The sequence below is a fragment of the Streptomyces yangpuensis genome, from assembly GCF_001005295.1.
GTDB lineage: Bacteria > Actinomycetota > Actinomycetes > Streptomycetales > Streptomycetaceae > Streptomyces > Streptomyces yangpuensis.
In genome coordinates, this window is record NZ_LBMK01000005.1 from 39,063 (window position 1) to 96,733 (window position 57,671).

22 protein-coding genes and 2 pseudogenes (1 of these 24 only partly in view) are annotated in these 57,671 nt (G+C 71.8%); 8 read left to right on the plus strand and 16 right to left on the minus strand.

Going from position 1 to position 57,671, the window contains the following annotated elements:
• Window positions 1-357: 357 nt before the first annotated feature.
• The gene (locus AAT21_RS24170; protein ID WP_046779095.1) at window positions 358-591 is read right to left on the minus strand and encodes a hypothetical protein; all 234 of its coding nucleotides are present in this window, start codon (window positions 589-591) and stop codon (window positions 358-360) included.
• A gap of 342 nt (window positions 592-933) precedes the next feature.
• On the opposite strand from AAT21_RS24170, the gene AAT21_RS24175 reads away from it, so the two are divergent.
• The 3 genes from AAT21_RS24175 (at window position 934) to AAT21_RS24185 (ending at window position 3,555) form a co-directional block, all read left to right on the plus strand.
• Complete coding sequence (locus AAT21_RS24175; protein WP_046779096.1) at window positions 934-2,145, plus strand: pyridoxal phosphate-dependent aminotransferase; 1,212 nt, start codon at window positions 934-936, stop codon at window positions 2,143-2,145.
• 124 nt (window positions 2,146-2,269) lie between these two features.
• A complete protein-coding gene (locus AAT21_RS24180) occupies window positions 2,270-2,662 on the plus strand; it encodes an SCO4983 family protein (protein WP_046779097.1) in 393 nt (130 codons plus the stop codon).
• A gap of 242 nt (window positions 2,663-2,904) precedes the next feature.
• Complete coding sequence (locus AAT21_RS24185; protein ID WP_046779098.1) at window positions 2,905-3,555, plus strand: RDD family protein; 651 nt, start codon at window positions 2,905-2,907, stop codon at window positions 3,553-3,555.
• A 19-nt stretch (window positions 3,556-3,574) separates the two neighbouring features.
• On the opposite strand, the gene AAT21_RS34675 is transcribed toward AAT21_RS24185, so the two are convergent.
• Window positions 3,575-4,015, minus strand: a complete 441-nt coding sequence (locus AAT21_RS34675) for a hypothetical protein (protein WP_157879778.1) — start codon at window positions 4,013-4,015, stop codon at window positions 3,575-3,577.
• Between the two features lie 144 nt (window positions 4,016-4,159).
• Here AAT21_RS34675 and AAT21_RS24195 point away from each other — a divergent pair, with 144 nt between their 5' ends.
• From AAT21_RS24195 to AAT21_RS24210, 4 genes are all read left to right on the plus strand, one after another.
• A complete protein-coding gene (locus AAT21_RS24195; protein WP_046779099.1) occupies window positions 4,160-5,236 on the plus strand; it encodes a substrate-binding domain-containing protein in 1,077 nt (358 codons plus the stop codon).
• Between the two features lie 11 nt (window positions 5,237-5,247).
• Window positions 5,248-6,435 (plus strand): toxic anion resistance protein, encoded by a 1,188-nt coding sequence (locus tag AAT21_RS24200; RefSeq protein WP_046779100.1) that lies wholly within the window; start codon window positions 5,248-5,250, stop codon window positions 6,433-6,435.
• A 98-nt stretch (window positions 6,436-6,533) separates the two neighbouring features.
• Window positions 6,534-8,099, plus strand: coding sequence for a substrate-binding and vWA domain-containing protein (locus AAT21_RS24205; RefSeq protein ID WP_046779408.1), 1,566 nt, complete (start codon window positions 6,534-6,536; stop codon window positions 8,097-8,099).
• The gene (locus AAT21_RS24210; protein ID WP_167350620.1) at window positions 8,086-8,697 is read left to right on the plus strand and encodes a hypothetical protein; all 612 of its coding nucleotides are present in this window, start codon (window positions 8,086-8,088) and stop codon (window positions 8,695-8,697) included. The genes AAT21_RS24205 and AAT21_RS24210 overlap by 14 nt, the downstream gene beginning before the upstream one ends.
• A gap of 184 nt (window positions 8,698-8,881) precedes the next feature.
• Here the strand turns inward: AAT21_RS24210 and AAT21_RS24215 are convergent, their stop codons facing one another.
• A complete protein-coding gene (locus AAT21_RS24215) occupies window positions 8,882-10,708 on the minus strand; it encodes a phosphoenolpyruvate carboxykinase (GTP) (protein WP_046779101.1) in 1,827 nt (608 codons plus the stop codon).
• A 220-nt stretch (window positions 10,709-10,928) separates the two neighbouring features.
• Between AAT21_RS24215 and trhA the strand changes: the two genes are divergently transcribed.
• Entirely contained in the window at window positions 10,929-11,657 is a 729-nt protein-coding gene (gene trhA, locus AAT21_RS24220; RefSeq protein WP_046779410.1) for a PAQR family membrane homeostasis protein TrhA, read from the plus strand.
• Between the two features lie 63 nt (window positions 11,658-11,720).
• Here the strand turns inward: trhA and AAT21_RS24225 are convergent, their stop codons facing one another.
• The 13 genes and pseudogenes from AAT21_RS24225 to AAT21_RS24275 form a co-directional block, all read right to left on the minus strand.
• The gene (locus tag AAT21_RS24225; protein WP_235439206.1) at window positions 11,721-14,135 is read right to left on the minus strand and encodes a galactose oxidase-like domain-containing protein; all 2,415 of its coding nucleotides are present in this window, start codon (window positions 14,133-14,135) and stop codon (window positions 11,721-11,723) included.
• Between the two features lie 40 nt (window positions 14,136-14,175).
• On the minus strand, window positions 14,176-15,393 hold the full coding sequence (locus tag AAT21_RS24230) for a glycosyltransferase (RefSeq protein ID WP_079025929.1): 1,218 nt from the start codon (window positions 15,391-15,393) through the stop codon (window positions 14,176-14,178).
• A 6-nt stretch (window positions 15,394-15,399) separates the two neighbouring features.
• The gene (locus tag AAT21_RS24235) at window positions 15,400-17,097 is read right to left on the minus strand and encodes an ArnT family glycosyltransferase (RefSeq protein ID WP_046779103.1); all 1,698 of its coding nucleotides are present in this window, start codon (window positions 17,095-17,097) and stop codon (window positions 15,400-15,402) included.
• Complete coding sequence (locus AAT21_RS24240; RefSeq protein ID WP_046779104.1) at window positions 17,094-18,410, minus strand: glycosyltransferase; 1,317 nt, start codon at window positions 18,408-18,410, stop codon at window positions 17,094-17,096. The genes AAT21_RS24235 and AAT21_RS24240 overlap by 4 nt, the downstream gene beginning before the upstream one ends.
• Window positions 18,411-18,661: 251 nt before the next feature.
• Window positions 18,662-20,728 carry a thioredoxin domain-containing protein gene (locus AAT21_RS24245; RefSeq protein ID WP_046779105.1) on the minus strand — a complete coding sequence of 689 codons (2,067 nt, stop codon included), beginning with the start codon at window positions 20,726-20,728 and terminating at the stop codon, window positions 18,662-18,664.
• Window positions 20,729-21,289: 561 nt separating this feature from the next.
• The gene (locus AAT21_RS34680; protein ID WP_157879779.1) at window positions 21,290-21,865 is read right to left on the minus strand and encodes a helix-turn-helix transcriptional regulator; all 576 of its coding nucleotides are present in this window, start codon (window positions 21,863-21,865) and stop codon (window positions 21,290-21,292) included.
• A gap of 694 nt (window positions 21,866-22,559) precedes the next feature.
• A complete protein-coding gene (locus AAT21_RS24255; protein ID WP_046779413.1) occupies window positions 22,560-24,584 on the minus strand; it encodes a HelD family protein in 2,025 nt (674 codons plus the stop codon).
• 165 nt (window positions 24,585-24,749) lie between these two features.
• A complete protein-coding gene (locus AAT21_RS24260) occupies window positions 24,750-26,348 on the minus strand; it encodes an MFS transporter (protein ID WP_235439207.1) in 1,599 nt (532 codons plus the stop codon).
• Window positions 26,349-26,649: 301 nt separating this feature from the next.
• Window positions 26,650-37,259: SDR family NAD(P)-dependent oxidoreductase (locus AAT21_RS39300; protein WP_167350625.1), on the minus strand; the 10,610-nt coding region annotated here is incomplete at its 5' end.
• 1 nt (window position 37,260) lies between these two features.
• Window positions 37,261-38,069, minus strand: a pseudogene (locus AAT21_RS39305) (beta-ketoacyl synthase N-terminal-like domain-containing protein); the annotation flags it as partial.
• Window positions 38,070-38,071: 2 nt separating this feature from the next.
• Window positions 38,072-52,929, minus strand: a 14,858-nt coding sequence (locus AAT21_RS24270) for an SDR family NAD(P)-dependent oxidoreductase (protein ID WP_235439209.1), incomplete at its 5' end; no start/stop codon positions are given.
• Between the two features lies 1 nt (window position 52,930).
• Window positions 52,931-56,577 (minus strand): annotated as a pseudogene (locus AAT21_RS39310) (type I polyketide synthase); the annotation flags it as partial.
• Between the two features lie 162 nt (window positions 56,578-56,739).
• Window positions 56,740-57,671, minus strand: the 3' portion of a protein-coding gene (locus AAT21_RS24275; RefSeq protein WP_235439210.1) for a long-chain-fatty-acid--CoA ligase. 604 nt of this gene lie beyond the right edge of the window; the window shows 932 of its 1,536 coding nt (coding positions 605-1,536); its start codon lies off the right edge, out of view — the gene reads right to left on this strand; it ends in the stop codon at window positions 56,740-56,742.

A 57,671-nucleotide genomic window follows, 5' to 3' on the forward strand; every position in this document is an offset into this window, starting at 1 on the left:
TCGCGAAGCGACGCGACGAAGGAGCGCCCTTGAGGGACCGGCCCGACACGGAGAGACGATGGGACTGACGGGAAACCCCCATACGCGTCACTGACCAAGGCCCGAGCAGCTCCCGCTCCCCCACCACCACCCCGTACCCGCCGGCTTCGCCCCGCACAGCCGCCGCCCCCGCACCACCGCTGCCTCGCCTCACACCCCCGCACCGCCCCCGCCACGCCTCCCCACTCCCGCCGCACCCCACCCCACCCCACCCGCAGCCACCGCCCCGGAGGGCGGGGCTGCGGGGGTGGGGCGCCGCCCGAGGGGACCCCCGTACCCCTCAGCCTCCCGGCCCCACCCCCGCAGCCGCCACGGCCCTCAGAGGTACTCGCGGGCGAACTCCACCGCCCACTCGATCGCGGCCACCGGGACGCTGCCCGCCGCGGGGTCGATGGTCAGGCGGGCGTCCTCCCAGCCCTGGCCGTGCTCGCGGAAGATCGCGAAGTGGCCCTCCTCCAGGGTCCCCTCCGGCCTGACCAGGAACTCGATCGCCCGGTCGTCGCCATCCGTGCCGACCGTGGTGATCGCCATGTCACCGACTACGAACTCCACTGCCCCGCGCTCCTTGGTTGCCGCCGTTCAGGCATCACTCGCCCTGGTTCAGAACCCCAGCCTCCACCGCGGACGGGGCGGCCGCATGAGTGCGCGTACTCAGCCCGGGTACTCAGTCACCCCGCGTCCCCAGCGACCCTCCTCAAGGTGACGAGGGCAACACACAGCAGTTTCGCGCCGCCGGGCTCACCCATTCCGCAGGTCGGAGCGCGGCCGCGGCCCCGGATTCCAAGGGAAGAGCGCACCCCCACCCGCCCATCCCGCCAAACGGGACAAAACCACCTTCGAGCCTCCCTGCGAAAACGTCGGTCGACCCAGCACCCGGGCCCGTAAGCTCCGGTCATGCAGGTGATCCAGTCAACGAAACTCGCCAATGTCTGTTACGAGATCCGCGGCCCCGTGCTCGAAGAGGCCATGCGACTCGAAGCAGCAGGTCATCGCATCCTCAAGCTCAACACGGGCAACCCCGCGGCCTTCGGCTTCGACTGCCCGCCGGAGATCCTCGAGGACATGCTCCGCAACCTGGGCTCCGCCCACGGATACGGCGACGCGAAGGGCCTGCTGTCCGCGCGCCGCGCGGTCATGCAGCACTACCAGACCAAGGGCATCGACCTGGACGTCGAGGACATCTACCTCGGCAACGGTGTCTCCGAGCTGATCACGATGTCGATGCAGGCGCTGCTCGACGACGGCGACGAGGTCCTGGTCCCGGCGCCGGACTACCCGCTGTGGACGGCCTCCGTCTCCCTGGCCGGCGGCACGGCCGTGCACTACCGCTGCGACGAGCAGTCCGACTGGATGCCGGATCTCGCCGACATCGAGCGCAAGGTCACCGACCGCACCAAGGCGATCGTGATCATCAACCCGAACAACCCGACCGGCGCCGTCTACGACGAGGAGATGCTGCGCGGTCTGACGGATATCGCGCGCCGTCACAACCTGATGGTCTGCTCGGACGAGATCTACGACCGGATCCTCTACGACGGCACCAAGCACTTCAACACCGCCGCCATCGCCCCGGACGTCCTGACGCTGACCTTCAACGGCCTGTCGAAGAACTACCGGGTCGCCGGCTACCGGGCCGGCTGGATGGCGGTGTGCGGCCCGAAGAGCCACGCCACCGACTACATCGAGGGCCTCACGATCCTCGCGAACATGCGCCTGTGCGCGAACATGCCCTCGCAGCACGCGGTGGCCACCGCGCTCGGCGGCCGGCAGTCCATCGAGGACCTGGTGCTGCCCGGCGGGCGGATCCTGGAGCAGCGCAACGTCGCCCACGACCTGCTGACCCAGATCCCGGGTGTCACCTGCGTGAAGCCGAAGGGCGCGCTGTACGCCTTCCCGAGGCTGGACCCGGCCGTCTACAAGATCAAGGACGACCGGCAGATGGTCCTGGACCTGCTGCGGGCCGAGAAGATCATGGTCGTGCACGGTACGGGCTTCAACTGGCCCGAGCCCGACCACTTCCGGATCGTGACCCTGCCCAACACCAAGGACCTGGCCGACGCCGTGACCCGGATCGGGAACTTCCTGGACGGCTACAGCCAGGCCTGAGGCGGTTCCGGACAAGATCCGGGCCGCCGGCCGGAGCGAACACACTCGGCCAACAACAGGATCAACTCAAAATTAGAACCAATCCAATGTAGGATGGTCTCCTGACTACGCAGGAGACCATCTCATGTACGAGCCGATCCGCACCAAGCCGGTCGTCCAGCGGATGGGCGGCACCACGGTCGACTACCCCCACAGCAGCCGCGGCGAAGCACTGGACATCCAGCTCGCCGGCCACCTCGCGGCCCTGCTCGCCGTCACCGACGAGCTCGGGCTCGACGAGGCCGCCGCCGGGATCGCCGCCCAGGTCGCCCGGCTGCGCGGGGCCCAGCCCGCCCGGGCGCCCCAGGGCCCCACGGGGGACGCCGCCGCGCTGCACCGGCGCGCGTACGACCTCGCGGCCCGCGCACTCCTCGTCGCCGCGTCCCGCGCCGACACCACCGTCGCGATCCTCGCCGCCGAGCGCATGGACGCGCACGCAGCCGCCCTGGAGTCCCTGGACCTGGCCGGCGCCCTCTAGACGGCCCCGGTCCGGGGCCGCGGAGGCTCCGGACCGGGCGCCATACCCTTGCGGACGACCCTGCGGACGACCCCTCCGGGGGCGCTCCGCCACTCGCCGTGCGGCCAATGAATTGGACAGATCCCGGCGCTCCGAACACGATGTTGGCTGAAACATCGCGGCAGCACGGGGGAGGCCGCTCGAATGAACCATCTCCTCCACTCCGCTTCGTCCCCGATCGAGCACCCTGGAGAGATGCGCCCATGAGCTTCGGCGATCCGAACAACCCCTACGGCCAGCAGCCCCCGCAGGGCCAGCCCGGCTACGGCCAGCAGGCCCCGCAGGGCGTCCCCCCGCAGTACGGCTACCCGCAGCAGCCGGCTCCGGGCGCGGCCCCGCAGTACGGCTACCCGCAGCAGACCCCGCCGCCCGCGCAGTACGGCGCGTACCCGCCCCCGGGCATGCCCGGGATGCCCGTCGGGATGCCGCCGCTGGCCCACTGGGGCCTGCGCGTCGGCGCGTACCTGCTCGACGTGCTGATCATCGCCGGCCCGATGTACGCGCTGATCGGCCTCGGCGCGGCCTTCGCCGGCGACGAGACGGGCGACTCGGTCGCCGGTGTCTTCGGCCTCATCGGCATGCTCTACGCCTTCGGCATGGCCATCTTCCAGCTGTACAAGGAAGGAACCACCGGCCAGAGCATCGGCAAGAAGATCGTCGGCATCAGCCTGCACCGCGAGGCCGACGGCGCCACGCTCGGCTTCGGCATGGCCTTCGTCCGCAAGCTGGCGCACGCCCTGGACAGCCTCTCCTGCTACCTCGGCTGGCTGTGGCCGCTGTGGGACTCCAAGAAGCAGACCTTCGCCGACAAGGTGTGCAGCACCGTCGTCGTCAAGGTGAACAGCAACGGCTGACGGGCCCCCGCCCCATCCGCTATGGAAGCCCCGGTGTCGGGGTCGGCTGCGCGAACTCCGCGCCGGCGACCCCGCACCAGGGCACCGTGGCCACCGGCCACACCGGGCCGACCGCCTCCCCGTACTCGGTCGCGCCCGGGGCCACGCCCGGGATCCGTACCAGCGCCTGGGCGGCCCGGCGCCCCGGGTCGGCTTCGGCGCGGTCGCGGAACTCCACCGTCACGACGTACGCGCCGACCCCTTCGGCCCGCCCGGCCGCCTCGACCGCGGCCACCACCCGCCGACTGGCCGGGTCGACACGGCAACCGGTGACCCGTACGTCCTCCGCCGCCGCCCGCGGCGGCGCCTGCTGCGGTTCACCGCCGCTCGCCCACACGTAAAGGCCCAGCGGGGCGAACACCAGCAGCCCGGCGACCGTCACCAGACCGACCAGCCAGCCCTGCCACTTCAACGCGCTCACGCCCATGCCCCCGATCCTCCCGGGCGGCCGCCCCGCCCACCAGCACCCGCGAACTCACACAGCATTTCGAAGTGGGACCGCCTGGACACCTGAGGTTCACTCAAGAGGGCGCGGAATGTGGGTTTCCGTGAGCACGCTGCACCCGTGAGACGCATCCTAGGAATCGTCCTGGGCCTCCTCCTGATCGGCGGCGTGCTCTACGTCGCACTGCAGGGGCAGGATCGCCCAGAATCCACGGCAACGAAGACCGTGCGTGGCGTCATCGGTTCGGAGAAGTCCGAATTCTTCCGCGACCCTGACGTCGTCAAGGCCCTTGCAGCCAAGGGCTACATCGTGAAGACGGAGACCTCGGGCTCCTGGGCGATGGACCAACTCGCCCTGAAGGAATTCGACTTCGCCTTCCCCGGCAGCAGTGAACCCGCCAAGGAGGTCGCGGCGGCCGCCGGGCTCAAGGGAGCCCAGGAGACCAGGCCCTTCTACTCCCCGCTCGTCGTGATCGCCCGCCCGGGCGCCGCGCAGGTGCTGGCCACCGGCGGCCTCGCCACCATGACCGGCAAGAACTCCGGGACCCTGCTGATGGGCCCCTTCCTCAAGGCCGCCGCCGAGGACCGCACCTGGCAGCAGCTGGCCGGCTCCTCCGCGCACGCCGAGCTGACCGGCACGGTGTTCGTCAAGACCACCGACCCGGCCTCCTCCAACTCCGGCGCGCTCTTCCTCGCCGCCACCTCCAACGTCGCGAACGGCAGCACCGTCGTCGCCGACGACGCCGGGATCGAGCGCACCGCGCCCCTGATGCGCAAGCTGATCTCCGTCCAGGGCGCCCTGGAGACCAGCACCGACGACCCCTTCCGGGCCTTCATCAGCGGCAGCGGCGAACCGCTGATCCTGGTGTACGAGTCCCAGGTCGCCTCGCTGCTGCTGCAGAAGCAGGACCCGGGCGAGATGGTGGTGCTCTACCCGGACACCACCGTGAACACGGCGCACACCTTCGTACCGCTCAGCGAGGACGCGAAGGAGCTGGGCACGCTCCTCGCCACCGATCCGAAGCTGCGGGAGCTGGCCGTGCTCCGCGGGTTCCGCCCGCAGGACGGCGTGGCCGAGTTCACCGCCGCGACCGCCCCGCACGCCGGCTACCTCAACCCGGGGCTGGCCGGCATCCGCCAGGTCGGCACACCCACCGTCAAGATCCTCATGGCGCTCGCCCAGCGCGCCAAGGGCTAGGGGGACCCACCATGACTTTGACACCTCCCGAGGACAGCCCGCTGGTCCTCAGCGCTCCCGAGCCCGTCGCCCCCGTCCGCAAGGAGCAGGCCGCCGGACTGGTACCGCTCCAGGACGGCGTCCGCGAGGAGATGGCCCGCCGGGCCGGCGAGTACGTCGGCTCGCTCGCCGGGATCGACGCCCGCTCACCCGAGTTCGCGCAGCGCATCGGGGAGATCACCACGCTCGGCTCGGCCGACGTCCGCAGCGCCGCCCAGCAGTCCAACCGGATGCTGGAGCGGGCCGTGCGTTCCCTCGGCTCCGACGGCGGCGGCGACGCCCAGGCGCGGGTCGCCGGCTCCCTGGTCGAACTGCGGCGCACGGTCGAGGACCTCGACCCGCGGGACTCTCCCGCCAAGGGGGCCCGCAAGCTGCTCGCGAAGCTGCCTGGCGGCAACCGGCTGCGCGACCACGTGGCGAAGTACGCCTCCTCGCAGACGGCCCTGAACCGGATCGTGGGGGCGCTGCGCAGCGGCCAGGACGAGCTGCGCCGCGACAATGCCGCCCTGCACACCGAGCGCTCCCGGCTGTGGGAGACCATGGGCAGGCTCCAGGAGTACGCCGTCCTCACCGAGGCCCTGGACATCGCCGTCGGGCAGCGGATCGCCGAGACCGGACGCACGGACCCGCAGGGGGCCGACGCGCTGCGCGCGGACGTGCTCTTCCCGGTCCGGCAGAAGCACCAGGACCTGCTGACGCAGCTGGCCGTGTGCGCCCAGGGGTATCTGGCGATGGACGTGGTCCGGCGCAACAACGACGAGCTGATCAAGGGTGTCGACCGGGCGGCCACGACCACCGTGTCGGCGCTGCGGATCGCGGTGATGCTGGCGTCGGCCCTGGACAGCCAGCGGAAGGTGACCGAGCAGGTGAACGCGTTGAAGGGGACCACCGAGGAGCTGATCCGGGGCAACGCGGACATGCTGGCCACGCAGAGCGGCGAGATCCAGCGGATCGCGGCCGATCCGGCGGTGGGCGCGGAGACCCTGCGGACGGCCTTCGCCCAGATCTACCGGACGCTGGACGCGATCGACACCTTCAAGGTGCAGGCGACGGAGAACATGGCAGCGACGGTGGAGTCCCTCGCCGGTGAGCTGCAGAGCGCGTCGGCGTACCTGGCGCGGACACGGACCGCCGGCGCCTCCGAGGGTGGTGCCCTGTGAGCGCGGCCGGGCGGGTACGGGCGGCGGCGCAGGCTGCGCCCCGGCCCCCGCGCCCGCGCCGCCGGCGGGTACGGACGGCCCTCGCGCTCACCCTCGCCGTGCTCACGGCGGCGACGGCCTGCACCTCCGGCGAGCCCGCCGGGCCCGCGGAGACGGCCTACCAGGAGGGCACGCTGCGGGTGCTGGCCTCCAGCGAGCTCGCGGACATGGAGCCGGTCCTGGAGCAGGCCCGCAAGGCGACCGGCGTCACCGTGAAGCTGACGTGGTCGGGGACGCTGGACGCCGCCGAGCAGGTCGCCTCGGGGCAGGCCGACGGCCGGTACGACGCGATCTGGCTGTCCTCCAACGACTACCTGCGGCTGCGGCCCGAAGCCGCCGGGAAGCTCTCCAGCGAGACCCCGGTGATGTCCTCGCCGGTCGCCCTCGGTGTGAAGCCGGAGGCGCTGGCCCGGCTCGGCTGGAAGCCCGGTGAGGTGACCTGGCCGGCGGTGCACGAGGCGGTCGCGGCCGGGAGGCTGACGTACGGGATGACCGATCCGGTGCGCTCGAACTCCGGTTTCTCGGCGCTGGTCTCGGTGGCCTCGGGGCTGTCGGGGGCGCAGGCGGCGCTCAGCGACGCGGACGTGAAGGCCGCCACGCCGCGGCTGAAGGAGTTCTTCACCGGGCAGAAGCTGACGTCGGGTTCCTCGGGCTGGCTGGCGACCGCGTACGGCAGGCGTGGGGACGTGGACGCGCTGGTGAACTACGAGTCGGTACTGCTGTCCATGAACCGTGACGCGAAGGACGGCGGGGCGCCGCTGACGGTGGTCCGGCCGCGCGACGGGGTGGTGACGGCCCACTACCCGCTGACCTTGCTGGCCTCGGCCCCGGCCGGGGCGCGTGACGCGGGCCGGGCGCTGACGGACTGGCTGCGCGGCCCGGAGGCGCAGCGGGCGATCACCGGGCAGACGTTCCGCCGGCCGGTCGCGGCCGGGGTCGCGCCGGCCGCCGGGCTGGACCAGGAGAAGCGGCGCGAGCTGCCGTTCCCCGGTTCGCGTGTCGTCGCCGACGGGCTGCTGGCCAGTTACGAGAACGAGCTGCGCCGGCCCTCGCGGACGGTGTACGTGCTGGACACCTCGGGTTCGATGAGCGACGAGGACCGCATCGGGCGGCTGAGGTCGGCGCTCACCGATCTGACGGGTACCGGGACTTCGGGCACCGGGCGGCGTTTCCGGGACCGTGAGGAGGTGACGCTCCTGCCCTTCGGGTCGAAGGTGAAGGAGGTGAACACGCACGTGGTGGAGCCCGGCAATCCGGGGCCGGCGCTGGACGCGATCCGCCGGGACGTGAAGTCGCTGGAGCCGGACGGGGGTACGGCGATCTACGGCAGCCTGGAGGCGGCGTACGAGCAGCTCGGCAAGGGCGGCACGGATGCCTTCACCTCGATCGTGCTGATGACGGACGGCGAGAACACCGAGGGCGTGGGGGCGAAGCACTTCGACTCCTTCTACGCGAAGCTGCCCGAGGCGCAGAAGCGGACGCCGGTCTTCGCCGTGCTGTTCGGCGATTCGGACCGCAAGGAGCTCACCCGCATCACCGAGCTGACCGGCGGGCGGCTCTTCGACGCCACCGGCGGGACCAGTGCGCTGGCCGGAGCCTTCGAGGAGATCCGTGGCTACCAGTAGGGCGACCGGGGTCCTGAGGTACCTGGAGTCGCGGAAGAACCTGGCCGGCTCCGCCTGCGGCGTGGCCGGGCTGGCCCTCACCCTGGCCGGGGTGGCCGGTGCGTACTGGCCGGTGGTGGTCGCCGGGCTGTACGGGGCGGGTGCGCTGATCGCCCCGCCGGAGCGGACGGCGCCGCCGCCCTTCGATCCGCGGGAGGAGCTCGGCGTGCTGCGCGAGGACTTCGGGCGGCTGCGGGGGTACGTCGACGGGGTGGAGCTGCCGCCGGGGGCCGGGGAGGTGCTCGCGGAGCTGCTGGAGCTGTACGGGGCGCTGCTGGAGCCGGGGTGGGTGGCCGAGGTGCTGGCCGCCGACCCGGAGGCGGTGCATGCGGTGTCGCGTGGGGTCCGCCGGGACGTGCCGGAGAGCGTGGACGCCTACAACCGGACGCGCTGGTGGAGCCGGATGGCGCCGGGTGGCGAGTCTCCGGAGCGGCATCTGGAGCGGCAGCTGGGGCTGCTGCGCGAGGAGGCGCGACGCGTAACGGCGGGCCTCCACGAGGTGGAGGCCCGCCGTCAGCAGACGCACACGACCTACCTGGAGGAGCGCGAACGCTCCTGACCGGGCAGGTCGGTGCTGCGGTGGGCGCCGCTTGGTCGGGGGCTCCCACAGCGGTGGGACGCCGCTTGGTCGGGGGCTCCCACGTTCATCGGCCCTTGTTCAGGGCGTGCCCTTGCTCAGGGCGTGCCCTTGCTCAGGGCGTGCCCTTGCTCAGGGCGTGCCCTTCTTCAGGGCGTGTCCCGGCTCAGCCCAGGCGCTCCACGAGGGCGTGGTACTGGTCCCACAGCTCCTTGGGGGTGTGGTCGCCGTAGGTGCCCAGGTGCTCGGGGACCAGGGCGGCCTCCTCGCGCCAGACCTCCTTGTCGACGGTGAGGAGGAAGTCGAGGTCCTCGGCCGGAAGGTCGAGGCCGTCGAGGTCGAGGGAGTCCTTGGTCGGCAGGATGCCGATGGGGGTCTCGACGCCTTCGGCGGTGCCGTCGAGGCGGCCGACGATCCACTTCAGGACGCGGCTGTTCTCGCCGAAGCCGGGCCACACGAACTTGCCCGCGTCGTTCTTGCGGAACCAGTTCACGTAGTAGATCTTCGGGAGCTTGGCGGCGTCTGCGGAGGCGCCGACCTTGACCCAGTGGGCCATGTAGTCGCCCATGTTGTAGCCGCAGAACGGCAGCATGGCGAAGGGGTCGCGGCGCAGCTCGCCGACCTTGCCCTCGGCGGCGGCGGTCTTCTCGGAGGCGATGTTCGAGCCGATGAAGACGCCGTGGTTCCAGTCGAAGGACTCGGTGACCAGCGGCACGGCGGAGGCGCGGCGGCCGCCGAAGAGGATCGCGGAGATCGGGACGCCCTTGGGGTCCTCCCACTCGGGGGCGATCGTCGGGCACTGGGAGGCCGGGACGGCGAAGCGGGCGTTGGGGTGGGCGGCCGGGGTCTCGGACTCCGGGGTCCAGTCGTTGCCCTTCCAGTCGGTCAGGTGGGCGGGCGCCTCTTCGGTCATGCCCTCCCACCAGACGTCGCCGTCGTCGGTGAGCGCGACGTTGGTGAAGACGGTGTTGGCGTACATGGTCTTCATGGCGTTGGCGTTGGTGTGCTCGCCGGTGCCGGGGGCGACGCCGAAGAAGCCGGCCTCGGGGTTGATCGCGTAGAGGCGGCCGTCCTCGCCGAAGCGCATCCAGGCGATGTCGTCGCCGATGGTCTCGACCGTCCAGCCGGGGATCGTGGGCTCCAGCATGGCGAGGTTGGTCTTGCCACAGGCGGACGGGAACGCGGCGGCAACGTACTTCGTCTCGCCCTCGCCGGCCGGCGGGGTGAGCTTGAGGATCAGCATGTGCTCGGCGAGCCAGCCCTCGTCGCGGGCCATGACGGACGCGATGCGCAGGGCGTAGCACTTCTTGCCGAGGAGGGCGTTGCCGCCGTAGCCGGATCCGTAGGACCAGATCTCGCGGGTCTCGGGGAAGTGCGAGATGTACTTGGTGGTGTTGCAGGGCCACGGCACGTCGGCCTCGCCCTCGGCGAGCGGAGCGCCGAGGGTGTGGACGGCCTTGACGAAGAACCCGTCGGTGCCGAGCTCGTCGAGGACGGGCTTGCCCATGCGGGTCATGGTGCGCATGGCGACGGCGACGTAGGCGGAGTCGGTGATCTCGACGCCGATCGCGGAGAGCTCGGAGCCGAGGGGGCCCATGCAGAACGGGACGACGTACATCGTCCGGCCCTTCATGGAGCCGCGGAAGATGCCCTTCTCGCCGGCGAAGATGTCCTTCATCTCCGCCGGGGCCTTCCAGTGGTTGGTCGGGCCCGCGTCCTCCTCCTTCTCGGAGCAGATGTAGGTCCGGTCCTCGACACGCGCGACGTCGGAGGGGTCGGAGGCGGCGTAGTAGGAGTTCGGGCGCTTCGTCTCGTCGAGCTTCTTGAACGTTCCCTTGGCGACGAGCTCCTCGCACAGGCGCTCGTACTCGCCCTCGGAGCCGTCGCACCAGACGACGCGGTCCGGCTGGGTGAGGGCTGCGATCTCGTCCACCCAGGAGATCAGCTCCTGGTGGGTCGTCGGGACGGTGGGAGCCGCGTTGTCGCGCGCCACGATTGCTCCTTGTTGAGGGGTTTGTTTGGTGTAGGCCCCGTGGGGGCTGCGACCCGGACGCTTCGCGCTCCGCTCATCCGGTGTCGACCGCACTCATCTGATCATCCGGTGGATGTGCGCATATGTCCAGAGGGCCTCTCACGTGAGCATTGCCACGTCCGTCAATCTTCCGTAAAGAGGAAGAGCGGAAACCTACGGACCCGTAGGTAGCATGGCGCGCATGACTTCTGACGCCGCCGCCCCCGCCCCCGAGGCCGCCGCGGCCTCCGAGGCCTCCCCGGTCGTCGAGGCCGCGGAAGCCGTCGAGTCCGCAATCGAGGCCAAACCGCTGCTGCGCGGCTGGCTCCATCTCGGCATGTTCCCCGCCGTGATCGTCGCCGGCCTCGCGCTGATGGCCTTCACCGACTCGACCCGGGCCCGCGTCGCCTGCGGGATCTACATCCTCACCGCCTGCCTGCTCTTCGGCGTCAGCGCGGTCTACCACCGCGGGACCTGGGGCCCGCGCGGCGAAGCCATCCTGCGACGGCTCGACCACGCCAACATCTTCCTGATCATCGCGGGCACCTACACCCCGCTGACCGTCCTGCTGCTCCCGCCCTCCACCGGCCGGACCCTGCTGTGGGCGGTGTGGATCGCGGCCGCGGCCGGCATCGCCTTCCGCGTCTTCTGGGTCGGCGCCCCGCGCTGGCTCTACACCCCCTGTTACATCGCCATGGGCTGGGCCGCCGTCTTCTTCCTCCCCGACTTCATGCGCACCGGCGGCATCGCCGTCCTGGTCCTCGTGATCGTCGGCGGCCTCCTCTACAGCGCCGGCGGGGTCATCTACGGCATGAAGCGGCCCAACCCCTCGCCCCGCTTCTTCGGCTTCCACGAGGTCTTCCACTCCCTGACCCTGGCCGCCTTCATCGCCCACTACGTCGGCATCTCGCTGGCCGCCTACCAGCACTGATCCGCGGAGAAGGGGCCCGTCCGCACGCTCGCGGCCGGGCCCCTTCCCCGTGTGCCGGCGCGTTCAGCAGGCGTATCCGTCGCCGTCCGGGTCCAGCCGCAGCGGATCACTGCCGTTGACCTTCAGGCGCTTCGGGTACCGGTGGGAGGCCAGCCACTCGCAGCGGGCCTTCGTCGTGGCCTTCACCTCGGCCGGGAACCGGGTCGGCACGCACACGTTGGCCGTGCCGTAGTGCCGGTCGCAGCCCGCCACACTCGGCGCGACCGGGACCGAGTCCCGCTTCGCCGGATTCTTCTTCGCCGGCCCCAGCGCGTCCGCGAAGGTGTGCTCGTGCGCGGACGGCTGCTCCTGGGCGGCGGCCAGGGCCGGCGCACCGCCCAGGTGCACCCATGTAGCGATCGACGGGACGCCGTTCGCGTCGACCGCGAAGAGCATGTACCAGCCGGGCGGCGCCAGGTTGGGGTTGCTCGTGACGTTCAGGTCGATGGTGGTGCCGTCCACCGTCATCGGCAGGTCCACGAACCGCTGGTTCGGGTCCGAGGAGTGCGTCACCGCCGCCGGACGGATCAGCTCCGCCTTGGCGACCGGCCGGTCGACGGTGATCCGCTGCGTGTCCCCGTACACCCACTGCGTGTCGATCACCGAGGTGATCCGCGGGCGGGCGCCCTTGAACAGGTACGGCGGCGAGTAGACCGACACGTTGTGGTTGTAGGTGCCGTTGCCCGGGTTGTCGCCCACCGACATGACCCGCCCGTCGGGCATCAGGAACGACGCCGAGTGGTAGGTCCTCGGGATCGGGTCGGTCGCCAGACCCGCCTGGTAGCTGTTGGTGGCCGGGTCGAAGAAGGAGGCCTCGAAGACCGGGTCGGCCCGGTCGTGCAGCCCGCCGCCCGTCTCCAGCACCTTGCCGTCCGGCAACAGCACCGCCGAGACGTACATCTTGCCCTCGGCGCCGGTCTGCGGCCGCTTCCCGGTGCCGGTGTCCACCAGGCCCTGGGGCAGGTCCGGGCCGGCCGTGTAGGCCGGGCTCGGCTGCTTCAGGTCGATGATGTCGGTGATCCGGTTCGCCGCCGGGTTGCGCTCGTTGTTGCCACCGCCGATCGTCAGGACCCGCTGGTCCTGGGCCGGGGGCAGCAGCACGCTCGCCGACTCGTCCCGCTCGTCCTTGTTGCGCAGCCCCGGCACGTCGGTGATGGTGTTGGCGTCGTAGTCGTAGATCGACGCGCCCGTGCCCGGGGTGCCGTTGCCGAAGGTGTGGCTGCCCGAGTAGAAGAGCCGCCCGTCCTGCATCAGGATCATCGACGGGTACAGGCCCCAGTACGACCAGGTCTGGTTGACCTCGTTCATCGGCAGCCACTTGTTCTGCGCCGCCGAGAACTTCTCCGCGGTCACATTGCCCGTCGAGTCCTCCTTCAGCCCGCCGAAGGAGATCACATCACCGTTGCCGAGGATCGTCGCCGACGGGTACCAGTGCCCGCCGTTCATGTCGTTGGTCCTCGTGTACGTCTCGGTGACCGGGTCGAAGGTGTACGAGTCCCTCAGCCCCTGGTAGCCGATCTTCCCGTCGGCCGACGGATAGCCCTTGTTCCCGCTCATCACCAGCACCCGGCCGTCCGACAGCTGCACATGACCCGAGCAGAACATGTCGACCGGCGTCGGGATCGTCCTGAACGACCCGTTCGCCGGGTCGTAGACGGCGGAGGTGAAGGTGCCCGCGTTGAACTGCGCGATGTCGTTGCCCGAGCCCGCGATCAGCAGCACCTTGCCGTTCTTCAGGACGACCGCGTGCATCGAACGCACCGGGTTCTGCGCCGGGATCACCTGCCACCTGCCCTTGGCGCACTCCTCCGCCGTGCCCGAACAGACCGGCTGCGGCGGGACCGCACCCACCTCCTCCAGCGCGTAGTCGTCCGTGGTGAGCGTGCCCACCCCGTACACCGACAGGCCCCAGGCGATCTTGTCCGTGTTGGGCGGAACCACCGGCGTACGGACCTCCGTACGCGCCCAGCCGGCACTGACGGGCGGATTCTGCAGGTCCGTCCAGTACTGCCAGCCCGACGTCGTGTCGCGGCGGAACACCGTCACCGACACGTCCGGGGTGTTGGACTTGTACCAGGCCGACAGGTCGTACTGCCGGCCCGGCGTGACCGTCGGCGCGCACGTGGTGTTCTCGGTGACCAGCGCCTTGCGGTCACCGTCCACCCGACGGGTCAGGGACACCCGCATCGCCTTCGTGCCGCTGCGCGCGTCGGACACGGTCGCGAAGGTGAAGTCGTTGTCGCCCCAGCCGGACTTCGACCAGCAGGACGGCATGTCGGAGCCGGGGGTACCGGCGGTCTCGAAACCGGGATTGGACAGCAGATTGGGCGGACCGGCCGTCGCCTGCTGCGGTGCGGTGAGCAGCAGACCCGTGGTCATCGCCCCGACGGCGAGCAGTGCGGCTCGCCGCCCCGCCCTCCGCCGGAAGGTCGGACGCATGGAAAGGTTCCTTTCTGTGCGGCTCGATCTGTGGTGCGGCTCAACTCCTGGTGTGGCGCCCCGGCTCGGCCGGGGACGTACGGCGCGGCAGATAGACCAGGGCCTCGGTGGCCGCGAACCGCAGCACGAAGGTGGTCACCAGCGCGAGCGCGGTCGCGGGCAGCACCCCCATCCCCAGCTCGGCGACGAACACCGCGATCAGCGGGATCCGCAGCAGCAGATCGGCGTTGGCGAGCAGTGCGAACCGGCCCACCCGGTCCGCCCAGTGCCGGTGCCTGCGCCGCTCACGGAAGAGCAGGACCTCGATGAGGACGAAGTTCCACAGCACCCCCGCCTGGTTCGCGACGATCTCCGCCGGCAGGTAGTGCATCCCCGCGCCGGTGAGCAGCCACAGCGCCACCAGGTTCGGCACGAAACCGGTGAGACCGATCAGCCCGAAGCCGATCACGCGCGCGAGCGGGGCCGCGGACCGCAGCGAGGCGAGGTGCACCAGGAACCGCAGGCCCTCACGGGCCGTGGACTTCGACTCCCCCGCGAAGCGCTCCTGGAAGACGAACGGCACCTCCGCCACCGGCGCCGGACGGCAGCGCACCGCCAGCTCCAGCAGGATCTTGTAGCCGAGCGGTCTCAGTGCCCCGTCGGCCACCGCCGAGCGGCGCATCGCGAAGAACCCGCTCATCGGATCGCTGATCCCGCGCAGCGCACGCGGGAAGAGTCCCTTGGCCAGCCACGTCGCAGCGCGCGACACCGCGACGCGGTAGCTCCCGGCGAGCCCGGCCCGGCTGCCGCCGCTGACGTAGCGGGAGGCGACCACGAGATCGGCACCGGTGCGCTCGCCCTCGCCGACGAGCTCCGGAACCAGGTGCGGCGGATGCTGCAGGTCGGCGTCCATCACGACGATCCAGTCGCTGTCCGCCCGCCGGATCCCCTCGACGACCGCCCCGCCGAGGCCGCCCTCGGCCACCTCCCGGTGCAGCACCGACACCGGGAAGGGGTGGTCGGCTGCGGTCTTCTCGACGACGGCGGGGGTGTCGTCCGTGGAGTCGTCCACGAACAGCACCTGGCACGGCAGGTCACCGGGGAGCGCCCGGCCGAGCCTGCGCAGCAACTCGGCCACGTTCCCCGCCTCGTTGAAGGTCGGGATGATCAGAGTGACGCTGCCGGCCGCACCGGGTGGAGCGCCTCGCTCCGCACCGACCGGGACCACGGGCGCTACTGGGGCTACCGGAGCTCCGGGGGAACACAGATCCTCGCTCATGGCGGCTCAGCTCCCGCTCTCAGGGTCGGTGCGGCCTGTATCGGTGCGGCGGATCTCGATGCGGTCCTCGCCCGAACCGAAGACGGCCACCACGGTCGAATGCTCCAGCGCCGCCTTCACCGTGGGCAGGTCCGCCGCGTCACGGCGCACCGTGGGCGAGGACACCACGTAGTCGATGTCCCGCCAGCCGCCCGGCAGGGTCCTGGTGACGGCAGGGTCCAGGTCGGCCTTGTAGAACCAGATGGCGCCCGGCCCCGGCTTGAAGCCGTGGTGCACGGCGTCCAGCCAGAGCGCGTCGTCGAGCAGCACCCGAGTGCCCGCCGGATCGGCGACCTCACGGCCCAGCCACGCCGCGGCCTGCCGGTACGGGGCGTTCGCGTCGACCGTGAGCGCGGTGCGGTTCCCCTCGTACCAGCGCGGCAGCACGTACACCGCGGCCGACACGGCCAGTACACCGAGCACCGCCCGGCGCACCCACAGCCCCGGTCCCCGCCGGCCCGCGGCGCGGTGGCGGCGCAGTACGGCGTGCGTGACGCTGGCCGCGCCGCCCGCCAGAACCAGGGCGAAAAACGGCAGCGCCTGGATCACGTACATCGCCGGCAGGTAGCCGGAGGGCCGCATCGCGACCACGGCGAGGATGACGGCGGCGAGTGCCGGGCCGGCCAGCGCGCGGGCGGTGACCGACCAGCGGACGGTGACGATCAGCAGGACGGCGCCGGCCAGGCCGCCGAGCGGGAGGACGGTGTCGTAGTACAGCCAGGACCTGAACACGCCGTTCGAGCCGGAGCCCGGCGTGAGGATGAAGCCGGACCCCTCGCGGCCCATCTGGTAGGTGATGGCGTCGATGAGCGAGACATGGCCGGAGCCGGGCAGCAGCTCGCCGTTGAGCAGGGCGTAGAGCGGGTACGACAGGCCGATCAGCGCACAGGCGGTCACGGCACCGGTGACGGCGAACTTCCGGGTGTCGCGGTGGCTGTGCCGCCACATCGTCACCAGCAGCGCCGGGAGCACCACCAGCATCGTCTCTTTGGTGAGGACTGCGGTGGCGGCCGCCAGCCCGGAGGCGAAGTGGTGCCACAGGTGACGCCTGGGCGACGCGGCGAGGCAGAACGCCAGCAGCATCCACATCACCGCGAGGTTGTCGAGGAAGATCTCCCGCTGCAGGACCACGGACAGCGGGGAGAGCCCGAACAGCGCCATCGCGAGCCCGGCCGCCCAGCGCGGCAGCCACAGCCGGCGCGCCAGCACGTACAGCAGCACCGAGGAGGCGGCGGACACCGCGAGCATCGAGAACCGCATCGGTGCGACGGTCATCCACTCCGGGACGAGCAGCGACGGCAGGTACGTCAGGGCCGCCACCTGGATCCAGCCGAGCGGCGGATGGTCGTACCAGTACGTGTAGTGAGCCAGGCCCGCGCCCTGCTGGACGGCCCAGGCCTGGGCGAGGTAGGTGCCCTCGTCGTCGCTCAGGGTCGGAAAGTTCGTGATGTTCCAGCCCTGGACGGCGAGGATCACGAGGAGCAGGGCCCCGCACAGCAGCAGGTCGGGGCGGGAGGAGCGGAAGCGCACGAGCGGGCGGACGGGCGCGGCCGGCCGGCGGCCGAGCCCGCCGGCCTCGGTGGGCCGGGCGGGGACGGCCGGGGTCTCGGTCCCGGGTCCGGTTCCGGGTCCGGGGGCAGTGGCCGTGGGCAGGGTGGCGGTCACGGGCGGCTGTCCTCTCGGATCGCGGCGGAGGAGGCGGATGCGGGTGCGGATGCGGGTGCGGAGGCCGCCGGGACGGTCGTCAGATGGGCGCCGGTGTGGCTGGTCAGCTCCCACTCGTTGCGGCCGCGCTGCTCGCGCCAGACGGCACGGATCGCGGCGCCCGCGAGCATCACCTGGTAGAACGGGCCGCCGAGGACGAGCTTGACGTAGTGCACGAAGCGCACGCGCAGGCCGTACTGCCGGCCGAAGTCGTGCAGGCCGACGATCTCGAAGACGAAGGTCACCATCGCCGTGATCATGGGAAGGAAGGTGATGATCGCGATACCCACCGGTACCTCGAGGAAGACCGCGACGGCGAAGTTGACCGGGATGATCACACCCGAGGCGGCCTGCATGAACGGCGTCATCAGCGTGTAGCGGGCGAGCCAGCGCTGGCCCCGGCCGGGCAGCTGCCGCCAGTCCTTCTTCCGGTACACCTGGAGGAACCCCTGGTTCCAGCGGGTGCGCTGCTTGAGCAGGCTCACCAGCGAGCCGGGCGTCTCCTCACGGGTCACCATGTCGGAGTCGTAGGCGACGACGACCTTCTTGCCGACCGACGACAGCCGCACCCCGAGGTCGCAGTCCTCGGCCAGGCAGTTCTGGTCCCAGCCGCCCGCCTCGCGCAGCACCTCGGTGCGGACGAAGACGGTGTTGCCGCCCAGCGGGATGAAGCCCTTCTCGGCATGCAGGTGGAGCCGGGAGCGGAACCAGAAGAAGTACTCCAGGCAGTTGCGCAGGCTGTACCAGCTGGAGTGGAAGTTGATCAGCTGGACCCCGCCCTGGACCACGTCGGCTCCGGTGGCACGGAAGGCGTGGTCGACGTGGGCCAGCAGCTCGGGATGGACCTGGTCCTCGGCGTCGAAGACCCCGACGATGTCGCCGCGGCAGGACGGCAGGGCCGTGTTGAGGGCCTTCGGCTTGTTCTTCGTCTCGTGGTGGTCGACGACGACCCGCACCCGGGCCGGCTCGCGGGCCGCGGCCCGCTCGGCGACGGCCGTGGTCTCGGGGTCGTCGTGCCCGACGATCACGATGATCTCGTAGTCGGTGTGGCTCGATTCCAGCAGCCGGTCGATGGTGTGCTCCAGCACCGCCTGCTCGTGGCGGGCCGGCAACAGCAGCGAGAAGGCCAGGCGCCCCTCCCCGTCGGGACGGTCGAAGCGCGTGGAGGCGAGCGTCTCGGGGGTCCGCCACGCGTGCATCTGCCACCAGAGCGTGAACGCGGCCATCCAGAAGAGCGCCAGTGAAATCACAGCAATGAACACAGACGTGTACAAAAGGCCCCCCACAGACCCGCCGCCCCCCAGGCGGCGATCAGAAAACCCCCCGGAGACTCGCGGCAGGCCCCCCGGCCCGCCGCCGCCCCGCTTCCCCACTTCCCCCCGGACGCACCCCCCAGCGCGCCGTCTCGGTGGATCCCGAAGACATGAGACTAGGCAGTGAACATGACATCCAGCCTCAGTGTCGATGAAGTGCGCGTTTCAGAATCGACATATCCACAAACGGAATTGGCGGCACTCCAGGCACTTCAGGGACGAACCGCACCCAACTGCTCCCCCAGCTCGACCGGGTCCGTCGTAGGCCGCGCGCAGACGAAATGTCGACACACATACGCCGCCGGAAGGTCGCGCACGAGTGTGCGCTCGGCCAGAAGCGGGAACTCCCCCTCGCCCCCGCCCTCCGCCGGCTGCGGCAGACCGACCGCCACCACCGCACCGGGAGCCGTCCCCAGCAACGCCGCCCGGTGCAGCGCCGCCCGCGCCGGATCCTCCGGATGCCCGACCACCGCCACCTCACGCGGCCCGTCCAGCAGCGCCTCGGCGACCGACAGTCCGTGCCCGATGAAACGCGGCACGCGCGGACCCAGCGCGGCCACCACCCCCAGCGCCCGCTCCGCCGCCGTACGGTGCGCCTCGGACCCGGTGTGCGCCGCGTACGAGAGCAGCGCGCCCGCGGCGGCCGTCCACCCGGAGGGCGCGGCCGTGTCGGTCGGATCCTGCGGCCGCCGGATCAGCTTCTCCGCATCGTGCGCCGTGTCGTACAGCGACCCGTCCTCGGCGGTGAACCGGTCCAGGACCAGGTCCACCAGGAACCCGGCGAACTCCAGCCAGACCCCCTCACCGGTGACCGACGCCAGCGCGAGGAAGCCCTCCGCGACATCGCCGTAGTCCTCCAGCACCCCGGCGTTGGCGCCCACATGGCCGTCCTTGCTGGTCCGCGCGAGCCGCGGGGCCCGGCCGGCGGCCGCGTCGAAGTGCACCCGCACCAGCAGGTCGGCGGCCTCGGTCGCCCGCTCCACCAGGTCGGGCCGCTCGAAGTACGCCCCGCACTCGGCCAGCGCGGCGATCGCCAGACCGTTCCACGCGGCGACGACCTTGTCGTCCCGCCCGGGCGCCGGCCGCTCCGCCCGCGCGGCCAGCAGCCGCGCCCTGATCCCGGCGATCCGCTCCGCGTCCACCGCCGGCCCGTCCTGCGGCAGCTGGAGCACCGACGCGCCGTGCTCGAAGGTCCCCTCCTCCGTCACCCCGAAGTACCCGGCGGCGAGCTCCCCGTCGCCCTCCCCCAGCACCTCCCGCAGCTGCGCGGGCGTCCAGGCGTAGTACGCGCCCTCCACGTGCTTCCCGGTCAGCGGATCCTCGCTGTCGGCGTCGAGGGCCGAGGCGAAGCCGCCCTCGGCGGTCCGCAGCTCCCGGACCATGAAGTCGGCGGTCTCCAGCGCGACCCGCCGCGCCAGCTCCGAACCGGTGGCCCGCCACAGGTGGGCGTAGACCCGGCAGAGCAGGGCGTTGTCATAGAGCATCTTCTCGAAGTGCGGGACCACCCACTCCCGGTCCACGGAGTACCGCGCGAAGCCGCCGCCGAGCTGGTCGTAGATTCCGCCGCGGGCCATCGCCTCACAGGTGTCGGCGGCCATCTGCAGCGCACCCTCGGACCCGGTGCGCGCGTGGTGGCGCAGCAGGAACTCCAGCACCATGGACGGCGGGAACTTCGGCGCCCCGCCGAACCCACCGCGCGTGGCGTCGTATTCGCGGGTCAGCCCGAGCAGCGCCTGCGCGAGCTCCTCCGGCCCCGGGGTCCCGGCCTTCCCGTAGTCCAGCTGCCGCCCGGCCAGGTCCCGCACGATCTTCTGCGCGACCTCGGCGACCTCGTCGGGCCGCCCCACCCAGGCGGCCCGTACGCCTTCGAGCACCTGCGTGAAGGAGGGCATCCCGTGGCGGGGCTCGGGCGGGAAGTAGGTCCCGAAGTAGAACGGCTCGGCGTCCGCCGTGAGGAACACGGTCATGGGCCACCCACCCTGCCCGGTGGCGGCCTGCACGGCCTCCATGTAGACGGCGTCGACGTCGGGCCGCTCTTCCCGGTCCACCTTGATGTTGACGAAGTGTTCGTTCATGTAGGTGGCGGTCGGTTCGTCTTCGAACGACTCGTGCGCCATGACATGGCACCAGTGGCAGGCGGAGTATCCGACCGACAGCAGCACGGGTACGTTGCGCCGTCGCGCTTCCTCGAACGCCTCGGGCTCCCACGGCCACCAGTCGACCGGGTTGTCAGCATGCTGAAGCAGATACGGCGAGGTCACACCAGCCAACCGGTTCATACGGCTCAGCCTCTCACAGCACCTCGCACGACCGGCGAAACCCTCACCGGCGCGACCTCGTCCTGGTGCCGGCCCGTCGTCCGGCGCCTGCTCGCGCTCGCTCCACTCGGGCCAGTCGGCACCCGAAGGCGAACCCGTGGGCCGGTATCGAGTCCAGCGAAGGTCAACTCCTACGGCATACGGACGAGTTGACCGAAGCGGAAGGGCGGCGGGGCGCAAACGGGATCAGCGGCGAAAGACCCGCCGGGTCGGAGGATGAAATCCCGAACAAAATCACAGAACACTGCGCGCCGCATTCACCCCAATTCAGGTGCGACCGGAAATGGGGCGGAGAGAGGAGGCAGAAATTCAGGACTGCAATTCACGGAATCAAGGGCCGGGGCATTCACGTACACCCCGGCCCCTTTCCGAATTTGTCCGTCAGTAGGCGGCAGGCTGCGGCCGAGGGCGGACAGCATGCCCCACAGCGCGGCCCGTCGCATTCTCGACCACGCCCCGGGGCAGCCCAGTGATGCCCACACCGCCCATCCGCAGGCCAATCGTCGCCAATTGGTCGACACCTCACATATCGAGGAGCCCCGACTCGATGGCCCGAACAACCGCCAGAGTCCGATTCGGACAGTTGAGCTTGGCCAAAATGATGCCGACCGTGCGCTTGACCCCGTGTTCGGAGACGCTCAGCGATCGGGCGACCTGTCGATTGCTCTGCCCCTCGGCGACGAGACGCAGGACCTGTTGTTCACGTGCCGTGAGTGCAATCATCGACGCGCGCTTCGAGGTGGCGTCGCCACCGGACTGGTCGGGCGCCGCCACGGAGCGCCGCGCCAGGGTCGCCGACATGTGAAACCGCCCGGCCCGCACGTCGACGATCGCTTCGCGCAGGGTCTCGGGGCGCAGATACGCCCAGTCCAGGAAGCCGTTCGCATGATCGACCCAGGATTGCTCGACGACGTCTTCGGAGTCCATCAGGATCAGTACGCGCGTGTTCTGAACCCGCAGCTTTTCAGCCATCTCGCGTGGCACGGACCCCAGCGCGCTGCTGTCCGAAATGACCAGCCGGCTGTTGCTCGGCGTGGAGAGATCTGCGACATCCGTGATGGATTGCACTGTCAACTGGATGTCGAGCGAACGAAGCATTCCCTCGATACTGTACCGGCGAATGTCGTCTTGGATTATCAGCGCTATATCGGCCTGCAACGGGGGTCGTCCAGCCTGCCGCGAAGCATGTATTCCAGGTATATCAGGCGTCAAGTAGTCTATCCGACTGCTGTATTTTTCGTGATTTCCGTCGACTGAAATAGATTGCCACGTTAACCTACTCTTAAGGCTACTCATATCAGCGATCCCCCGTGACCCATATCACTGTTCCCCCGTTTTCCCACGTTGCAATCCGGAACGTGCGATCCATGATAGATGAGCATGGCACGGATCGACGGGAACTGTCCACCCCGGACCAGTCGGCGAGGGTGCGCCGCCGGTGGACGGGGGGAATAGGAAGAGGTGCCTGCTGACCTGCGACGGCGGGAGTTCCTACGCTTCCGCCGCGCTCGTCCGACAAGGCACCTCTGAAGTGAAAGTTTTGCGCAGGACCGCTGAACTGTTTGCCTCGTTCGCGACCGGGCCGCACGGGCGGCGGGGCCGACCGTCGAGGCGGCCGAGGCCTCGGGGGTGGTCACCAAGGTGCAACTGCCGGGAGGGAATGCCGTATTGGCGTCCCGGCGCCGGTCGACGCGCACACGCGCCTCGGCATCTCCCGGGCGTGGGGCGAAGGCGCCGCCGTCGTGGCGGACGGAGCCGGTGCGCCCGCGGCGGCGCCGCGGGCGCCGAGCCGTCAGGCGGGCCGGACGGTGATGGTGCAGAGACGCTTGGTGGCCCGGGTCAGGGCAACGTACAGGTCCTTTTCCCCACCTGGGCGGCTCGTGATGATTTCCTCGGGGTCCATGACGACGACCCCGTCGAATTCGAGGCCGCGTGCTTCGGACGCCGGCACGATGCGTGCGTGGTCGGCGATGCCCTGGGCCGTCAGCTCGCTCACCCTGGTGTCCGCGCAGACCACTCCCAGCAGCTCGCCCGGGTGCGCGGTGCTCTGGGACCGCAGTTCCCGCACGACGGCGGCGACCAACTCGTCCGGAGGCGTGGTCACGGTGCGGGGGGTCTCACCGCTTCGCAGTGACCGTGTGGGCTTCTGGTCCGGATCGATCCGCGCGAGCAGGTCCCGGACGCTTTCCAGGATCTCCTGCGTCGTGCGGTAGCTGACGGTCAGGTCGTGCAGCTTGAACCGCGGTCCGACGTGGGGGCTCAGTGCTTCCTTCCAGTCGCGTGCCGTCGCGACCGGCCCCGCCTGGGCGAAGTCGCCCACCAGCGTCATCGCCCTCGACGGGCAGCGGCGGACGATCATCCGCCACTGCATCGCGGTCAGTTCCTGCGCCTCGTCGACGACGACGTGCCCGTACGTCCGCTCGGGGGGGCCGTCGACCAGGCTCGCCGCCTCGTCCAGCAACGGCAGGTCGGCATCGGTCCACGGGTCTTCCTGACCGCTCAGCAGCAGGGACCGCTCCTGCGCGGTGAGGCGGGGCAGGTGCTCGGCGAGAGCGTCGGTGTTCGTCAGGAGCGCCTTCACGAGGTCGCCGGGTACCAGCCGGGGCCACAACGCCTCGACCGCTGCGTCGACGGCGGCGTCGTCGAGCAGATCGGCCCGGATGGCGTCCAGGTCCAGCTCGTGGGCCGGACCCGGGTCGGCCGCCCCTTCGACACGGCGCTGGGCGGCTCCCGTGAACCGGTCGAGGTTGAGGCCCGTCATCCTTTCGGCATCGGCGTCGATCTGCTCCAGGAGGTCGCCCATGTCTCGTTGCATCGTGTCGGTGACGGCGTCGACCAAGAGCTCCTTGAACACCTGGCGCGCGGGGTTGTGCCCCGCCACGGCTCCCACAGCGGCGTCGCGCGCCCTGGCGACCTCCTCGCCGGAGAGGTGAACCAGTTCCCCGACCCGCACGGTGAAGTCACCGGCGGGGGCCTGGTGGACGCGCAGCAGGCCGGCCAAGGCGCCGGCGAGGTCGGAACTGCCCTTGAGGCGCGCCGTATCGAACGGGCCCACCGTGTCCGCGGACACCCCGGCCAGTTCCCGGCAGGTGGTCAGAACGACGTCGTTCTCTCCGAGCGAGGGGAGGACCTGGGAGATGTAGTCGATGAACCGAGAGTTCGGGCCCACCACCAGGACGCCCTCCTCCGCGGCACGCGGGAACGCGTACAGGACATAGGCCGCCCGGTGCAGGGCGACCACCGTCTTGCCGGTGCCGGGCCCGCCCTGCACCACGGTCACCCCGCGGTGGGCGGAGCGGACGATCTCGTCCTGCTCTGCCTGCAGCGTCGCGACGGCCGCGTGCATCCTGCCCGTGCGCCGCGCCGACAGGGCCTCGGTCAACGGGCCGTCCCCCACGACGTCTTCGTCGGTCGGGGCGGTCCCGTCCAGCAGTTCGTCGCTCACCGAGACGACGGTGCGGTCCTCCAGTCGCAGGTGTCGGCGACGCCGCAGGCCCATCGGGTGGACCGGTGTCGCCTCGTAGAAGGGCCGTGCCGCGTTGGCGCGCCAGTCGACGAGCAGGGGCAGGTCGTCCTCCTCCGTGTGCAGTCCGATCCGCCCGATGCGCAGGGCCGTGCCGTCCGTCCAGTCGATGCGCCCGAAGACCAGCCCCTTTTCGGCGCCCTCCAGTCGGCCGATCTCCTTGGCCAGACGTTCGGCGGCGAGGTCCCTCTCGTACGCCTCACGGGCGCTGTCCGCCGGGGCCTTCAGCACACTCGCTCGATGTGCTCGCGCATCGGAGAGCCGCTCGGTGAGCAGCGTGTACAGGGAGGACACGTAGGCACGCTCCGATTCGAGCGCACGCACGGCGGGATCGCTGGTCTTCGACAACAGGGGTCTCCTTCGGTTCGAGCCGCACGAGCGACGGAGGGGCGAGCCCGCCCCGGGAGTCGGCGATGGTGTGCCGCTCCCGGGAAAGGGGGGAAGGTCCGGCGGGACCCGTCACACGGTGGATCGGGACTCGGATGTGCGAGCCTCTTCGCGGTCCGGCTCCGGTGCCGGGGCCTTCTTCTTTCCGGCAGCAGGCAAGGTGACCAGCAGCACGGCCGCTCCGAGGAGTGCGATGGCCGCGATCCAGCCCGCGCCGACGTGCATGGCGTGGACGAACGCGTCATCGGCAGCCTGCGCGAGAGAGGGCTGGTGGATGGTGGCGGCGACGTGGCGGGCCTGTTCGGCGGAAACGCGCGCCTGCTCCTGCACCGGACCGGATACACCCTCCAATGAGGGTTCGATCGCACGTCGGTACATGATCGACATGATCGTCCCGCCCACCGCGATTCCGATCACGCTGCCGGTCTGTCGCACGGTGTTGGTCACGGCCGATCCCGCGCCGGCCTGTTCCAACGGAAGGTCGCTGATGAGTGCGGCCGTGACGGGGCCGATCACCATGCCGATCGAGAGACCCTGTACCAACAGCAGGATCTCGATCCAGACGAGCGGAGTGTGGAGTCCGAGGATCCCGTAGGCGCCCATGGTGAGCGCGGCCACGGTCAGCGCCGGCACGGTGACGAGGCGGAGCGGAAGGCTCCGGACCAGGCGCGAGGCGAGGGGTGCCCCCGCGAGCGCGCCGAGAGCGGTCGGGATATTGGCCAAACCCGCCTTCATGGGCGAAAACCCGAGCGCGCCCTGCAGGTAGAACGCGTTGTAGAAGGTGATGGCGGCCACGCCGAAGAGCAGCAGTCCGAGCGCCACATTACCGCCGCCGAACGCACGTTGCGCGAACAGCCGCGGGTCAAAACTGGGCGCCTTGAGGCGCAGCTCGACGAGTACGAAAACGGCCAGAAGGACGAGACCGGCGACGATCGGCGCCCACACGTCGGGGCGGCCCCACGCCGCCACCTGCCCCGCCCGGATCAGCCCGTAGGCCAATGCCACGAGCCCGCTGATCGAGAGCAGCATTCCAGCGGGGTCAAGCGGTCGCGGAACGGGGCTGCGGAAATTCGGAACCAGCAGGACGAGCCCGACGAACGCAAATGCCGCGACCGGGACATTGATCAGGAAGACCGAGCCCCACCAGAAATGATCGAGCAGGAACCCCGCCAGCACCGGGCCGGCAGCCATTCCGACACCGGCCGACGTGGAGAAGATGCCGATCGCGGCAGCCCGCGCGGGCCCGGTGAAGGTCCACATCAGAATGGCCATCATGGCGGGCGTGATCAGTGCGCTGCCCACCCCCATGGCGGCTCGAGCCGCGATCAGCTGGCCCGCACCGCTTGCGTACGCCGCCCACAGCGAGGAAACGGCGAAGATCACCAGCCCGCCGGAGAACACGGTCCGGTGACCGAACCGATCGCCCAGGGCGCCTGCGGTGAACATCAGCGTGGCGAAGGCCAGCGTGTACGCACCGGTCGCCCATTGCAGCTGACCGGGGTCGGCCCCCAGTCCGCGGACCGGGTCCGCAAGGGTCTCCAGCGCAGTGCTCAGGACGGTATTTTCGATCCAAATCAGCAGGGAACACAGCATGAGAATGGCAAGAATGAACTGCTGCCTGGACTTCGGTAACGCTAGAGGCGCGGCCATGAACACCTTCGAATATCGCACAGCGGGAACTCGACCGAGTGGAGAATAGGCAAGCCCCACAGCGCTGTCAAGCCCGAATTTTCTCACCAAAGGCTATTGCGATCGAACGAGCTGTATGCCTCTGCCGGATTTGCGGGCCGCGCATTTTTATGCCTCCGGCGGATTTGCGGATCGCGCACTTTTATGTCTCCGGATTTATGGGGCGGAGAATTTGACGTGCGGAGGGTTGTGGCTGAGTAGATTTCGTGCCCCGGTGAGCCCGGCGGCCTCTCGGAGCCGTCGAGGTTCCTCGACGGCTCCGAGAGGCCGGGACCCCCCGGCATCAATGGCCGCTGAGCGAATCGAGCCAGCGCCGCAGGTGCGCGGCGGTCTCCGCCACCCGGTCCTCGATGATCGAGAAGTGATCTGCCTCGATGTACTCGGCCGGCCCGCGGTGTAGCCAGTCGGGGACGGGGGCGACCTCCCCGAAGCTGCTCAGCGTCACGGTGGCCCGCAGGTTCAGCGTGGGCGCGGCGATCGGCTCGGCCTCACGCTCGGGGTAGATCCGCACGTAGCCGCCCATGGAGACCAGGCCGTGGTCGTCGACGGGGGTCAGCGCGTTGTCCCGGGACAGGATCTGCCCCAGCGCGTCGGTGAGCACGAGGCGGTTGAGATCGTGTTCATCCGGGGAGTAGGTGTCGATCATCGCGACACCCGCGAGCTCGCCGCCCCCGTCCTCGATCCGCCGGGCCACCGCATGGGCGATCGCACCACCGGCCGAATAGCCGATGAGCGCCACCGGGCCTCGCTCGAGTTCCGACGCGACGGACGCCGCGAGGCTCTCGATCGCCGCCGCCCAGGTCGCCGGCAGGTCCTCGCCCGCGCGCATACCGGGCAACCGCAACGCGCTGACCTGCCGCTCGCGGCCCAGTTCACGAGCCAGGCGGGCGAACTGGTGCGGGCCCGATCCGGCCAGGAACGAGGGGATGCAGACCAGTGCCGGTGCCGCAGCGCCCCGCGCCAGGAGCTGCGCGGCAGGGCGCCGTGCGGCAGCCTCGTCAGCGGAGTACGCGGGCATCAGGGCCGAGCCGGCGGTCAGCAGGGACATCGCCCCTGCCGGCTCACCGCGGCGATGGGCCGCCGTCACCAGGTCGGTGATCGTGCCGCGCACGCCGGCCGTTGCCTGTTCGACCACGCCGGTGTCGGCTTCCTCGATCTGCGAACACACCAGTTTCGCCACATCGGCGGCGGTCGGGTGGTCGAAGATCAGCGTCGACGGCAGCGTCAGCCCGGTCAGCTGTGCCAGCCGATTGCGGAATTCGACGGCGCCGAGGGAGTCGAAGCCGATCTCGGTGAACGGCGCGTGCGGGTCGACCGCGTCGCCGGACAGGTGGCCGAGGACCGCCGAGGCGACGTTGCGCACCTCTCGCAGGATCACGGCGTCGCGGTCGGCGTCGGTCAGTGCGGCCAGCTGTCGCGCCAGGCCGACACCGGTGGTCGCGGCGGCCGGGGAAACCCGGGTCCTGCCGCGCAGTACCGCGGGCAGTGTGCCGCCGCGCGCCAGGTCGCCGAGCGCCCCGGTGTCCAGCAGCGCCGTCGTGAGTGTCGCCCGATCGGTCGCCAGCGCGCTGTCGAACAGCGCCATCCCGGACTCCGGGTCGATCGGCAGCAGGCCCAGCCTGGCCCGGATCTGGCGGGCGTACTGCTCCGCGCCGTCCCCGCTGAGCACTCCCGCCATGCCGACGGTCCACAGGCCCCAGGCCAGGGAGTGCGCGGGCAGGCCCGCGCTGCGCCGCACGCGTGCCAGCGCGTCCAGCGCGCTGTTCGCGGCGGCGTAGTTGCCCTGTCCCTGTCCGCCGAGCAGCGGCGCGGCGGACGAGAACATCACGAACGCCGAAAGGTCCAGTTCGCGGGTCAGCTCGTGCAGGTGCAGGGCCGCATCGACCTTCGGTGCCAGCACACGTGTCGTCTGCTCCGCGGTCAGGGTGTCGAGGGTGCCGTCGTCCAGAACGCCCGCCGCATGGATGACGGCGGTCAGCGGGGCGTCGGTGTCGATGTCGGCCAACAGGTCGCGGACCGCGGTGCGTTCGCTGACGTCGCACGCCACGACCCGGACCCGGGCGCCGAGGCCGGTGAGCTCGGCGACCAGTTCGGCGGTGCCGTCCGCGGCGGCTCCGCGCCGCGATGCCAGCACCAGCCGTCGTGCGCCGTGCGCTGCGACCAGATGCCGGGCGACGATCGCGCCGATGCCTCCGGTGCCGCCGGTGATGAGCACCGTGCCGTGGTCGAACGACAGTGGCGCGTCGGCTTCGGTGGCGGGCAGCGGCTGCAGCCGCGGTGCCAGGAGCCGACCCCCGCGAACGGCCAGGTGCGGTTCGTCCCGGGCCACGGCGTCCGCGAGCGACGTGACCGGCAGGGCCTCGCCGTCGTGGTCGACGAGCAGGAACCGGCCCGGGTGCTCGGACTGCGCGCTGCGCACCAGACCCGCCACGGCGGCTCCGACCAGATCGGGTTCCTCTCCGGGCAGTCCGGCGGCCGAGCGCGTCACGATCGCGAGCCGGCCGGGGTGTTCGGCGCCCGTCCAGCCCTGCAGCAGTGCGAGCGTCGCCAGCACCCCGGCGTGTACGTCCTCCGCGCCGGTTCCGCGGGGCGCCGGCCACACCACCGTGTCGGGGGCGTCCCGCAGCACAGCGAGTTCCGCGAGATCGGCACAGCAGACCGGGGGCTCAGGGGCCCCGATGACCGCCGGGTCGCCGAGCACCACGACGCGCCCGGCGTCCGCCGGGGAGACGGCGGGCACGGGGGCCCACTCGAGGTCGAACAACGGTGCCGCGCCGCGCAGCCGGTCCAGCACCTGCTGCTCGATCGGCCGGGCCCGCACCGATTCCATGCTCAGCACGAGCGCACCGGTCGTGTCGACCGCTTCCACGGACAGGGTGTCCGCTGCGGTGCGGACGACCCGGACGCGCAAGGCGTCCGCGCCCGACCGGGCCAGCTGGACACCGTCGAAGGCGAAGGGCAGCGGCGTCCTGCCGTCGTGCCCGCTCTCGGTGAGAAGGCCGACAGACGCGTGGAACACCGCGTCCAGCAGGGCCGGATGCAGTCCGAAAGCGGTGGCATGCGCTGCGGTACCGGTGTCGAGCGCCAGGTCGGCGAAGACCTCCTCCCCGCGCGACCACGCGGCGCGAACGCCCTGGAACACCGGGCCGTACCCGAAGCCGAGGTCGCCGAGTGCGCGGTACACCTGCTGCCCGTCGACCGGATCGCCCGCCACCGGAGGCCACACCTGGGGCCATCCCGGCACGGCGGCCGGTACGGCCGGCGTGAGCAGGCCGCGGGCATGCAGCACCCAGGCCTCGGCAGCGCGGGCGTGGACGGCCACGGTCCGATGCCCGTCGGCGTCGGGTTCGCCCACGACGAGCTGAAGGTCCGCGGCACCGTCGGGCGTGAGCACCAGCGGCTCCGCGAGCACCAGTTCCGTCAGGCGCGGCACGCCGAGCCGGGCACCGGCGGCCAGAGCCAGCTCCACGAAGCCGGTACCGGGCATCACGACCGTGCCGAGGACGGCGTGGTCGGCGAGCCACGGATGGGTGCGCAGCGAGAGCCTGCCGGTGAACAGCCACTCGTCCGTGCCGGCGAGCTGCACCTGGGCGTGCAGCAGGGGATGGCCGACGGAGTCGGCGCCGGCGAGCGGCGCGGCGGCCTCCGCGGGCAGGAGCCAGAACCGTTCGTGCTCGAAGGGATAGGTGGGCAACGTGGTCCGTGCCTGCGGTCGGGCCCCGAAGTAGGCCGCCCACCGCACCGGTCGGCCCGCGCAGTGCGCGGTTGCCAGCGCGGCGGCCAGCTGCTCGGGTTCGGAGACCGTGCGACGGGATCCCGCGACCACCGACGTGCTCTCTGCGAGGTCCGCCGGGACCATGGCGCGGGTCATGGTCGTCAGGACCGCGTCCGGCCCCAGCTCGACGAACAGGCGCACCCCCGAATCGAGCAGTGACCGCACCGCCGGGGCGAAGCGCACTGCCTCGCGCACCTGCCGTGCCCAGTACTCGGGCGTACCCGACGAATCGTCGGCGAATGCGCCGGAGACCGTGGAGCACAGCGGTATGCGCGGCTCGTGATACGTCAGGCTCGCGGCGATCTCCGCGAACTCGGTCAGCATCGGATCCATCAAGGCGGAGTGGAACGCGTGGCTCACCCGCAGCCTGCTGGTCCTGACGCCCTCGGCCACGAGCCTCGACTCGAGCGTCGATATCGCCTCGGTGTTCCCCGAGAAGACCACCGCATCGGGTGCGTTCACAGCGGCCAGCGAGACGGCGCCGGCCGGCGACTCGGCGTGACCCGCCGCCAGCAGCTCCACGGCCCGTGCCTCCGGCACCGCGGCGGCCAGCATGCTCCCGCCCGCCGGCAGCGCCCCCATCAGCCGCCCGCGGGCCGCGACGAGTTTGCATGCGTCCGACAGCGACCACACACCGGCCACGTACGCCGCGGCCAGCTCGCCGATCGAATGCCCGGCCACCACGTCCGGCGTCACGCCCAACGACTCGACAAGGCGGTACATCGCGACCTCGAACGCGAACAGCGCGGGCTGGGCGTACTCGGTGCGGTCCAGCAGGGTTGCGGCGGTCGTGCCGCTCGCAGCGGCCGGCCCGCCGAACATCACGTCCCGCAGCGAATGCCCCAGGTACGCATCGAATTCCGCGCAGACCTCGTCGAGCGCTTCCGCGAATGCCGGGAACGCCCGGTACAGGCCGCTGCCCATCCCGGCCCGCTGCGCGCCCTGACCGGTGAACAGGAACGCCGTCGTGCCCGCCCGGCCGGCGCCGCCCGCGATGCCGGGGCCCCGCTCGTCGGCTGCCAGGCGCTCCAGAGCGGCCAGCAGCGTCTCCCGGTCCGGGCCCACGACGGCGGCGCGCTGCTCGAGCTGCGCGCGGTGCAGCGCCAGCGTCGCCGCGACATCGGCCAGGTCGAGCTCCGGACGTTCGCGCAGTGCGTCGTGCAGACGGCGCGCCTGGGTCCGCAGCGCGGCAGTCGTCCGCGCGGACAGCAGCAACGGCAGGGCCGCCGGGCGCGGCGGATCGACCGGGCCCGGCGGGGCCGCGGGTGCCTCTTCGAGGATCACGTGCGCGTTGGTGCCGCTGATCCCGAACGACGACACTCCCGCCCGGCGCGGACGCTCCCCGACCGGCCACGGCTCGGGCTCCGTCAGGATCCGTACCGCGCCCGCCGACCAGTCCACGTGCGGCGACGGCGTTTCGACGTGCAGGGTGGACGGCAGCACCTCGTGCCGCAGCGCCTGCACCATCTTGATCACACCGCCGACACCGGCAGCCGCCTGCGCGTGCCCGATGTTCGACTTCAACGACCCGATCCGCAGCGGCTCGGCGCGATCCTGGCCGTAGGCGTTGATCAGCGCCTGCGCCTCGATCGGGTCACCCAGCGTGGTTCCCGTGCCGTGCGCTTCCACCGCGTCGACCTCGGCCGCGGTCACCCCTGCGTTGACCAGTGCCTGCGCGATCACCCGCTCCTGGGACGGGCCGTTCGGTGCGGTCAGGCCGTTGCTCGCACCGTCCTGGTTGATCGCGCTGCCGCGGATCACGGCCAGCACCGGGCGTCCGTTGCGCTGTGCGTCGGACAGCCGCTCGAGGGCGAGCACGCCGACGCCCTCGGCCCACGACACACCGTCCGCAGCGCCCGAGAACGCCTTGCAGCGCCCGTCGGGTGACAGCGCCCGCTGCCGGGAGAACTCCACGAACAGCAGCGGGGTCGACATGACCGTCACCCCGCCGACCAGCGCCAGCGACGTCTCCCCGGCCCGCAGGGCCTGCGCCGCCACGTGCAGGGCCACCAGCGACGACGAGCACGCCGTGTCCACCGTCACCGCGGGTCCTTCCAGGCCGAGGGCGTAGGACACCCGGCCGGAGACGACGCTGCCGGCCGATCCGGTCGCCAGATAGCCTTCCGCGGCGCCGTCGGCGGCCTCGCGCGCCGTGTAGCCGTAGTCCTGGTACATGACGCCCGCGTACATCCCGGTGTCGCTGCCCCGCAGTGAGGTCGGATCGATACCAGCGTCTTCGAGCGCTTCCCAGGACGCCTCGAGCATCAACCGCTGCTGCGGGTCCATCGCCGCAGCCTCACGCGGCCCGATTCCGAAGAAGGCGGCATCGAAATCACCTGCGGCGTGCAGGAATCCGCCTTCCCGGGTGTAGATCTTTCCGGCCTTGCCGGGGTCGGCGTCGTACAGGCGGTCGAGGTCCCAGCCGCGGTCGCCCGGGATCGGGGTGATCGCGTCGACGCGTCCGGCGATCAGTTCCCAGAGCTGGTCCGGATTCTCCACGCCGCCGGGATACCGGCAGCTCATGCCGACGATCGCGATCGGCTCGTCGGACCCGGCCCTGGCGGTGGTCGAGGCGGGGCGCGGCCGCTCCGGCTCCGAACCGTCGACACGGGTGCGCAGGAAGCCCGCGACAGCGGCGGCGGTCGGATGGTCGAACACCAGGGTGGACGGGAGCGGAACACCTGTGGCGGCGGTCACCCGGTTGCGGAACTCGACCCCGCCGAGCGAGTCGAGGCCCAGTGCGGTGAACGGTGTTTCGGGGTCGACGGCGTCGGCCGACTCGTGGCCGAGGACCGCGGCGGCGATCGCCCGGACCTCGTCGTGGATCAGCGCCTCCCACTGTTCGGCGGGTGCGTCGAGCAGCCGCCGGCGCAACGGGCTGTCGGCGATCCGGCCGCGCGACGGTACGTGGATCAGGCCGCGCAGCACCGCGGGCAGCGTGCCCAGCCGGCCCAACGCGGTGAGGGCGGGAGTGTCGAGCAGCGCGGTCATCAGCAGCGGTTCGCCGCTGGTCAGCGCATGGTCGAGCATCTGCATGCCCGTGTCCGGCTCGATCGGGGACAGACCGAGACGCGTGCGGATCTGACGTGCCAGGTGTTCGGCGCCCGGGTCGTTCAGGGCCTCGGCCATGCCGCGCCTCCACAGCCCCCAGGCCAGCGAATGCGCGGGCAGACCGGCGTTGCGGCGCACCTGGGCGAGCGCGTCCATCGCCGCGTTCGCGGCCGCGTAGTTGCCCTGGCCGTGCCCGCCGAGCAGCGGCCCGGCGGAGGAGAACAGCACGAAGGCCGACAGGTCCATGTCGCGGGTGAGCTCGTGCAGGTGCCAGGCGGCATCGACCTTCGGGGCGAGCACCCGATCCACCTGCTCGGCGGTCAAGGTCTCGATGGTGCCGTCGTCCGCCACGCCCGCGGTGTGCACGACAGCGGTCACCGGTTCGTGTGCCGGTACGGATTCCAGCAGCTCCGCGACCGCGGCGCGATCGCTGACGTCGCACGCGGCAACGCGTACCTCCGCGCCCAGCGCGGTCAGTTCGGTGACCAGCTCCGCGACACCCGGCGCGGCGAGGCCGCGGCGGGAGGCGAGCAGCAGGCTGCGCACCCCGTGGCGGGTGACCAGGTGGCGTGCGGTCACGGCGCCCAGTCCGCCTGCGCCGCCGGTGATCAGGACCGTTCCGTCGCCGAAGTGCCCGCCGGGCGATTCGCCGGTGGTCGCCCGGACCAGCCGCGGCGCCAGCGTGGCGCCGTCTCGGACCGCGACCTGCGGTTCGTCCGTGGCGACCGCGGCGGCGATCCGCCGGTGCAGGTCCGCGGGGGCGTCGTCGAGGTCGAGGTCGAGGTCGACCTGCACGATGCGCCCCGGGTGTTCCGACTGCGCACTGCGTACCAGGCCGCGGACGGCCGCGGCGGCGAGGTCCGGCGACTCACCGGGCAGACCTGCTCCCCTGCGGGTCAGCACGACCAGCGTCGAGTCGGCGCAAGCCGGTTCGGCGAGCCAGTCGCGCAGCACCGCGAGGGCGTTGTGCACGGCGGTGCGGATGGTCGCGGGGACGTCGTCGTCGTCCGCCGTCGCCGTTTCGGGCGACCAGACGACAGCGGCGCCCGTGCGGCCCCCGCCTGTCGCGAACGCCGCGACGTCCTCGAACGTCTCGCCGCAGCCTGCGACGGGTCGGCCCAGTGCGAGCAGTTGCCGGTCCGATGCGCCGGGCTCCGTCACCGGCGTCCAGCCGAGGGCGTAGAGGGGGCTGCGGGCACCGGCGAGGGCGCTCGCGTCCGCGGGGCGGGCGAGCACGGCGTCGATCGACAGCACTGCGGCGCCGGAGGCGTCGCAGGCGTCGATGCGCACCTTCTCGGGACCCGAACGGATGATGCGGGCCCGGACCGCGGTGGCGCCGCGCCGGAACACACGGACGCCGCCGAAGGAGAACGGAAGCGGCAGCCTGCCGTCGGGAAGGTCCTCGGCGAGCACATCGATGGCGGCGTGGAAGGTGGCGTCCAGTAGCGCCGGATGCACCCCGAAGCCCGCCGCCCGGCCCGCTGTCGTCTCGTCCAGGGCCACTTCGGCGAACACGGCGTCGCCGCCGGTCCAGGCGGCGCGCACGTCCTGGAAGGTCGGGCCGTAGCCGAACCCCAGGTCGGCGAGCCGGTCGTACAGACGCGTTGCGTCGATCGACGTACCGTCGGCCGGAGGCCAGTCGGGGTCGGTCCAGGCCGGTGTCCCGCCGTCCGCGGGGGCGAGGGTTCCGGTGGCGTGCAGCGTCCACTCCGGCTCGCCCGGGCCGGACCCCGTGGTGTCCGTGATGGCACGCGAGTGGATCGACAGGCGTCGACGGCCGGTGTGGTCGGGCTCGGTCACCGAGACCTGCACGTCCACGGCGGTGGTGCCGTCGAACAGCAGGGGCGTCGCCAGGACGAGTTCGTCGACGACGGGCAGTTCCAGGCGGCTGCCCGCGGCCAGCGCGAGATCCACGAACCCGGTGCCGGGCAGAAGGATCGATCCGAAGGCCGTGTGGTCGGCGATCCACGGCTGGTCGGTGGTGGAGAGCCTCCCGCTGAAGAGCCATTCGTCGCGGCCGGCGAGCGGCGCGGCGACGCGCAGCATCGGGTGATCGAGCGCGCAGAGACCGGCGCGGCCCATGTCACCGAGCGCCCCTTCCTCGGGTTGCACCCAGTAACGGCGATGCTGGAAGGCGTAGACAGGCAGGTCGAGGTGGGTGGCCGGCCTTCCGGGTGACAGCGGCGCCCAGTCGACGGCAACGCCCGAGCAGTGGACGGCGGCGAGCAACCGCAGGAACTGGTCGACCTCGTCGACACGGCGGCGTGACGCCGCGGCGATCAGCGAGCGGGACGCGACCTCGTCGGTCACGGTCTGGCGGGTCAGCGCAGCCAGCACCGCGTCCGGTCCCACCTCGACGAATCGGCGCACGCCTGCGTCGACCAGTGACCGCACCGCCGGGGCGAACCGCACGGCCTCGCGCACCTGCCGCACCCAGTACTGCGGCGTGAGCAGTTCGGGACCGGCCGGTGTGCCGGACACTGTGGAGCACACGTCGATGCGTGGCGCCCGGTACTCCACCGACCTGGCGACCTGCTCGTACTCGGCGAGCATCGGCTCCATCAACGCCGAATGGAAGGCATGACTGACCGTCAGCCGGGTCGTCGTCACGCCCTCGTCCGCCAGCCGGTCCTCCAGTGCGGCGATGGCCGCCGTCCCGCCCGAGAACACCACGGCCGCGGGCGCGTTCACGGCCGCGAGCGAGACCGTCCCGGTCGCGATCAGCTCCAGCGCCCGCTCCTGCGACACCGCGGCGGCGAGCATGGCTCCACCGGTCGGCAGCGCGCCCATCAGTCGGCCTCGGGCGGCAACGAGGCGGCACGCGTCGGTGAGCGACCACACGTCGGCCACATGGGCCGCGGCCAGCTCACCGATCGAATGCCCGACCACCACGTCCGGGGTCACGCCGAACGACTCCAGAAGGCGGTACATCGCCACCTCGAACGCGAACAGCGCAGGCTGCGTGAATTCGGTCCGGTCGAGCAGGGGCATGCGCTCGGTACCGTCGGTGCTGTTCCCGGCACCACCGGTCCCGCCGAACACGACCTCGCGCAGCGAGACCCCCAGCAGGGCATCGAATTCCCCGCACACCTCGTCGAGGGCGGCGGCGAACACGGGGAACGCGGCTGCCAGCCCCGCGCCCATGCCGACACGTTGCGCGCCCTGACCGGTGAACAGGAAGGCCGTCTCGCCGGTGGTGGCGGCACCTGACACGACGTGCTGGGATGCCGAGCCCGCGGCCAGGGCCGTGAGGCCGGCGAGCAGACCGGCCCGATCGGTGCCGAGCACCGCGCCGCGCCGACCCAGCTGGGCGCGCGCAGTGGTCAGGACGGCGGCGACATCGGCGTCGTCCGCCTCGGGGTGGTCCGCGAGCCAGGCCAGCAGCCGGCTCGCCTGTGCCCGCAGGGCGGTCTCCGACTTGGCCGAGAGCACCCACGGTGCCGGCAGTGCCGCCGGGCCCGGGTCGGGCTGTCGGACGACAGCGTCCGGCCCTGCCGACGGATCGGCGGCACCGTCGCCCGGTGCCTCTTCGAGGATCACGTGAGCGTTGGTCCCGCTGATCCCGAAGGAGGACACGCCCGTCCGACGCGGACGATCGAGCTCCGGCCACTCGCGGGCGGCCGTCAGCAGTTTCACCGTGCCGGCCGACCAGTCGACCTCGGGGGTCGGTTCGTCCACGTGCAAGGTCGAGGGCATGACCCCCTTGCGCATCGCCATGACCATCTTGATCACGCCCGCGACACCCGCGGCGGCCTGCGTGTGACCGATGTTCGACTTCACAGAACCCAGCCACAGGGGGTTGTCGTCCCCACGGGCCTGGCCGTATGCGGACAGCAGGGCCTGCGCCTCGATCGGGTCGCCCAGACGCGTACCCGTACCGTGCGCCTCCACCGCGTCCACCTCGGACGCCGACAGCCGCGCGTTGGCCAGCGCGGCACGGATGACCCGCTCCTGCGAAGGCCCGTTCGGCGCGGTCAGCTGGCTGCTCGCGCCGTCCTGGTTCACGGCGGAGCCACGGATGACCGCGAGCACCCGGTGCCCGTTGCGCTCCGCGTCCGACAGCCGCTNGCCCAGCCCGTACCGTCCGCCGACGACGAGAACGCCTTGCACCGCCCGTCCGGCGACAACCCGCGCTGCCGGGAGAACTCCACGTACGTGCCGGGTGTCGCCATCACCGTCACGCCACCGGCGAGCGCCATCGAGCACTCGCCCTGCCGCAGCGACTGGGCGGCAAGATGGAGTGCGACCAGCGAGGACGAACACGCGGTGTCGACGGTCACCGCCGGCCCCTCCAGGCCGAAGGTGTAGGACAGGCGACCCGACGCGACGCTGCCCGCGCTGCCGGTCAGCAGGTAGCCCTCGAAGTCCTCCGGCGCACTGGGGGTCCGAGAGCCGTAGTCGTCGTACATGACGCCCATGTACACCCCGGTACGGGTGCCCCTCAGCGAGGTCGGGGCGATGCCCGCGTGTTCGAAGGCCTCCCAGCCCGTCTCCAGCAGCAACCGCTGCTGGGGGTCCATCGCCGCCGCCTCGCGAGGGCTGATGCCGAAGAACTCGGCGTCGAAGCGGTCCGCCTCGTAGAGGAAGCCGCCTTCGCGGGTGTACGAGGTCCCGAGGTGGTCGGGGTCGGGGTGGTACAGGTTTTCCAGGTCCCAGCCCCGGCCCTCCGGAAAGGGGCCCACCGCGTCGCGTTCGGCGCTCAGCAGCTCCCACAGGTCCTCCGGGGAGGCGATACCGCCCGGGAGCCGGCAGGCCATGCCCACGATCGCGATCGGCTCGTGGGCGCGCTCCTCCAGATCCTGCACACGCTGACGGCTCTCCCGCAGGTCGACCGTTGCCCGCTTGAGGTAGTCGCGAAGTTTCTGCTCGTTGTTCATGTCTACCTGCCGAGTTCGTTGTCAAGTGCTGCGAAGAGTTCGTCGTCGGTTGCCAGGTCGAGGTCGGCGCCGTCGGAGCCGCCGTCCACCGTCCGCAGCAGGCCGCGCAGGCGCGCGGCGTACGTTCCCGCCGGTCCGTCGCCGTCCGCCGGGCCGGCGGTCGAGAGAGCGGCCTCGAGTGCGTCCAGGGCCGCCTGGACCGGGTCTGCCGCTTCGCCGACCAGCTCGCCCCGCAGGTGTTCGGCGACGGCCCGGGTGGTCGGGTGGTCGAAGACGAGCGTGCTGGGCAGCCGCAGTTCGGTGATGGTGTTCAGCCTGTTGCGCAGTTCGACCGCGGTGAGGGAGTCGAAGCCCAGGTCCAGCAGTCCGCGCTGGACGTCGATCGTCCGCGGGGCCGGGTGGGCCAGGACGATGCCGACCTGTTCCCTGACGAGGTCGAGGAGCAGTTGCTGCTGCTCCGCCGCGTCCAGGCCCGTAAGCCGCTGCGCCAGCGGGATCTCCGCCGGAGCGGAGGTACGCCGGGCGGCTCGGCGCTCGGTGCGCACCAGCCCCCGGTACAGCTCGGGCAGTGCCTCTCCGAGGCTCCGCAGTACCGCGAGGTCGAGCGCCACCGGCGCGAGCACCGGTCGGATCGCCGCCTCGTCGGCGGCTCGTGGCGCCTCGGCTGCGGCCAGGGCCGTGTCAAGGGCCGCGAGTGCCAGGTCGGTCGGCATCGGCAGGATCCCGTTGCGGGCGAGCCTGGCCCGGTCGGCACGGTCGAGTTCGCCCGCCATGCCGTGCTCCCACATACCCCAGGCCAGGGACACGGCGGGCAGGCCCTCGGCGCGCCGGTGTGCGGCGAGCGCGTCCAGGAAGGTGTTGCCGGCGGCGTAGTTGGCCTGTCCGGCGTTGCCCACCAGGCCGGCGACGGAGGAGAAGAGGACGAAGTCCGTCAGCTCCAGTCCGGCGGTCAGCTCGTGCAGGTTCCAGGCGGCTTCCACCTTCGGCCGCAGGACCCGGGAGAGGCTCTCCGGGCTCATGGCCTCCAGCGTGGCGTCCTCGACGACTCCGGCCGCGTGCACGACCGCGGTGAGCGGGTGCTCGTCCGGGATCGATGCGAGCAGCCCGGCCAGCGCGTCGCGGTCGGCCGCGTCGCATGCCGCGACCCGTACGTCCGCGCCCAGCGCGGCCAGTTCGGCGACCAGGTCCTCCGCGCCGCCGCGCCGGCTGGTGAGCAGCAGGCGGCGGGCGCCGCGGGCGGTCACCAGGTGCCGCGCGACCTGGGCTCCGAGCGCGCCCGTGCCGCCGGTGATCAGCACCGTGCGATCCGGGTCGAACGCGTCGTCGGCGTCCGTGGTCCGGGTCGGGTACGGGACCTGGGCGAGCCGGGTCACGTAAGCCCGTCCCTCGTGCAGTTCGAGCTGCGGTCGGGGGTCGGCCAGCGCTGCGGCCAGCAGCTCGCGGCCGACCGGCAGACCGTCCGTGATCACGTGCTGGAATCGTCCCGGGTGTTCCGACTCGGCGGTCCGCATCAGCCCGGAGAGTGCGCTGTGCGCCAGTTCCCCGGTGCTGACCACGGCAAGCCTCGCTCCGACCGGCACGTCGGTGGCGAGCCACTGCCGCAGTACCGCCAGCACCTCCTCCGTGACCCGGCTGGTCTCCCGCGGAGTGGCCGGGCGTACCGGAAGGACGACCACGTCGGGTGCGGTCGCACCGTCCGCCGTCGAGGCGGCCAGGTCGGCGAGGTCGCCGTGGTGCTCGGCGGCGAGTCCGAGGTCGGTCTCACCGAGGACCACGACGGTGGTGTCGCCACCGGCGGGGAGCTCCACACCGGCCCGGTCCACCGCGTACACGTGGTGGCGGGAGGGGCGGGTCGGTCCGGTCCCCGCCGGCAGGGCCCGCAGGGCGAGCGATGTGACGGTGGCGACCGGCGCGCCCGTCTCGTCGGCGATCCTGACCGCGACCGTTGCGTCCGGGCCGGCCGACAGCTTGACCCGCAAGGTGCCGCCGGGCCGGGACCCGGTCAGCTGGACGCCGCCGAAGGAGAAGGGCAGCCGCAGTTCGGCCGACTCCTCCAGGAGCAGTGCGTGCAGCGCGGCGTCGAACAGTGCAGGGTGCAGGGCGAATCCGTCCGGGTCGACGGACGTCCGTACCTCGGCGTAGAGGTCCTCGCCCGAACGCCATGCAGCCTGCAGGCCCTGGAAGGCAGGGCCGTAGCCGTAGCCCTGGTCGGCGAGGCGGTCGTACAGGTCCTCGACCGGCTGGGCCTCGGCGCCGGCCGGGGGCCAGGACGCGAGGTCGGGTTCCGGACCGTCGGGAACGGCGGCCGTCACGGTGCCGGTGGCGTGCCGGTTCCAGACGTCGCCCTCCCGGTCGCCGCGCGAGTGGACGGCGACGGGCCTGAGGCCTTCTCCGTCGGGGCCGCCGACGGTGATCTGGAGCTGGAGCGCACCCTCGTCGGGCAGGACCAGGGGCGCCTGGAGGGTGAGTTCCTCCAGGCGTTCGCAGCCGACTGCGGCGCCCGCGTGGAGCGCGAGCTCCACCAGGGCCGTACCCGGGACCAGCAGGGTCCCGGCGACGGCATGGTCGGCGAACCAGGGGTGGGTGCGGGCCGAGATCCGGCCGGTGAACAGGACACCGTCGGAGTCGGCGAGCGGAACCGCGGCCCCGAGCAGCGGGTGCCGCGCGGAGTCGAGTCCGGCCGAGGTGACGTCTCCGCCGGGCCCCTCCGTCAGCCAGTAGCGCTGACGCTGGAAGGGGTAGGTCGGCAGGTCCGCGGCCGGTCCGGCGGTCTCGCCGAACAGTGCGCGCCAGTCCACCGGCACGCCCCGTACATGGGCGTGGGCCACGGCGGTGACGACGGTGTGCGGCTCGTCCCGCCCGCCGCGCAGCACCGGGACCAGGAGCGAGCCGTCGTCGAGGAAGTCCTGCCCCATCGCACTGAGCACGCCGTCCGGGCCGAGCTCCAGGAAGGTCCGTACGCCTGCGGCTTCCAGGGTGCGTGCCGCGTCCAGGAAGCGCACGGGCCGACGGACGTGCCGGACCCAGTACTCGGGCGTCGTCAGTTCCTCGGCGCCGACCGGCTGCCCGGTCAGGGTGGAGACGATCGGGATGGTGGGCGCGGCGAAGGCGAGCCCCTTGGCGACGGTCTGGAATTCGTCCAGCATCGCGTCCATGTGCGGGGAGTGGAAGGCATGGCTGACGCGCAGCCGCTTGGTCCTGCGTCCCTGCGCGGCGAGTTCGGCCCCGACGGCCTCGACGACCTCCGCGTCGCCCGAGAGGACGACGGAGGTGGGGCCGTTGACGGCGGCGATGTCCAGCAGGTCCTCACGTCCTGCGAGCAGCGGCAGCACCTCCCGCTCCCCGGCCTGCACGGCCAGCATCGCGCCGCCGCCGGGCAGCGCCTGCATCAGCCGGCCGCGGGCCGCGACGAGCTGCGCCGCGTCCGCCAGCGACAGGACGCCGGCGACGTGCGCGGCAGCCAGCTCACCTATGGAATGGCCCGCGAGGAAGTCGGGCCGTACGCCCCAGCCCTCGAGGAGCCTGAAGAGCGCCACCTCGGTCGCGAACAGGGCGGCCTGTGTGAAGCCGGTCCGGTCCAGCGGCTCCGGGTCCTCGCCGAAGAGGACGTCGAGCAAGGGCCTTTCCAGCCATGGGTCGAGCTGTTCGCATACGGCGTCCAGGGCCTCGGCGTAGGCGGGGTAGGCGGTGTACAGCTCCCGGCCCATGCCGAGTCGCTGGCTGCCCTGACCGGTGAAGAGGAAGGCCGTACGGCCGTCCACGGGTGTGCCCCGCACTATCGGTTCCGCGCATCCGTCGACCGCTTCGGTGGCGGTGGAGGCCACCACCACGGCGCGGTGCGCCAGTCCGGCCCGGCCCAGGGCCAGGGTCCGGCCGGCCGGTGCCAGGTCCTGCGGCCCGGCGGCGGCGAGGGCCGCGCCCACCCGGTCGGCCTGCGCCAGCAGGGCCGCGTCCTGGTGCGCGGACAGCAGCAGCGGCACGACCGGCATCGGTTCGGCCGGCGGGACCGGCCCCTCGGCCGGCGGCTGCTCCACGATGATGTGCGCATTGGTGCCGCTGATGCCGAAGGAGGACACGCCTGCCCGGCGCGGCCGCTCGGACTCGGGCCACGGCGCCGCCTCGGTGAGCAGCTCCACCTCGCCGGCGGACCAGTCCACATGCGGGCTGGGCTCGTCGATGTGGAGGCTCTTGGGGAGCACCCCGTGCTGCATCGCCATGACCATCTTGATGACGCCGGCCACACCGGCGGCGGCTTGCGAGTGTCCGATGTTGGACTTCAGGGAGCCCATCAGGAGGGGCGAGGGGCGCTCCTGCCCGTAGGTGGCGAGCACAGCCCGGGCCTCGATCGGGTCGCCCAGCGTGGTGCCGGTGCCGTGGGCCTCCAGGGCGTCCACGTCCGCGGCGGTCAGGCCCGCGTTGGTCAGGGCCTGGCGGATCACCCGTTCCTGGGACGGGCCGTTGGGGGCGGTGAGGCCGTTGCTCGCACCGTCCTGGTTGACGGCGGTCCCGCGGATCACGCCGAGGATCCGGCGGCCGTTGCGCCGGGCGTCGGAGAGCCGCTCCAGCAGGAGGATTCCGGCGCCTTCGGCCCAGGCCGCCCCGTCCGCCCGCGCGGAGAAGGGCTTGCAGCGGCCGTCCGGTGCCAGGCCGCGCTGTCGGCTGAACTCGACGAACAGGGTGGGCGCGGCCAGTACGGTCACACCGCCGGCCAGGGCCAGCCCGCATTCGCCGCTCCGCAGTGCCTGGGCGGCGAGGTGGATGGAGACGAGCGAGGAGGAGCAGGCGGTGTCGACGGTGATCGCCGGCCCCTGCAGGCCGAAGGTGTAGGCGATGCGGCCGGAGGCGACACTGACCGTGCTGCCGACCGACAGGTAGCCCTCAAGGGCCTCGGGGGCGTCCTTCAGCCGTGCCGCGTAGTCGTTGGCCATGACACCGGCGAACACACCGGTCTGGCTGCCCTTGAGAGAGGCCGGGTCGATGCCCGCGCGCTCGAAGGCCTCCCAGCAGATCTCCAGGAGCAGGCGCTGCTGCGGGTCGATGGCGGTGGCCTCCCGGGCGCTCACCCCGAAAAGCTCGGGGTCGAACTGCGCAGCCCCGTAGAGGAATCCGCCGTGCCGGGTGTACGAGGTGCCCGTGCGGTCGGGGTCCGTGTCGTACAGGCCGTCCAGATCCCAGCCGCGGTCGTCCGGGAACGGGCCGATGGCGTCCCGCTCGTCGGACAGCAGCGCCCACAGCTCCTCCGGGGAGCTGACCTCGCCCGGGTAGCGGCAGGCCATCGCGACGATCGCGATCGGCTCGTCGGTGGCGCCGGCTGCCGGTTCGGCCTCGGCCGCCGCGTCGGCCGCGCCGAGCAGTTCGGTCCGCAGGAAGCCGGCCAGCTCGACCGCGTTCGGATAGTCGAACACCAGCGTCGCGGGCAGCTTCAGGCCTGCGGCAGCGTTCAGCCTGTTGCGTAGTTCCACGGCCTTGAGCGAGTCGAAGCCCAGCTCGTTGAAGGCCCGTCCGGGCGCGACCTGGTCGGCGTCGGTGTGCCCCAGTACGGAGGCCACCAGGCCGCGGACCAGTTCCAGCAGCGCGCGCTCCTGGTCCTGGAGGGCCAGGGGCGCCAGGCGTTCCCGGAGGGAGTTCCCGCCCGCGCGCTCACCGGCGGCGGCGCGCCGGGTGGGACGCACCAGGCCGTGGAAGAGCGCGGGCAGCGTGCCGTCCTCGCTCTGTGCCCGCAGTCCGGTGTGGTCCAGCAGTGCCGGAACGAGCACCGGCAGCCCGGTCGCGAGGGCCGCGTCGAACAACGCCAGCCCCTGCTCGCTGCCGATGGGCGCGATGCCGCCCCGGGACATGCGGGCGAGGTCGGCGTCGGTCAGGTGACCGGTCATCCCGCTGCCCTCGGCCCACAGGCCCCAGGCCAGCGACGTACCGGGCAGGCCCTGGGCCCGGCGGTGGTGCGCGAGGGCGTCCAGATAGGTGTTGGCCGCGGCGTAGTTGGCCTGTCCCGCGGTGCCGATCGTGCCGGCCAGCGAGGAGAACAGGACGAACGCGTCCAGTTCAAGGCCGGCCGTCAGCTCGTGCAGGTGCCGGGCGGCATCGACCTTGGGGCGCAGTACGGTGTCGAGCTGTTCGGCCGTGAGGGCGTGCAGCGTTCCGTCGTCGAGGACGCCTGCGGTGTGCAGGACCGCGGTGAGCGGATGCTGCGGGTGGATCGCGTCCAGCATCGCGGCGACCGCCGTGCGGTCGGCCGTGTCACAGGCGACCACGGACACGTCGGCTCCGTGAGCCGTGAGTTCCGCCTCCAGCTCCGGCATGCCCGCCGCATCGCGGCCGCGGCGGCTCGCCAGCAGCAGGTGCCGTACGCCGTGCTCGGCAACGAGGTGGCGGGCGAACAGCTGGCCCAGGGTGCCGGTGGCGCCCGTGACGAGGACGGTGCCCTCGGGGTTGAGGGCGGGCACGGTGGCGCCCGTCGTGGGCGACTTGACCAGCCGCGGTACGAGCGGTGTCCCGTCCCGCAGGCTCACCTGCGCGTCCGGTACGGCCAGTGCACGGCCGAGCTCGGCCTCGGAGAGGTCCCAGTCCGTCAGGTCCAGGAGTCCGAACCGGCCGGGGTTCTCGGCCATGGCGGTTCGCACCAGCCCCCAGACGGGAGCCGAGCCGAGTCCGGCCTCCGTGCGGGCGGTGGTGGCATCACGGGTCGCGAAGACCAGGCGCGAGTCGGCGAACCGCTCCTCGGCGAGCCACTCCTGGGCCAGCCGCAGAGCCCGGTGTGCCACGGCGCCGGGGCCGTCGTCGCCGGGGAAGGGGGCCACGACGAGCGGCGGGGCCGCGACCATGCCGGCGAGGTCCGAGTAGCTGCCCAGAGGGGCGGGCAGGCCGTGGCCCCGCGCGTCGAGGACGGCCCAGCCGGCGGCCGGGGCGGTCTCCGGGGCGGGCGTCCACTCCACCTGGAGCAGCGGCCGGCGGGGGGTGTCCGAGGCGGCCAGCTGTGCCGGGTCCGCGACCCGCAGGCCGAGCGCCTGCACCGACGCGATCGGCGCGCCGCTCGTGTCGGAGAGGGACAGTGCGGAGCCCGAGCCTTCGGGGGTGATCCGTACGCGCAGCACGCTGGCGTTCACCGCGTGCAGCCGAACGCCGGTCCAGGCGAACGGCAGCGCCGGCAGGCCGTCCTGGGCGAGCGCCAGCGGGTGCAGGGCGGCATCGAGGAGGGCCGGGTGGATCCCGAACTCGCCCGGGGGGACGTCCTTCGGGAGCGCGACCTCGGCGAACATCTCCCGGCCGGCGCGCCACAGCGCCCGCAGGCCCTGGAAGGCGGGTCCGTACTGGAAGCCCCGGTCGGCGAGCGTGTCGTACGCCGCCGACAGGTCGACCGGATCTGCGCCGGCCGGGGGCCAGGCGGTGTCGGCCGGTGTGCCCGCGCCTCCTTCCGCGTGGCCCAGTACGCCGGTGGCGTGCAGGGTCCACGGGTCGATCGCGGAGTCGTCGGACTCGGGTTCCGGGCGGGAGTGGACCGACAGCGCGCGGCGGCCCTGCTCGTCCGGGGCGTCGACCACGACCTGGAGCTGTACGGCGCCGCGGCCGGCCAGCACCAGCGGTGCCTGGAGGGTCAGTTCGTCGAGCTGATCGAGACCCGTGTGGTCACCCGCCCTGATGGCGAGTTCCACGAAAGCGGTACCGGGGAGCAGCACGGTGCCGGCCACGGCGTGGTCCACCAGCCAGGGCTGTGTGTTCAGGGCGATCCTGCCGCTCAGGACCAGTTTGTCCTCGTCGGCCATCCAGAGCGCGGCGCCGATGAGCGGGTGCCGCTCGGCGGCCATGCCGAGGCCGCCCGCGTCCCCGACCGCCGCCGGGCCCTCCAGCCAGTGGCGTCGGCGCTGGAAGGGGTAGGTCGGCAGGTCGACGACCGCGCCGGGTCCGCCGACCACGGCAGCCCAGTCGAGAGGGGCGCCCGCGACGTGGGCCTGCGCCGCGGAGGCGAGGAAGTCGTCGAGCCCGCCCTCGTCGCGGTGGAGCGAGGGCACGGTGACGGCGCCGGAGTGCGTCGTGTCGTCGATCGTCTCCTGGAGTGCGATGGTCAGCACGGGGTGGGCGCTGGCCTCGATGAAGACGCGGTGGCCCTGGTCGAGCAGGGTCCGGGTGGCCTCCTCCAGCTGCACGGTGTGACGGAGGTTGCGGAACCAGTACGAGCCGTCGAGCTCCGTACCGTCCAGCAGCTGCCCGGTGACGGTGGAGAGGAAGGGCACCTCGACGGGGCGCGGGGAGAGCGAGGACAGCGCGTCGAGGAGCTCGTCCCGCAGGCCTTCGACGTGCGCGGAGTGGGAGGCGTAGTCGACCGGGATGCGCTTGGCGCGCATCTTGTTGTCCTTGCAGTGGGCGAGCAGCTCCTCAAGAGCGGTCGACTCTCCGGCAACCACGACGGAACGCGGGCCGTTGTGTGCGGCGATGTCGATCGCGCCGCCCCAGGGCGCTATGAGCTCACGGACCTCGCCGGCCGGCAGAGCCACCGAGACCATCCCACCCGTACCGGCCAGCTTCACGATCGCCCGGCTGCGCAACGCCACAACCCTCGCCGCATCCTCCAGCGACAACACACCGGCAACCACCGCAGCCGCGATCTCACCCTGCGAATGACCCACCACCGCATCCGGCTCGACACCCACCGAACGCCACAACGCCGCCAACGACACCATCACAGCCCACAACGCCGGCTGCACCACATCCACCCGATCAAAACCGGGCGCACCCTCCACACCCCGCAGAACATCCGACAACGACCAGTCCGTGAACGGCGCCAACGCCCGCTCACACTCCGCCAACCGCGCGGCGAACACCGGAGAAGACCCCGACAACTCCAACGCCATGCCCTGCCACTGCGAACCCTGCCCCGGGAAGACGAACACCGTCCCGCCAGGAGCCGTGACCTCACCCTGAACCAGGTTGGCCGCGGACCCGCCCGAGGCCAGCGCCTCCAGACCCGCCAGCAGCTCATCCCGGCCGGCGCCCGAGACCGTAGCCCGGAAGGGGAGGTGCGGGACCCGGGTCGCGAGGGCCGAAGCCACCCGCGCCGGATCGGCGCCCTCCGAGGCCAGCAGCTCGCGCACCTGGCCGGCACGCGCCGCCAGGGCCGCCTCGCTCTTGGCCGAGACCACCAGCGGAAGCCCCGCCGTCACCGGCTCGCCGGCCACGACCGGCTCCGGGCCCTGCTCCAGGACCACATGGGCGTTCGTACCGCTGATGCCGAACGAGGAGACGGCCGCGCGCCGCGGGCGCGCAACCCCGGGCCACTCCCGATGCTCGGTGACCAGCTCGACCGCACCCGTCGACCAGTCGACGTGCGGCGTCGGCTCGTCCACGTGCAGCGTTGCCGGAAGCTCCCCGTTGCGCATCGCCATCAGCATCTTGATGATGCCCGCGACACCCGCGGCAGCCTGTGTGTGACCGATGTTCGACTTGATCGATCCCAGACGCAGCGGCTCGTCGCGGTCCTGGCCGTAGGTGGCCAGCAGCGCGTTGGCCTCGATCGGGTCACCGAGCCGGGTACCGGTGCCGTGCGCCTCGACGGCGTCCACCTCGTGCGGAGCGAGGCGGGCGTTGGCGAGTGCCTGGCGGATCACGCGTTCCTGCGAAGGGCCGTTGGGGGCGGTGATGCCGTTGCTCGCACCGTCCTGGTTGACCGCGGAACCGCGGATCACACCCAGGATGTCGTGCCCGAGCCGCCGGGCGTCCGAAAGACGCTCCAGCACCAGCACGCCCGCGCCCTCGGACCAGCCCGTACCGTCCGCCGAAGCCGCGAACGACTTGCAGGTCCCGTCCGGCGACAGACCGCGCTGACGCGAGAACTCGACGAAGGTCGTCGGGGTGGACATCACGGTGACACCGCCGGCGAGTGCCATGGAGCACTCGCCCTGGCGCAGCGCCTGAGCGGCCAGGTGCACCGCCACCAGCGACGAGGAACACGCCGTGTCCAGCGTCACCGCCGGCCCCTCGAAACCGAAGGTGTAGGCCAGCCGGCCCGACAGGACGCTCGCGATCGTGCCGGTGAGCAGATGCCCCTCGAAGCCCTCCGGGGCACTCCCCAGCCGCGAGCCGTAGTCGTTGTACATCACGCCCGCATAGACACCGGTCGAGGAACCGCGCAGCGAGGCGGGGTCGACTCCCGCACGCTCCAGCGCCTCCCAGGCGACCTCCAGCAGCACGCGCTGCTGCGGGTCGGTGGCGATCGCCTCGCGCGGACTCAGACCGAAGAACTCGGCGTCGAAGTCGGCGGCGTCGTAGAGGAATCCGCCCTTGCGCGTGTACGACTTTCCGACCTTCTCGGGGTCCGGGTCGAAGAGGTCTTCCACGTCCCAGCCCCGGTCGGACGGGAACTCGTCGATCGCGTCCCGGCCCTCGGCGACGAGCCGCCACAGGTCCTCGGGCGAGGAGACCCCGCCCGGGTAACGGCACCCCATTCCGACCACGGCGATCGGCTCGTCCAGTCCCGGGGCGTGGGCGGCCACCGACGGGACGACGGCTGTTCCCGTCGCGTCGAGCCGGTCCAGCAGGAAGTCCGCCACCGCCCGGGGCGACGGGTGGTCGAACACGAGGGTGGTGGGCAGTCGCAGCCCGGTCACCGCGCCCAGTCGGTTGCGCAGTTCTACACCCGTGAGGGAGTCGAAGCCGAGGTCCATGAAGGCCTTGGCCGGGTCGATGCCGTCGCCGGCTCCGTGCCCGAGAACCAGGCCCACGGTCTCCCGTACGGTCTGGAGTACGGCCTGCGCCCGCTCCTCCGGGGCCAGCGCGATCAGCCGCTGGGCCCACGAGGAGTCGGCGCCGCGGGCGGCGCCGACCGCCTGGCGGCGGCGGACGCGGACCAGGCTGGTGAACAGCTCGGGGAGTGCGTTCTCCTCGGCCCGTGCACGCAGGGCGCCCAGGTCGAGTTCGGCGGGCACGAGCAGCGGCTCCGCCGAGGCGAGCGCCGCGTCGAACAGGGCGAGACCCGCTTCCGGGGTCAGCGGGACGATTCCGCTCCGCTTCCATCGCGCCACGTCGGCGTCGGCAAGGGTTCCGGCCATGCCGTCGGCGCTGTCCCACAGGCTCCACGCGAGGGACGTCCCGGGCAGGTTCTGGGCGCGGCGGTGCTGCGCGAGAGCGTCGAGGAAGGTGTTCGCGGCCGCGTAGTTGGCCTGCCCGGCATTGCCCATGAGACCCGCGATGGACGAGAACATGACGAACGAGGCGAGGCCGAGTGACTCGGTGAGGCGGTGGAGGTTCCAGGCCGCGTCGGCCTTCGGACGCATCACCCGTTCCAGATGACCGGCCGACAGCGAGGTGACCGTCGCATCGTCGAGGACGCCCGCCGTGTGCACCACGGCGGTCAGCGGACGCTCGACCGCGACCTCGCCCAGCAGACCCGCGAGCGCGTCGAAGTCCGACACGTCACACGCCGCGACCCGCGCCCGCGCACCCGACTCCGCCAGCTCCGCCACGAACTCGGCAGCACCGGGCGTCTCGGCACCACGGCGCGACACCAGCAGCAGGTGCCGCGCACCGTGGTGCGTCACCAGCCGACGCGCCACCAGACGGCCCAACGTACCCAGAGCGCCGGTCACCAGGACCGTACCCTCCGGGTCCAGACCCTCCACCGCACCTGCCACGACACCCGCGGCACGCGCCAGACGCGGCACGAACAGCTCGCCGCCGCGCACCGCCACCTCCGGCTCACCCGAAGCCAGCACGGCGGGCAGCAGCTCCTGACCGCCCTCGTCCAGGTGGGCGAGGACGAGTCGGTCGGGCTGCTCGGTCTGCGCGGTCCGGACCAGGCCCACCAGCGGCGCCGTGTGCAGCGCGCCGTCCGGCACGGCGAGGACGAGGCGGCTCTCCGCGAACTGCGGGGCGGCCAGCCATTCCCGGACCGCCTCCAACCCGCGGGCCGCCGTGGCGTGGGTCCGGTCGAGGACACCATCGGCGGTGCCGACGCCGAGCTCCTGCTCGCCGATCACCACGAACTCCGGTACGGCCGACCCTGCGTCGACCGCGGCGCCGAGCGCGGCAAGGTCGGCGTAGGGCGCCTCGCCCAGCCGGACCCACCGCCGGCGGGCGACCGGCTCTGCCGCCGGGACTGCCTCCCATGCCACCCGGTACAGGGACTCCACGGCCGGGCCGGCAACGGCGAGCTGATCGCGGGCGATCGGCCGCAGGGCGACCGACTCGATCGTCGCCACCGGAGCGCCGGCGCCGTCGGCGAGGGCGAGACGGGCCGTGTCCCGGCCGGTACGGGTCCAGCGGACGCGCAGCACCGTGGCACCGACCGCGTGCAGCACGAAGCCCGAGAACGAGAACGGCAGAAGGATCGTGCTGTCGTCCTGCGCCGAGGCCGCGGCCTCCAGGACGAGCGGGTGCAGGACCGCATCGAGGACGGCGGGGTGCACGCCGAAGCGGGCGGCCTCGGTGTGGAGTTCGTCGGGCAGGGTGACCTCGGCGAAGAGGTCGTCGCCGGCGCGCCAGGCGGCGCGCAGGCCGTGGAAGGCCGGCCCGTAGCCGTAGCCCAGGTCGTCGAGGCGGTCGTAGGCCCCGTCCAGGGGGATGGGGGTGCCATCGGCCGGGGGCCACTGGTCCAGGGGAACGCCGGGCGCGGGGGCGGAGGAAGTCAGCAGGCCGGCCGCGTGGGCGGTCCACTCCTCTTCGCCGGTCCGCGAGTACACGGTGAACCGGCGATCGCCGCGCGCGTCGGCCCGGTCGACGGTCAGCCGCAGCTGAGCGCCCGTCCCCTCCGAGAGGATCAGCGGCGCCTGGAGGGTGAGTTCCTCGACGGTGGCACGACCCAGCTGCTCGGCCGCGGTGCCGGCGAGCTCCAGGAACACCGTCCCCGGAACCAGGACCGTCCCACCGATCGCGTGATCGGCCAGCCACGGGTGCGAGGACAGCGACACCGAGGCCGAGAACTGCACCGCATCACCATCGGGCTCCGTGATCACCGCGGCCAGCAACGGGTGGTCCACAGCCGTGAGACCCAGACCCGCCGCATCGGCGGAACGCGGCGCATCCAGCCAGAAACGCTCACGCTGGAACGCGTACGTCGGCAGCTCCGCCCCACCGGAACCCGGGAGGAAACCCTCCCAGTCCACATCCACACCGTGGGCGTGCACGGCTCCCAGGGCGGCGAGGAGGGAACGCTTCTCGGCACGGCCCTTGCGCAGTACCGGCACCGCGACGACGCCCTCGGTGTCGGCCAGGCACTCGCCCGTCAGACCTGCGAGCGTCCCGTCGGGACCCAGCTCCACGAAGGCCGTCACGCCAAGGCCGGACAGCGTGGCGATGCCGTCGGCGAATCGAACCGCCGAACGGGCCTGAGTGGCCCAGTGCTCGGCGGTGAACTCCTCGACCACCTCACCGGTGACGTTCGAGACGACCGGGATCCGGGGAGCCGAATGGGTCAGGCTCCGGGCGACCTCGGTGAGCTCCGCCAGCATCGTGTCCAGGTGCGCGGAGTGGAAGGCGTGACTCACCTTCAGCCGGGTCGCCTTCACACCCTCCTCGCGGGCCAGCTCCAGGATGTCGAGCACTGCCGTCTCGTCGCCCGAAACCACGGTGTTGACAGGGCTGTTGAACCCGGCGACGTCCACGCCGGAACGGCCTTCGAGCCACCCGGCGACGCGCGCTTCGCCCGCGTTCAGGGCGACCATCGCCCCGCCCTCGGCCACGCCCTCCATCAGACGCGCCCGCGCACACACCAGACGCGCGGCGTCCTCCAGCGACAGCACGCCCGCCACGTGGGCCGCCGCCAGCTCACCCACCGAATGACCCACCAGGTAGTCCGGGGTCACCCCGTGGTGAGACAGCAGGCGGAACAGGGCCACCTCGACCGCGAACAGCGCCGGCTGGGTGAAGGCCGTCCGCCGGAGCAGCTCCGGCTCGCCCTCGATCACCCCGGCGAGCGAACGGTCCAAGTGGACGTCCAACGCCCCGACGACCTCGTCGAAGGCAGCCGCGTACACCGGCTCCGCCGCATACAGCTCACGGCCCATGCCCACGCGCTGGCTGCCCTGCCCGGAGAACAGGAACGCCACCGATCCCGCACGGACGGGCTCGCCCGGCGTCAGCGCCCGCAGCGCGTCGAGGAGTTCCTCGCGGGTCTCCCCCACGACCACCGCACGGTGATCGAAACGAGCACGCGATGCGGCCAGCGAGCGGCCCACGGCCGCGGCGTCCAGCTCCGGCCGCTCCTCCAGGAACGACACCAGCCGATCCGCCTGCTCCGACAGAGCGGCCCCGGACCTGCCCGACACCACCCACGGCACCGGACCCGACACCGGACCCGGCACCGGGGCCTCCTCGACCGGGGCCTCGATCCGCGCGGCCTGCTCGACGATGAGGTGTGCGTTGGTACCGCTGATACCGAAGGACGAGATGCCCGCGCGGCGCGGACGGTCGAGCTCCGGCCACTCGCGGGCGGCCGTCAGCAGTTCCACCGCTCCGGCGGACCAGTCGACATGCGAGGTCGGCTCGTCCACGTGTAGCGTCGCCGGGAGGACCCCGTTGTGCATGGCCATGACCATCTTGATCACGCCCGCGACACCCGCGGCGGCCTGCGTGTGACCGATGTTCGACTTCAGCGAGCCCAGTCGGAGCGGCTCTTCGCGGTCCTGGCCGTAGGTGGCGAGCAGCGCCTGAGCCTCGATCGGGTCGCCGAGCCTGGTCCCCGTACCGTGCGCCTCCACCGCGTCCACCTCGGAGGGCGTCAGGCGGGCGTTGGCCAGCGCGGCGCGGATGACCCGCTCCTGCGAAGGCCCGTTCGGGGCCGTCAGCCCATTGCTCGCGCCGTCCTGGTTCACGGCGGAGCCACGGATGACCGCGAGCACCCGGTGCCCGTTGCGCTCCGCGTCCGACAGCCGCTNGCCCAGCCCGTACCGTCCGCCGACGACGAGAACGCCTTGCACCGCCCGTCCGGCGACAACCCGCGCTGCCGGGAGAACTCCACGAACATGCCGGGCGTCGCCATGACGGACACACCGCCGGCGATGGCCATGGAGGACTCGCCCTGGCGCAGCGACTGCGCGGCGAGGTGGAGTGCGACGAGCGAGGACGAGCAGGCGGTGTCGACGGTCACCGCCGGGCCCTCCAGCCCGAAGGTGTAGGCCAGCCGGCCCGACGCCACACTGGCGGTGGTCCCCGTCAGCAGGTGGCCGTCGTATCCGCCGGACGGCTCGTGCAGCCTCGGCCCGTACTCCTGTGCCGTCGCGCCCACGTACACACCGGTGCGGGTGCCGCGCAGCACGGCGGGGTCGATGCCCGCCTGTTCGAAGGCCTCCCAGGCCGTCTCCATCAGCAGCCGCTGCTGGGGCTCCATCGCCGCCGCCTCGCGGGGGCTGATCCCGAAGAACGCGGCATCGAAGCGGTCCGCATCGTGCAGGAAACCACCTTGGGTGGCGTAGGTCTTGCCGGGGGTGTCCGGATCGGGGGTGAAGAGCGCATCGAGGTCCCAGCCCCGGTTGGTCGGGAATCCGCCGACCGCGTCGGCCCGGCTGCTGACCAATCGCCACAGGTCCTCCGGAGAGGCGACCCCGCCCGGCAGCCGGCATGCCATGCCGACGATCGCGATCGGCTCGTCGAGGGCCATGGCCTCGTACGCTTCGTCCTCCTCGTCCCGGTCCGGGCCGAGGAGCCGACCGAGGTGGTCGGCGAGCACGGCCGGAGTCGGGTGGTTGAAGAGGAGACCGGAGGGCAGCGAGAGCCCCGTGGCCCTGTTCAGAGCGTTCCGAAGCTCCACGGACGAGAGGGAGTCGAAGCCCAGGTCCTTGAAGGTCGTGTCGATGTCCACGTCGCGTGGCGATCCGTGGCCGAGCACTGCTGCCACGTGCGCACGCACCAGCTCCAGCTCGTCGCCGCGCGGCGCGGACCGCTTCGGACCGCGCCGTCTTGCCGCGGCGGCCCGGACCTGGACCGGCGCGGTCGCCGCTCCCTCCAGCCAGAAGGGCTCACGCTGGAAGGCGTACGTGGGCAGGTCCACCAGACCCGGGCCCGGCAGGAACCGCTCCCACTCCACCTCCACGCCGTTGGCGTGCGCCTCTGCGACCGAGGCCAGGAATCGACCCCGTCCACCGTCGTCGCGCCGCAGCGACCCGACGACCACAGTGCCGCCGACGCCGGCCTCGTCGGCCGTGTCGCCGAGGGCCGAGGTGAGCACCGGGTGGGCACTGACCTCGATGAAGACGCGGTGCCCGTCGCCGAGCAGAGCACGGGTGGCCTCTTCCAGCCGGACGGTCCGGCGGAGGTTGCGGAACCAGTACCCGCCGTCGAGCTCCTCGCCGTTCAGCGGCCGCCCGGTGACGGTGGAGAAGAACCTGATGTCACCGGTACGAGGCGTGACGCCGGCCAGCAGCTCCCGCAGCTCGTCCTCCAGCAGGTCGACGTGGGCGGAGTGGGAGGCGTAGTCGACCGGAATGGTGCGGGCACGGTATCCCCCGGCCTCGCTTTGAGCGACGAGTTCGGCCAGGGCTTCCGGGTCGCCGGAGACGACCGTGCTCACGGGGCCGTTGTGCGCGGCGATGTCGATCGCGCCGTCCCAGCGGGCGATGAGCTCGCGGACCTCGTCGGCCGGCAGGGCCACCGAGACCATCCCGCCCGTACCGGCCAGCTTCACGATCGCCCGGCTGCGCAACGCCACGACCTTCGCCGCGTCCTCCAGCGACAGCGCACCGGCAACCACGGCCGCCGCGATCTCACCCTGCGAATGACCGACCACCGCGTCCGGCTCGATACCCACCGAACGCCACAACGCGGCCAGGGACACCATCACCGCCCACAGCGCCGGCTGCACCACATCCACCCGGTCGAAGTCCGGCGCACCGTCCGCACCGCGCAGGACGTCCAGCAGCGACCAGTCCGTGAACGGCGCCAGCGCCCGCTCGCACTCCACCAGACGGGCGGCGAACACCGGCGAGGAGTCGAAGAGCTCCAGCGCCATGCCCTGCCACTGCGAACCCTGACCCGGGAAGACGAACACCGTCTTGCCCGCACCGCCCGGCACCGCACGACCCGACACCACACCGGCCGCAGGCATGCCCTCGGCCAGCGCCCGAACGCCCGCCAGAAGCTCCTCGCGGGTCTCCCCCACGACCACCGCGCGGTGATCGAAACGAGTACGCGACACCGCAAGCGCACGACCCACCGCCGCAACGTCCAGCTCGGGACGCCCCTCCAGGAACGACACCAGTCGGCCCGCCTGACCGGCCACCGCCTCGGCCGACTTGCCCGACACCACCCACGGCACCGCACCCGAGCCGGACGCGGCGCCGCGCGGCTCCTCCTGGACGGCCGACTCGGTGCGCCAGTCGGACAGCACGACGTGGCAGTTCGTACCGCCCACACCGAACGAGCTGACGCCTGCGTAGAGCGGCTCGTCCGGTCGCGGCCACGCCTCGAGGTTCCGCTGCACGGCGAGCTTCAACTCGTCGAACGGGATGTCCGGGTTGGGGGTCTCGAAGTTCAGGCTCGGCACGAGCTCGCGGTTGCGGATGCAGAGCGCCGCTTTCAGCAACCCGACGATGCCTGCGGCACCTTCGAGGTGTCCAACGTTGGTCTTCACCGATCCGACCCGCAGCTCGGTGCCGTCGACGCGGCCGTCACCGAGCACCGCGCCCAGGGCCGACGCTTCGATCGGATCGCCCACCTTGGTGCCCGTGCCGTGCAATTCGACGTACTGCACCTGCTCGGCGGACACCTCGGCACGCTCGTACGCCTGCCGCAGGACGTCCTGCTGGCCGGCCGGACTCGGTACGGTGAGTCCTTCGGTCGCCCCGTCGTTGTTCATCGCGCTGCCGTGCAGTACGCAGTAGACCGGGTCGCCGTCCGCCACGGCGGCGTGCAGCGGCTTGAGCACCACGAACGCGCCGCCCTCCCCGCGCACGTATCCGTTCGCCCTGGCGTCGAAGGTGAAGCTGAGACCGTCGGGTGAAAGCGCGCCGAGCCGCTCCGCCCCGATGGTGCTGTCCGGCACCAGGTTGAGGTTGACCCCGCCGGCGATGGCCATGGCGGACTCGCCGCGGCGCAGGCTCTCGACGGCCAGGTGCACGGCGACCAGCGAGGAGGACTGGCCGGTGTCCACGGCCGCGCTCGGTCCGTGCAGGCCCAGGGCGTAGGAGATCCGGTTGGCGACGACGCCGCGGTTGAGACCGGTCAGGGTGTGGCGGGTGATGCCTTCGACCCCGTGCTGGCGCGTGAGGGAGGCATAGTCGTCGGCGATGACGCCGACGAAGACACCGGTCCGGCTGTCGGCGAGATCGGACGGGAGGATCCTGGCGTCCTCCAGTGCCTCCCAGGCGAGCTCGAGCATCAGCCGCTGCTGCGGGTCCATCGACGACGCCTCACGCGGGCTGATGCCGAAGAAGCCTGCATCGAAGCCGCTGACGTCCTCGAGGTAACCCCCCGGCCGGGAGGGCAGTTCGGGGCGGCCCGCCGGGGGCGCCCCGATCGCACTGCGGCCCTCGCGCAGCAGCTGCCACAGTCGTGCGGGGTTCTCCGCATGCGGCAGTCGGCAGGACATCCCGACGATGGCGATCGCCTCGGTCGATGTCGACGTGTCAGCTCGGAATTCAACCATGGTCGAGTCGCCCTACCTATTGTTACGTACGATGCCTGAGCGGAGGCGTAGCGCCCGCAGCTGCGCCGCGGGTGCTACGCCCATGTGATTCCGGTTCGTTCGCGGCTACGAGCCGACGGTCGACTCGTATTTCGAGACGAGCATCCGCTTGAGAACTTTTCCGCTGGACCCCGTCGGGAGGGCGTCGGTGAACTCCACCCGACGGGGGTACTTGTATGCGGCGAGCCGCTGCTTGCCCCATTCGATGATTTCTTCGTCCGATCCGGAGGTGACGTCCTCCGGCCGAGCGGGTATGACGACCGCCCAGACCTCCTCACCGAGCACAGGGTGCGGAACACCGATGACCGCCACCTGTGCCACGGCCGGATGCCCGAGGAGGATCTCCTCGATTTCGCGCGGGTGGACGTTGTAGCCGCCGCGCAGAATCAGGTCCTTCTTACGGCCCACGACCGAGAGGTGGCCGTCACCGTCCAGCCTGCCGAGATCGCCGGTGAGGAACCACCCGTCGATCAACACCTCGGCGGTGGCCTCCGGGCGACCGAGATATCCGGCCATGACGCTCGGGCCGCGCACCACGATCTCGCCCACCTCGCCGACGGACAGGAGATCGATCCCGTCGGCATTCGGCCGAGCTATTCCGACGGTGACGCCGGTGATGGGAACACCGACCGTTCCGGGTCGAAATGTCAGGCCGGGATAGTGGTAGGCGACGCTGCAGGAGGTCTCAGTCATCCCATAGCCCTCGTACACAGGGCATCCGAACGTGCTCCGGACCTGCTCGAGAGTCCTGGCCGGAAGCGCAGATCCCCCGCTGTACACGCGGTCGAGCCGGGGAACCCGCTCTCCGCGGTCCACTGCATCGAGCAGCTTGACGTACATGGTCGGAACGCCCATGAACACCGTGCACCGGTGTTTCGTCATCAGCTCGAGGGCCTCCCGCCCGGAGAACCTCGGCATCATGACGATGGATATACCGGCGCGGAAGCCGGTCAGCATGCCGCAGATCTGACCGAAGCCGTGCGACAGCGGCAAGCACC

Bases quoted from the DNA above. Each gene is read 5' to 3' on its own strand.
- AAT21_RS24175 (WP_046779096.1), top strand. From the start codon at position 934: ATGCAGGTGATCCAGTCAACGAAACTCGCCAATGTCTGTTACGAGATC.
- AAT21_RS24180 (WP_046779097.1), top strand. From the start codon at position 2,270: ATGTACGAGCCGATCCGCACCAAGCCGGTCGTCCAGCGGATGGGCGGC.
- AAT21_RS24185 (WP_046779098.1), top strand. From the start codon at position 2,905: ATGAGCTTCGGCGATCCGAACAACCCCTACGGCCAGCAGCCCCCGCAG.
- AAT21_RS24200 (WP_046779100.1), top strand. From the start codon at position 5,248: ATGACTTTGACACCTCCCGAGGACAGCCCGCTGGTCCTCAGCGCTCCC.
- trhA (WP_046779410.1), top strand. From the start codon at position 10,929: ATGACTTCTGACGCCGCCGCCCCCGCCCCCGAGGCCGCCGCGGCCTCC.
- AAT21_RS24225 (WP_235439206.1), bottom strand. From the start codon at position 14,135: ATGCGTCCGACCTTCCGGCGGAGGGCGGGGCGGCGAGCCGCACTGCTC.
- AAT21_RS24230 (WP_079025929.1), bottom strand. From the start codon at position 15,393: ATGAGCGAGGATCTGTGTTCCCCCGGAGCTCCGGTAGCCCCAGTAGCG.
- AAT21_RS24245 (WP_046779105.1), bottom strand. From the start codon at position 20,728: ATGAACCGGTTGGCTGGTGTGACCTCGCCGTATCTGCTTCAGCATGCT.
- AAT21_RS34680 (WP_157879779.1), bottom strand. From the start codon at position 21,865: ATGCTTCGTTCGCTCGACATCCAGTTGACAGTGCAATCCATCACGGAT.